49 protein-coding genes are annotated in these 57,671 nt (G+C 64.4%); 26 read left to right on the top strand and 23 right to left on the bottom strand.

Going from position 1 to position 57,671, the window contains the following annotated elements; all coding sequences use genetic code 11:
* Positions 1–160 precede the first annotated feature (160 nt).
* Positions 161–448, top strand: coding sequence for a hypothetical protein (locus AC066S_RS20050; protein WP_126257649.1), 288 nt, complete (start codon positions 161–163; stop codon positions 446–448).
* A gap of 674 nt (positions 449–1,122) precedes the next feature.
* Positions 1,123–2,040: a septal ring lytic transglycosylase RlpA family protein gene (locus tag AC066S_RS20045; RefSeq protein ID WP_478270424.1), complete on the top strand. Its 918-nt coding sequence runs from the start codon at positions 1,123–1,125 to the stop codon at positions 2,038–2,040.
* On the opposite strand, the gene AC066S_RS20040 is transcribed toward AC066S_RS20045, so the two are convergent.
* Positions 2,037–2,990 (bottom strand): alpha/beta fold hydrolase, encoded by a 954-nt coding sequence (locus AC066S_RS20040; RefSeq protein ID WP_478270423.1) that lies wholly within the window; start codon positions 2,988–2,990, stop codon positions 2,037–2,039. The genes AC066S_RS20045 and AC066S_RS20040 overlap by 4 nt on opposite strands.
* A 152-nt stretch (positions 2,991–3,142) precedes the next feature.
* Here AC066S_RS20040 and AC066S_RS20035 point away from each other — a divergent pair, with 152 nt between their 5' ends.
* The 9 genes from AC066S_RS20035 (at position 3,143) to AC066S_RS19995 (ending at position 12,901) form a co-directional block, all read left to right on the top strand.
* Positions 3,143–4,405, top strand: a complete 1,263-nt coding sequence (locus AC066S_RS20035; protein ID WP_478270422.1) for a D-alanyl-D-alanine carboxypeptidase family protein — start codon at positions 3,143–3,145, stop codon at positions 4,403–4,405.
* 2 nt (positions 4,406–4,407) lie between these two features.
* Entirely contained in the window at positions 4,408–5,094 is a 687-nt protein-coding gene (tmk, locus tag AC066S_RS20030; RefSeq protein ID WP_478270421.1) for a dTMP kinase, read from the top strand.
* Positions 5,091–6,137: a DNA polymerase III subunit delta' gene (locus AC066S_RS20025; RefSeq protein WP_478270420.1), complete on the top strand. Its 1,047-nt coding sequence runs from the start codon at positions 5,091–5,093 to the stop codon at positions 6,135–6,137. Before tmk ends, AC066S_RS20025 begins: the two co-directional genes overlap by 4 nt.
* 48 nt (positions 6,138–6,185) lie before the next feature.
* Positions 6,186–8,207 carry a methionine--tRNA ligase gene (metG, locus tag AC066S_RS20020; protein ID WP_478270419.1) on the top strand — a complete coding sequence of 674 codons (2,022 nt, stop codon included), beginning with the start codon at positions 6,186–6,188 and terminating at the stop codon, positions 8,205–8,207.
* Between the two features lie 12 nt (positions 8,208–8,219).
* The gene (locus AC066S_RS20015; RefSeq protein ID WP_126257656.1) at positions 8,220–8,996 is read left to right on the top strand and encodes a TatD family hydrolase; all 777 of its coding nucleotides are present in this window, start codon (positions 8,220–8,222) and stop codon (positions 8,994–8,996) included.
* 13 nt (positions 8,997–9,009) lie between these two features.
* Complete coding sequence (locus tag AC066S_RS20010) at positions 9,010–9,807, top strand: MBL fold metallo-hydrolase (protein WP_126257657.1); 798 nt, start codon at positions 9,010–9,012, stop codon at positions 9,805–9,807.
* A gap of 179 nt (positions 9,808–9,986) precedes the next feature.
* On the top strand, positions 9,987–10,568 hold the full coding sequence (locus AC066S_RS20005) for a TRAP transporter small permease (protein WP_126257658.1): 582 nt from the start codon (positions 9,987–9,989) through the stop codon (positions 10,566–10,568).
* Positions 10,569–10,570: 2 nt separating this feature from the next.
* Entirely contained in the window at positions 10,571–11,884 is a 1,314-nt protein-coding gene (locus AC066S_RS20000) for a TRAP transporter large permease (RefSeq protein ID WP_478270418.1), read from the top strand.
* Between the two features lie 39 nt (positions 11,885–11,923).
* The gene (locus AC066S_RS19995; RefSeq protein WP_126257813.1) at positions 11,924–12,901 is read left to right on the top strand and encodes a TRAP transporter substrate-binding protein; all 978 of its coding nucleotides are present in this window, start codon (positions 11,924–11,926) and stop codon (positions 12,899–12,901) included.
* Between the two features lie 264 nt (positions 12,902–13,165).
* Here the strand turns inward: AC066S_RS19995 and AC066S_RS19990 are convergent, their stop codons facing one another.
* Complete coding sequence (locus AC066S_RS19990; RefSeq protein ID WP_135170654.1) at positions 13,166–13,801, bottom strand: DinB family protein; 636 nt, start codon at positions 13,799–13,801, stop codon at positions 13,166–13,168.
* A 65-nt stretch (positions 13,802–13,866) separates the two neighbouring features.
* Here AC066S_RS19990 and AC066S_RS19985 point away from each other — a divergent pair, with 65 nt between their 5' ends.
* Entirely contained in the window at positions 13,867–14,505 is a 639-nt protein-coding gene (locus tag AC066S_RS19985) for a TetR/AcrR family transcriptional regulator (protein ID WP_478270417.1), read from the top strand.
* A 486-nt stretch (positions 14,506–14,991) separates the two neighbouring features.
* Here AC066S_RS19985 and AC066S_RS19980 read toward each other — a convergent pair whose 3' ends face one another.
* On the bottom strand, positions 14,992–15,897 hold the full coding sequence (locus AC066S_RS19980; RefSeq protein WP_478270416.1) for a helix-turn-helix domain-containing protein: 906 nt from the start codon (positions 15,895–15,897) through the stop codon (positions 14,992–14,994).
* A 173-nt stretch (positions 15,898–16,070) separates the two neighbouring features.
* Here AC066S_RS19980 and AC066S_RS19975 point away from each other — a divergent pair, with 173 nt between their 5' ends.
* Positions 16,071–16,589, top strand: a complete 519-nt coding sequence (locus AC066S_RS19975; protein ID WP_126257662.1) for a hypothetical protein — start codon at positions 16,071–16,073, stop codon at positions 16,587–16,589.
* Between the two features lie 121 nt (positions 16,590–16,710).
* Here AC066S_RS19975 and AC066S_RS19970 read toward each other — a convergent pair whose 3' ends face one another.
* The 5 genes from AC066S_RS19970 to AC066S_RS19950 form a co-directional block, all read right to left on the bottom strand.
* Positions 16,711–18,192 (bottom strand): NCS1 family nucleobase:cation symporter-1, encoded by a 1,482-nt coding sequence (locus AC066S_RS19970; RefSeq protein ID WP_126257663.1) that lies wholly within the window; start codon positions 18,190–18,192, stop codon positions 16,711–16,713.
* A 331-nt stretch (positions 18,193–18,523) separates the two neighbouring features.
* Positions 18,524–19,258, bottom strand: a complete 735-nt coding sequence (locus tag AC066S_RS19965; protein ID WP_126257664.1) for a TetR/AcrR family transcriptional regulator — start codon at positions 19,256–19,258, stop codon at positions 18,524–18,526.
* A 158-nt stretch (positions 19,259–19,416) separates the two neighbouring features.
* A complete protein-coding gene (locus AC066S_RS19960; protein ID WP_478270415.1) occupies positions 19,417–21,066 on the bottom strand; it encodes an acyl-CoA synthetase in 1,650 nt (549 codons plus the stop codon).
* Between the two features lie 26 nt (positions 21,067–21,092).
* Positions 21,093–22,982 (bottom strand): TRAP transporter large permease, encoded by a 1,890-nt coding sequence (locus tag AC066S_RS19955; RefSeq protein ID WP_478270414.1) that lies wholly within the window; start codon positions 22,980–22,982, stop codon positions 21,093–21,095.
* A 15-nt stretch (positions 22,983–22,997) separates the two neighbouring features.
* Entirely contained in the window at positions 22,998–24,017 is a 1,020-nt protein-coding gene (locus AC066S_RS19950) for a TRAP transporter substrate-binding protein (protein ID WP_126257667.1), read from the bottom strand.
* 479 nt (positions 24,018–24,496) lie between these two features.
* Between AC066S_RS19950 and AC066S_RS19945 the strand changes: the two genes are divergently transcribed.
* The gene (locus AC066S_RS19945) at positions 24,497–25,693 is read left to right on the top strand and encodes a M24 family metallopeptidase (RefSeq protein WP_478270413.1); all 1,197 of its coding nucleotides are present in this window, start codon (positions 24,497–24,499) and stop codon (positions 25,691–25,693) included.
* 38 nt (positions 25,694–25,731) lie between these two features.
* On the opposite strand, the gene AC066S_RS19940 is transcribed toward AC066S_RS19945, so the two are convergent.
* On the bottom strand, positions 25,732–26,598 hold the full coding sequence (locus AC066S_RS19940; RefSeq protein WP_478270412.1) for a ferritin-like domain-containing protein: 867 nt from the start codon (positions 26,596–26,598) through the stop codon (positions 25,732–25,734).
* Between the two features lie 256 nt (positions 26,599–26,854).
* On the opposite strand from AC066S_RS19940, the gene AC066S_RS19935 reads away from it, so the two are divergent.
* The 7 genes from AC066S_RS19935 to AC066S_RS19905 are packed head-to-tail and all read left to right on the top strand — an operon-like array spanning position 26,855 to position 35,736.
* Entirely contained in the window at positions 26,855–29,077 is a 2,223-nt protein-coding gene (locus AC066S_RS19935; RefSeq protein WP_478270439.1) for a 4Fe-4S binding protein, read from the top strand.
* Between the two features lie 22 nt (positions 29,078–29,099).
* A complete protein-coding gene (gene nosZ / locus AC066S_RS19930; RefSeq protein WP_478270411.1) occupies positions 29,100–31,046 on the top strand; it encodes a TAT-dependent nitrous-oxide reductase in 1,947 nt (648 codons plus the stop codon).
* Positions 31,047–31,099: 53 nt separating this feature from the next.
* A complete protein-coding gene (locus AC066S_RS19925; RefSeq protein ID WP_478270438.1) occupies positions 31,100–32,437 on the top strand; it encodes a nitrous oxide reductase family maturation protein NosD in 1,338 nt (445 codons plus the stop codon).
* Positions 32,434–33,354 carry an ABC transporter ATP-binding protein gene (locus tag AC066S_RS19920; RefSeq protein WP_478270410.1) on the top strand — a complete coding sequence of 307 codons (921 nt, stop codon included), beginning with the start codon at positions 32,434–32,436 and terminating at the stop codon, positions 33,352–33,354. The genes AC066S_RS19925 and AC066S_RS19920 overlap by 4 nt, the downstream gene beginning before the upstream one ends.
* Positions 33,351–34,175, top strand: a complete 825-nt coding sequence (locus AC066S_RS19915) for an ABC transporter permease subunit (RefSeq protein WP_478270409.1) — start codon at positions 33,351–33,353, stop codon at positions 34,173–34,175. Before AC066S_RS19920 ends, AC066S_RS19915 begins: the two co-directional genes overlap by 4 nt.
* Positions 34,172–34,744 (top strand): nitrous oxide reductase accessory protein NosL, encoded by a 573-nt coding sequence (locus AC066S_RS19910; protein ID WP_126257674.1) that lies wholly within the window; start codon positions 34,172–34,174, stop codon positions 34,742–34,744. Before AC066S_RS19915 ends, AC066S_RS19910 begins: the two co-directional genes overlap by 4 nt.
* A complete protein-coding gene (locus AC066S_RS19905; RefSeq protein ID WP_478270408.1) occupies positions 34,741–35,736 on the top strand; it encodes an FAD:protein FMN transferase in 996 nt (331 codons plus the stop codon). Before AC066S_RS19910 ends, AC066S_RS19905 begins: the two co-directional genes overlap by 4 nt.
* A 64-nt stretch (positions 35,737–35,800) precedes the next feature.
* Here the strand turns inward: AC066S_RS19905 and AC066S_RS19900 are convergent, their stop codons facing one another.
* The 6 genes from AC066S_RS19900 to AC066S_RS19875 all read right to left on the bottom strand — a co-directional run bounded on the left by AC066S_RS19900 (position 35,801) and on the right by AC066S_RS19875 (position 43,771).
* Entirely contained in the window at positions 35,801–36,628 is an 828-nt protein-coding gene (locus AC066S_RS19900; protein WP_478270407.1) for a hypothetical protein, read from the bottom strand.
* A gap of 87 nt (positions 36,629–36,715) precedes the next feature.
* On the bottom strand, positions 36,716–38,005 hold the full coding sequence (fsrB, locus tag AC066S_RS19895; protein WP_135170665.1) for a siderophore utilization protein FsrB: 1,290 nt from the start codon (positions 38,003–38,005) through the stop codon (positions 36,716–36,718).
* Positions 38,006–38,382: 377 nt separating this feature from the next.
* The gene (locus tag AC066S_RS19890; protein WP_478270406.1) at positions 38,383–40,680 is read right to left on the bottom strand and encodes a TonB-dependent siderophore receptor; all 2,298 of its coding nucleotides are present in this window, start codon (positions 40,678–40,680) and stop codon (positions 38,383–38,385) included.
* A gap of 244 nt (positions 40,681–40,924) precedes the next feature.
* Positions 40,925–41,590 carry a methionine ABC transporter permease gene (locus AC066S_RS19885; RefSeq protein ID WP_478270405.1) on the bottom strand — a complete coding sequence of 222 codons (666 nt, stop codon included), beginning with the start codon at positions 41,588–41,590 and terminating at the stop codon, positions 40,925–40,927.
* Positions 41,580–42,728 carry a methionine ABC transporter ATP-binding protein gene (locus tag AC066S_RS19880; protein ID WP_478270404.1) on the bottom strand — a complete coding sequence of 383 codons (1,149 nt, stop codon included), beginning with the start codon at positions 42,726–42,728 and terminating at the stop codon, positions 41,580–41,582. Before AC066S_RS19880 ends, AC066S_RS19885 begins: the two co-directional genes overlap by 11 nt.
* Before the next feature lie 236 nt (positions 42,729–42,964).
* Positions 42,965–43,771 carry an enoyl-CoA hydratase/isomerase family protein gene (locus AC066S_RS19875; protein WP_478270403.1) on the bottom strand — a complete coding sequence of 269 codons (807 nt, stop codon included), beginning with the start codon at positions 43,769–43,771 and terminating at the stop codon, positions 42,965–42,967.
* A gap of 219 nt (positions 43,772–43,990) precedes the next feature.
* On the opposite strand from AC066S_RS19875, the gene nthA reads away from it, so the two are divergent.
* From nthA to AC066S_RS19860, 3 genes are read left to right on the top strand one after another with little or no spacing between them, the layout of a single operon-like run.
* Positions 43,991–44,617, top strand: coding sequence for a nitrile hydratase subunit alpha (nthA, locus tag AC066S_RS19870; protein WP_478270402.1), 627 nt, complete (start codon positions 43,991–43,993; stop codon positions 44,615–44,617).
* Entirely contained in the window at positions 44,614–45,273 is a 660-nt protein-coding gene (nthB, locus tag AC066S_RS19865) for a nitrile hydratase subunit beta (protein WP_478270401.1), read from the top strand. The genes nthA and nthB overlap by 4 nt, the downstream gene beginning before the upstream one ends.
* Entirely contained in the window at positions 45,273–45,650 is a 378-nt protein-coding gene (locus AC066S_RS19860; RefSeq protein ID WP_164718602.1) for a nitrile hydratase accessory protein, read from the top strand. The genes nthB and AC066S_RS19860 overlap by 1 nt, the downstream gene beginning before the upstream one ends.
* 183 nt (positions 45,651–45,833) lie before the next feature.
* On the opposite strand, the gene queC is transcribed toward AC066S_RS19860, so the two are convergent.
* Entirely contained in the window at positions 45,834–46,547 is a 714-nt protein-coding gene (queC, locus tag AC066S_RS19855) for a 7-cyano-7-deazaguanine synthase QueC (protein WP_478270400.1), read from the bottom strand.
* Between the two features lie 126 nt (positions 46,548–46,673).
* Between queC and mazG the strand changes: the two genes are divergently transcribed.
* Positions 46,674–47,528, top strand: coding sequence for a nucleoside triphosphate pyrophosphohydrolase (gene mazG, locus AC066S_RS19850; RefSeq protein ID WP_478270399.1), 855 nt, complete (start codon positions 46,674–46,676; stop codon positions 47,526–47,528).
* A gap of 261 nt (positions 47,529–47,789) precedes the next feature.
* Here mazG and hflX read toward each other — a convergent pair whose 3' ends face one another.
* From hflX to AC066S_RS19830, 4 genes are all read right to left on the bottom strand, one after another.
* A complete protein-coding gene (gene hflX, locus AC066S_RS19845; protein WP_478270398.1) occupies positions 47,790–49,172 on the bottom strand; it encodes a GTPase HflX in 1,383 nt (460 codons plus the stop codon).
* Between the two features lie 11 nt (positions 49,173–49,183).
* Positions 49,184–49,432 carry an RNA chaperone Hfq gene (gene hfq / locus AC066S_RS19840; protein ID WP_007591126.1) on the bottom strand — a complete coding sequence of 83 codons (249 nt, stop codon included), beginning with the start codon at positions 49,430–49,432 and terminating at the stop codon, positions 49,184–49,186.
* 314 nt (positions 49,433–49,746) lie between these two features.
* The gene (gene ntrX, locus AC066S_RS19835; protein WP_126257687.1) at positions 49,747–51,117 is read right to left on the bottom strand and encodes a nitrogen assimilation response regulator NtrX; all 1,371 of its coding nucleotides are present in this window, start codon (positions 51,115–51,117) and stop codon (positions 49,747–49,749) included.
* 17 nt (positions 51,118–51,134) lie between these two features.
* The gene (locus tag AC066S_RS19830) at positions 51,135–53,525 is read right to left on the bottom strand and encodes a sensor histidine kinase (protein ID WP_478270397.1); all 2,391 of its coding nucleotides are present in this window, start codon (positions 53,523–53,525) and stop codon (positions 51,135–51,137) included.
* A gap of 178 nt (positions 53,526–53,703) precedes the next feature.
* Between AC066S_RS19830 and AC066S_RS19825 the strand changes: the two genes are divergently transcribed.
* Positions 53,704–53,850, top strand: coding sequence for a hypothetical protein (locus AC066S_RS19825; protein ID WP_164718604.1), 147 nt, complete (start codon positions 53,704–53,706; stop codon positions 53,848–53,850).
* 168 nt (positions 53,851–54,018) lie between these two features.
* On the opposite strand, the gene ntrC is transcribed toward AC066S_RS19825, so the two are convergent.
* From ntrC to dusB, 3 genes are read right to left on the bottom strand one after another with little or no spacing between them, the layout of a single operon-like run.
* Positions 54,019–55,461 carry a nitrogen regulation protein NR(I) gene (gene ntrC, locus AC066S_RS19820; protein ID WP_028136498.1) on the bottom strand — a complete coding sequence of 481 codons (1,443 nt, stop codon included), beginning with the start codon at positions 55,459–55,461 and terminating at the stop codon, positions 54,019–54,021.
* Between the two features lie 9 nt (positions 55,462–55,470).
* Entirely contained in the window at positions 55,471–56,640 is a 1,170-nt protein-coding gene (locus AC066S_RS19815; RefSeq protein WP_126257689.1) for a two-component system sensor histidine kinase NtrB, read from the bottom strand.
* Complete coding sequence (gene dusB / locus AC066S_RS19810; protein WP_478270396.1) at positions 56,637–57,638, bottom strand: tRNA dihydrouridine synthase DusB; 1,002 nt, start codon at positions 57,636–57,638, stop codon at positions 56,637–56,639. Before dusB ends, AC066S_RS19815 begins: the two co-directional genes overlap by 4 nt.
* Positions 57,639–57,671: the final 33 nt, after the last annotated feature.

Here is a 57,671-nt window from a genome sequence, read left to right as displayed (position 1 = left end):
CTCTCACGCGGCGTGCGTACGCCGGCGCAACGATGCCGCGTTCCTCCAACCCGACAAGACGCCGGCGGAAGCGCTGCGCAACTCGCACCTTCCGCGTGCCATTTCGTGCTACCGTTGTCGTGGGCCGTCGCATGGCGACGCGGATCGGGAAGGCGGGCGAGTGACGCGAAGCGGCTTCGGCAGATGGACCGGTCGGATGGCGCTCGCCGGCGCGATCGTGGTTGGCGGCTCCGCGGAGGTCTTCGCGACACCGCTGACGCCGTTTCGCTACGAGGCGCAGGCGCAGCGTCATTGTCCGCAAGACAAGGTGGTCTGGCTCGACTTCAGGAAGGGCGTCTACTACCGCAAGGGTCAGAAGCGGTACGGCGAGGGCTTCGACGGCAGCTTCGTCTGCCAGAGCGAGGCCCGCGGCGGCCTCTATCGCCGCTCCCTGCTGGGCCTGCGCTGAGTGCGCGGGAAGGAGAGGGTGGCGCTCAGGCGAAGGCCAGGGCCACGAGGCTCGAGCAGAGCAAGACCAAGCCGCCGGCGGTCAACGCCAGGAAGCCGTCAGATACCAGGTCATGATTGCGCATGGGACACCTGCCACTCTCGTTTTCGATGCTCGATCGGATCGACTAAAATTGTCCGAACGCGCCGCCTTGAAAGAGGTGATGCTTGCCGTCCCGCGCGAGTGCCGTCAGGCCCTCGTGCGGTAGCCTTCAAACGCATGGGCCAGGAAGATCCCCGCGCTTACCAGACCCATCAGTGCCGAAACCGTCTCGATCATCGTTAAATTCCAAATCCCGCCCTTGCATCCGAGAGAACGCGGGCGGCCTTGCACAGTCAAAAGAATTCCAGTGAGCGGCGCGACAATGGGGGTGGAGTGAGGATTTGGCGCAACAGAGTGTCCAGCCGTGGCACAGCGCGGGCGGGCTCGTTCCGTAGAACAACGGAAAAATGCGAACGTCCCGTTTACCATCCCGGCGGGATCGTCGTGGGCTCCCCATTTCCGCCGTGTTCGGGTTGCGTTATCGTTACCGCTTCCGAGACGGTGGTGGGCCGCTTCGGATCAGATGACCGGACAGCGCTCCCCGTAGCCAAAGCGGGTTGGGTACGCCTCCGGCAAAGTGGTATTTGGGGCGAATGGGGATCCGACGGTCAGATTCGGTTTTGCGGGCCGCGCGTGGTGTTGCGGCGGTCGCAGCCTGCGTTGCGCTGGCCAATTGCGCCTCCTCCAACAAATTCGCCAGCCGCGTCGATCCGAAATACGGCGTGTCGTCGAGCCCCCGGGTCGTGGCCTTCGGGGACCCCGTACCGAAGGGCGGCGGCACCTACCGCGTCGGCAAGCCCTATGTCGTGGCCGGCCGGACCTACGTGCCGGAGGAGGACGTCAACTATCGCGCCGAGGGCATGGCGTCCTGGTACGGCGACGATTTCCACGGCCGCCTGACCGCCAATGGCGAAGTGTTCGATATGACCTCGCTGACCGCGGCGCATCCGACCCTGCCGATGCCGTCCTACGCCCGGGTGACCAACGTCTCGAACGGCAAGTCGCTGATCGTCCGCGTCAATGACCGCGGACCCTATCACGGCAACCGTCTCATCGACGTCTCGAACAAGGCCGCCGAACTCCTTGAATTCAAAGGAAGTGGTGTTGCCAAGGTCCGCGTCGAATATGTCGGCCGGGCGCCGCTCGAAGGCTCCGACGACCGCCAGCTTCTGGCGACCCTGCGCACCGGCGTTCCGGCGCCGTCGCCCTCGATGGTCCGGGTCGCCTCGGCCAAGCCTTTCGTGCCGGAATTGCCGGGGGCGAGCCGCGGTGCCATTCGTGGCGACGTGCCGATGCCGGAGGGGCGGCCCTATAATCTCGGCAGCACCTCGGCCGACATGGCCTCGCTCAATGCGACATCGGAGATGTCGGCCTCGAGCCGCAGCCGGGGCCGGGCGCTCCAGAACACCCGCGCCGTGTCCTATGACGGGGACGGCCGCTTCGCGACGGAGACCGCGTCCGACGGTGCCGCCGAGGCGCGCAACATCCTGAGCGGCCGCGGGCTCTACTAGCCCGCGCTCTCCTTCAAGAACGTCACCAGCGCCGCATTCACCTCGTCGGGCCGTTCCTGCTGCACCCAATGGCCGGCGCCCTCGATGATCAGCTTTTGCTTCAGATTCGGCAGCACGCGGTCGAGCTCGTTGACGCGCTTGGCGCCGATCAGGCCGGTGATGACGGCGTCCTTGGAGCCGGCGATGAACAGCGAAGGCTGGCGGATCTGCGCGTCCTGCCAGGGCGCGGTCAGCTCCCAATTGCGATCGATGTTGCGGTACCAGTTCAGCCCGCCGCGAAAGCCGGACTTGCGGAAGCTCTCGGTGAAATAGGCCAGATCCGCCTCGCTGAGCCAGCCCGGCAGCGGTTCCTCGGCGGTCGCGTGGCTGAGAAAGCCCTTGCCCTCCTGCACGAACATCGCGGCGGTTGGGTCGGCCAGGCCACGTCCCCCAAGCACGATGCGCATGGTGCGGGCGACGTCGCGCTCCAGCTCGGCCTCGGCGACACCCGGCGCCTGGAAATATTGCCAGTAGAAATTGGTGACGCCGCCCTGGCGGAGCAGGTCGAGCGGCTTGCCGCGGCCGCGGAACGGCGGCGGCACGCTCAGGCCCGCGACCGCCGTGAAGATGTCGGGCCGGAACAGCGCCGCATGCCAGGCGACCGGCGCGCCCCAATCGTGGCCGACCACCATCGCCCTGGTCTCGCCGAGCGCCTGCACCAGGCCGACCACGTCGCCGACCGTGTCGAAGATCGAGTAGGCCGCAACGTCGGGCGGCGCCGCGCTCTGGCCGTAGCCGCGCATGTCGGGGGCGACGACGTGAAACCCGGCGGCGGCGAGCGCAGGGATCTGGTGGCGCCAGGAATAGGACAGCTCCGGCCAGCCATGGCATAGCACCACCAGCGGACCCTGGCCGGCTTCGCGGATGAAGAGATCGATGCCGTTGGCCTTGATCGTGCGGGTGGAGGACATCGCTTTTCCGCCTTGTTTCAGGGATTTGGTCGGGAAAGGTGAGGTGCCACGATAGGGGTAGGGCGAGAATCGTGCAATCTCTGGGCAGGCGTCCAACGTCGCGTTGTTCGCGCCGATTCCAGCTGTTAGAACGCTGCTCTCAGGGCTTGGCCATGGCATGTCGTCTTCTTTCGCTACGTCGCCCCCGGTTCACCGCCGGAGCGCTGGCGCGTGGCCTGATGGCGACGATCCTGGTGGCAAGCGTCGGCTGGAGCGGGGCGCTTCTGGCCGCCAACCAGAGCGTCCAGGGCGTCAAGAAGGCCGACGATGCGGGCTTCGACGGCGATGCTCCGACCGCGATCCTGATCGAAGCCACGAGCGGCAGCGTGCTGTTCGAGAAGAACGCCGACGAGCTGCGCGCGCCCTCCAGCATGATGAAGCTGATGACGGCGGAAGTCGTCTTCAATGCCGTCAAGAAGGGCGACATCAAGCTGACCGACGAGTACCGGATCAGCGAGAACGCCTGGCGGCGGGGCGGTGCGCCCTCGGGCGGCTCGACCATGTTTGCCGCCATCAACAGCAAGGTCTCGGTCGACGATCTCCTGCACGGCGCGATCATCCAGAGCGGCAATGACGCCTGCATCGCGCTCGCCGAAGCCATGGCCGGCAACGAGAAGATCTTCGCGGCCGACTTCATGACCAAGCGCGCCCGCGAGCTCGGCCTGACCAGGTCGACCTTCGGCAATTCCAGCGGGCTGCCCGACCCCGCCAACAAGATGACGGTGCGTGAGCTCGGCATGCTCGCCCGGCACATCATCCTGGACTTCCCCGAATTCTACAAACTGTTCGGCGAGAAGGAATTCACCTGGAACAAGATCCGCCAGCCCAACCGCAATCCGCTGCTCAATTCGATGGAAGGCGCCGACGGTCTTAAGACGGGCTACACGAAGGAAGGCGGCTACGGCATGGTCGGCTCGGCCGTTCAGAACGGCACGCGGCTGATCGTCGTCGTCAACGGACTGGACGACCCCGACGATCGCGCCACCGAAGCCAAGAAGATGCTGGAATGGGGTTTTCGCAATTTCGAGACCCGCACGCTGATCCCGGCCGACCAGCCCGTCGGCTACGCCAAGGTGTTCGGCGGCGAGAGCCGATCGGTCAAGCTCGTCGCCAAGACTCCGGTGAAGGTGATGGTGCACAAGAACGGCAGCGACAAGCTGATCGCGCGCGTCGTCTATAGCGGCCCGGTGCGGGCGCCGGTCGAAGCCGGCCAGAAGGTCGGCGTGGTCAGGGTCTGGCGCAGCGGCAACATCGCGGTGGAGACGCCGGTCTATGCGGGCGAAGCGATCGGCACCGGCTCGACCGTGCGGCGCGCGATCGACGGCGCCAGCGAGCTCGTGATCGGCATGTTCCGCGCAGGCGCCGAGAAGCTCTGATCATGAGTGAGAGCGCGGGACAGCGACCGTCCGGACGCGGACGCTTCATCACCTTTGAAGGCGGCGAGGGCACCGGCAAGTCGACCCAGATCAAGAAGCTCGCCGACCGCCTCAAGGCGGCCAAGCTCCGCATCCGCGTCACGCGTGAGCCGGGCGGCTCGCCGGGCGCCGAGATCATGCGTCACCTGGTGCTGTCGGGGATGGGCAGGCTGCTCGGCCCGGAGGCGGAGACGCTGCTGTTTGCCGCCGCGCGCGATGATCATGTCCGCACCGTGATCCTGCCTGCGCTCAACCAGGGTGTCTGGGTGCTGTGCGATCGCTTCGCCGATTCGACGCGGGCCTATCAGGGCAGCCTCGGCCGCGTGCCTGAAGGCCTGATCAATGCGATGCAGCGGGTCACGATCGGCGATCTCAAGCCGGATCTCACCATCATCCTCGACCTGCCGGTCGAGATCGGCCTCCAACGCGCCGCCGCGCGCCGCGGCAACGGCACGCCCGATAGGTTCGAAAGCGAGAAGCTCAGCTTTCACCAGGGCCTGCGCGAAGCCTATCGCAAGATAGCTGCGGATGATCCGGCGCGCTGCGTGCTGATCGACGCCGATTCCGACCCTGACACGGTCGCGGCCCGGGTCTGGGCTGCGTTGCGCGATCGTCTCCTTCCCACACCGGCTTCGGTGATTTCAGCATGAGCCCGCGCCAGGCCGAGCGCGAAAGCGCCATTCCGCATCCGCGCGAGACCAGCCGCCTGTTCGGTCATCGCGAGGCCGAGACGGCGCTGCTGACCGCCTATCGCAGCGGGCGGATTCCGCATGCCTGGCTGATCGGCGGGCCGCAAGGGATCGGCAAGGCGACGCTGGCCTATCGCATGGCGCGCTTCGTGCTCGCCCACGGCCAGCCGCTGGCGCCCGCCGTGCAGCACGCCCAAGACCTTGCGGTCGATCCGGATGACGCCGTGGCGCGGCAGGTGGCGGTCGGCTCGCATGGCGGGCTGCTGTCGCTGGAGCGGACCGCCAACGATCGCGGCGTGATGCGCACCGTGATCACCGTGGACGAGACCCGCGAGACGATCGGCTTCTTCGGCTCGACGGCGGCGGCCGAAGGCTGGCGGGTCTGCATCGTCGACACCGTCGACGAGCTCAATCCAAACGCAGCCAACGCGCTTCTGAAGATTCTCGAAGAGCCGCCGCAGCAATCGCTGTTCCTTCTGGTGAGCCACGCGCCGGCGCGCGTGCTCGCCACGATCCAGTCGCGCTGCCGCAAGCTGCGACTGCGGCCGCTCGCAACGGACGATGTGATCGAGGCTGCGGCTGCGGCCGCCGAGCTCGCTCCGAGTGATCCTGCGCTGCGCGAGGCGGCGGAGGCCTCCGAGGGCAGCGTTGCACGGGCCCTGACTCTGCTCGGCGGCGATGCGCTGAAGCTCCAGCAGCGCACGGCCGCGCTGCTGGCGCGCCTGCCGCAGGTCGACCCGCGCGAATTGCACACGCTCGGCGATTCGCTCGGCACCAGCGACCGCGTCGCGCTCGCCGCCTTCATCGACGGCATCGATCGCTGGATCGCCGAACGCCTGCATGCGGACGAGGCCAATGCCAACCAGAACCTGCCGCGCCTTGCGCGCTTAAGCGAGGTATGGGAAAAGATCGTCCGCGCCGCGCGCGACACCGAAACCTACAATCTGGAGCGCAAGCCCTTGGTTTTCTCGGTGTTCGGCTGGCTGGCGGACGCAACGCGCTAGGCGCAGGTTCGTTTCCAAATTTTCGAGAAGCCGGTAAAGGAATTCGTGGTGGCAACGCGAGCTAAGAAGACCGTCAAGCGCAAGAGCGGCAAGAAGGCTGCGAAGAAGGCCGTCAAGACTGCCGCGAAGAAAGCGACGAAGGCCCGCGCGCGCAAAGCTTCCAAAAACGTCAAGAAGGCCGCGAAGTCGAAGAAGGCTGCCGCCAAGAAGGGCGTGAAGAAGAACGCAGCGAAGACGTCGAAGAAGGCTGGCAAAAAGGCTGCGAAGAAGCAGGTCGCCGCCAAGAAGGCGGCGAAGACGGCAGCCACGACGCCAGCCAAGAAACCAACCAAGGCTCCGGCGAAGAAGGTATCCGAGAAGCCCAGGGCAATTCCGCCTGCGGCGATCGCGGCGCCAGCTCCCGTCGTGGCGCCGCCGAAAGCTGCCAAGCCGAAGGCGCCGCGCGCGCCGAAGCCCGCCGCAACTTCGCAACCCGCAGCGCCCGCAGCTGCTGCACCAAAGGCTGCCGCGCCCGTTGCCGCCCCCGCGCGCGATAACGTCTTCTACATCACGACCGCCATCGCCTATCCCAATGGCAGCCCCCATATCGGTCACGCCTATGAGGCGATCGCGACCGACGTGCTGGCGCGTTTTGCGCGGCTCGACGGCAAGGACGTGTTCTTTCTGACCGGGACTGACGAGCACGGCCAGAAAATGGTCCAGACGGCGGCCGGCGAGAACATGTCCGTCTCCGCGCTCGCCGCCCGAAATGCCGGCCGCTTCAAGGAGATGGACGAGCGCCTGAACGTATCGTTCGACCGCTTCATCCGCACCACCGAGGAGCAGCATCATCGCTCCAGCCAGGAGATCTGGCGGCGCATGGAGGCGAACGGCGACATCTATGCCGACACCTATGCCGGCTGGTACTCGGTGCGCGACGAGGCCTATTACGCCGAGGACGAGACGCGCCTGAACGACGACGGCGTGCGGCTCGGACCGCAGGGCTCGCCGGTCGAATGGGTCGAGGAGAAGAGCTACTTCTTCCGCCTGTCGGCGTACCAGGACAAGCTGCTCAAGCTGTATGCTGATCATCCCGATTTCATCGGGCCGGATTCCCGCAAGAACGAGGTGGTCAGCTTCGTCAAGGGCGGCCTGCGCGACCTCTCGATCTCACGCACGACGTTCGACTGGGGCGTGAAGGTGCCCGGCGACGAAGAGCACGTGATGTATGTCTGGGTCGATGCGCTGACCAACTACATCACCGGCGTCGGCTTCCCCGACGAGAGCGACAAGAACTGGCGCTACTGGCCGGCCGACGTGCACATCATCGGCAAGGACATCATCCGTTTCCACGCGGTGTACTGGCCGGCGTTTCTGTTGTCGGCCGGAATCCCGCTGCCGAAGCGGGTCTATGCCCACGGCTTCCTGTTCAACAGGGGCGAGAAGATGTCGAAGTCGGTCGGCAACGTCGTCGATCCCTTCAACCTCGCCGACCAGTACGGCGTCGACCAGATGCGCTATTTCTTCCTGCGCGAGGTGCCGTTCGGACAGGACGGCAACTACAATCACGAGGCCATCGTCGCGCGCATCAACGCCGACCTTGCCAACGATCTCGGCAATTTGGCGCAGCGCTCGCTGTCGATGATCGCCAAGCAGCTCGGCGGCGTGCTGCCCGAGCCCGCCGAGTTCAGCGACAACGACAAGGCGATCCTGGCGATGGCCGACGGCATGGTGGCCGCGTCCCGCGAAGCCATGGCGACGCAGCAGATCCACCAATGGCTCAACGCCGTCTGGGCCGTGGTCGCGGAGGCCAACCGCTATTTCGCCGGCGAGGCGCCGTGGGCGCTCGCCAAGACCGATCCGGCCCGGCAGAAGACGGTGCTCTATGTCACCGCCGAGGTCGTGCGCCAGATCGCGATCCTGGCTCAGCCGGCGATGCCGGCCGCTTCCAGCAAGCTGCTCGACAGCCTCGGTATCCCCGAGGGAGAGCGCAGCTTCGCCATGCTCGGCGGTGCCAAGCGGATCGCGCCGGGCTCGACGCTGCCGGCTCCGATGCCGGCGTTTCCGCGCTACATCGAGCCGGCGGCCTAGAGGCATTCGCCGATGCTGGTCGACAGCCACTGCCATCTGGATTTTCCCGACTTTGCGGAAGATCTCGACGGGATCGTGTCGCGGGCACGGGCGGCCGGGGTCGGGCGCATGGTCACGATTTCGACCCGGGTTCGGAAGCTGCATCAGCTTCTCGCTATCGCCGAACGCTACGACGACGTCTATTGCTCGGTCGGCACCCATCCGCACCACGCGGATGAGGAGGACGGCATCGCGCCGGACGAGCTGGTTGCGTTGACGGAGCATCCCAAAGTCGTCGCGCTCGGCGAGGCCGGGCTCGACTATTTCTACGACAACGGCTCGCCGGAGGCCCAGGCGAGGGGCTTTCGCGCCCACATCGCCGCGGCCCGCGCCACCGGCCTGCCGCTGGTGATCCACACCCGCGAAGCCGACGAGGACTGCGCCCGCATCCTGGAAGACGAGGCGGCCAACGGATCGTTTCGCGCCGTGCTGCATTGCTACACGGGCGGGCGCGAGCTGGCATTGAAGGCGGTATCGCTCGGGCTCTATATCGGTTTCACGGGCATCCTGACTTTCAAAAAGTCGGAAGCCCTACGCGCGCTCGCGGCCGAACTGCCGTCCGATCGTATCCTGGTCGAAACCGACTCGCCCTATCTTGCGCCAGGCAAGTTCCGCGGCAAACGCAACGAACCGGCCTATGTGGTGGAGGTCGCAAGAGTGCTGGCCGAGACGCGCGGGGTGTCGATCGACGAGATCGCGCGCCAGACCAGCGAAAACTTCTTCCGCTTGTTCTCGAAGGTGAAGGCTTGAGACTGGAAGCCGCATGACGCTGACATTGACGATCCTGGGCTGCGGCTCCTCCGCCGGCGTGCCGCGCCCGGCGCTCGGCTGGGGCGCCTGCGATCCCGACAATCCCAAGAACCGCCGCCGCCGCTGCTCGCTGCTGGTCGAACGGATATCCGAGCACGGCACCACGCGCATCCTGATCGACACTTCGCCGGACCTGCGCGAGCAATTGCTCTCGACCAATGTCGATCACATCGACGCGGTGTTCCTGACGCATGAGCACGCCGACCAGACCCACGGCATGGACGATCTGCGATCGGTCGTGATGCACATGCGCCGCCGCATCCCGACCTATTTCAACCAGTCGACCGCCAAGGACATCCTGTCGCGCTTCTCCTATTGCTTCATCTCGCCGGAGGGCAGCGACTATCCGCCGATCCTGACGCGGCATTCGATCGAGGCCGGCGAGAGCCAGACCATCCTGGGGAAGGGGGGCGCCGTGACGATGACGGCCTTTCTGGTCCAGCATGGCAACATTCCCGCGCTCGGCTATCGCATCGGGGATGCCGCCTACACACCCGACCTCAACGACATCCCGCGCGAGAGCTGGGATGCACTGAAGAATCTGGACCTCTGGATCGTCGACGGCCTGCGCTACACCAACCATGTCAGCCATTTCAGCATCAACGACGCGCTGTCCTGGATCGAGCGGTTCAAGCCAAAGCGCGCCGTCATCACCAACATGACCGCCGACGTCGATTACGAGGTCATCCGGCAATCGCTGCCCGCGGGCGTCGTGCCCGCCTTCGACGGGCTGCGGCTGGAGACGCATTGAACCTGCGGTAGAAATTCCGCCGCCGGCAGGCATAGTCCTTGCTTGCGTCGGCTCCATCATGTTGATCTAACGTCTGAAAGACAGGGCATTGGCCAAGGGCGATATTGAGGCAGGATCGGCGATGCGCGAGATGCGATCGCCGGGCCCGCCGAAACGCCTCCGTGTGAGGATGGGATTGCGTGGCAGGGGACGACGTAACGGCTGGAGGACTGGTGCGGCGCGCGCTGGATCTTCTTTATCTCGGGGCAGGCTACGCCGCCGGCGTCTTCCTGGTTGCGATCTTTGCCATCATGATGGTCATGTCGGTCGGGCGCCAGTTCGCGATCAACATTCCCGCCGGCGATGATTTCGCGTCGTGGTGCATGGCCGCGATGGCTTTCCTCGGCCTTGCGCATACCTTCAAGCGCGGAGAGATGATCCGCGTCGGCCTGCTGCTGGAACGGTTGCACGGGCGGACCAAGCAGGTCGCTGAGATCGTGGCGCTCGGTATCGCCACCGCCTTCATTCTCTATTTCACCCGCTTTGCCGTGCAGATGACCTACGATTCCTGGCGCTTCAACGATGTGGCGCAGGGCGTCGTCGCGCTTCCGCTCTGGATTCCCCAGCTCGGCTTCGCCGGCGGGCTTGCGATCCTATCGATCGCGCTCATCGACGAAATGGTCAATGTCGTCGGCGGCGGCCGCCCAAGCTACGAGAAGGGCTCGCCGGACGAGACGCCGGACGAATTCATCGAGCGCATCTCGCAGGGCGGCGGAGGTTGACCATGGCCAATCTCGGCATGATCGAGCTGTCGTTCGTTCTGCTCGGCGTCATGATCCTGCTGCTGGGAAGCGGCGTGTGGATCGCGGTCTCGCTTGGACTTGTCGGCTTCGTAGCGATGGCGTTGACCACGAGCCTGCCGCTCGGCGCGGTGCTTGCGACCACCACCTGGAGCGCCAGCTCGTCGTGGACCCTGGCCGCGCTGCCGCTGTTCATCTGGATGGGGGAGATTCTCTTCCGCACCAAATTGTCGGAAGAGATGTTCCGGGGGCTGTCGCCCTGGGTTCAGTGGCTGCCGGGACGCCTGACCCATGTCAACGTGATCGGCTGCGGCATCTTTGCGGCGGTGTCGGGCTCTTCGGCGGCGACCTGCGCGACGATCGGAAAAATCGCGCTGCCTGAGCTGGACAAGCGCGGCTACGACAAGAACCTCAGTCTCGGATCGCTCGCAGGCGCGGGCACGCTCGGCCTCCTGATTCCGCCCTCGATCCCGATGGTGGTCTACGCGGTCACGGCGAACGTCTCCGTGCTTCAGGTGTTCCTCGGCGGATTCCTGCCGGGCGTGCTCGTGATGGTGCTCTATTCGGGCTACATCATCATCTGGTCGCTGCTCAATCCCAAGAAGGTCCCGCCGCGCGATCCGCCGATGCCATTCCGGCAGAAGCTTCAAGAATCGGCGAAGCTCGCACCCTGCCTGCTGCTGATCTTCGCCGTCTTCCTTTCGCTCGTGCTTGGTTTTGCGACCGCAACCGAATGCGCAGCCTGGGGTGTCACCGGCGCATTGCTGCTGGCCTGGTGGAGCGGCACGCTCACGCGGAAAAACTTCCTCGAGAGCATCATGAGCGCGACGCGCCTGACCTGCATGATCATGCTGATCCTGGCAGGTGCGGCCTACACCACGGCTGCGATGGCCTATACGGGCATTCCGGCCGCGCTCGCCACCTGGGTCCAGGGCCAGCAGCTCACGCCGGGCATGCTCGCGCTGTATCTGAGCATCATGTACATCATCCTGGGATGCCTGATCGACGGCATCTCGATGATCGTCCTGACCGCGGTCATCGTGCTGCCCATGGTCAAGCAGGCCGGCCTGGACCTGGTCTGGTTCGGCGTCTATCTCATCATTCACGTGGAAATGGCGCAGATCACGCCGCCGGTTGGATTCAATCTCTTCGTGCTACAGAACATGAGCGGCCGTGATACGTTCACCGTTGCGCGGGCAGCGTTTCCGTTTTTCGTCCTATTGCTCGCTTCCGTGTTCATCATCACGGAGTATCCGCAGATCGTGATGTTCTTGCCCAAGCTCGCCTTCCCAGACTGAGCGTGCGAAGTGTTCAAATTGACTGTGAGGAGAAGCCCGATAATGTCCCGTATAATCCGCGCATCCTTGATCGTCGGCGCCGTGCTCGCCGCGACACCCGCTATGGCTCAGACCAAATGGAATCTGCCGGCGGCCTATCCCGCCGACAATCCCCATTCCGAGAATCTCGTCGCGTTCGCCAAGGACGTCGAGGCCGCCACCTCCGGCAAGCTCCAGATCACGGTTCATCCGGGCGCCTCGCTGTTCAAGGCACCCGACATCAAGCGCGCGGTAGTGACCGGTCAGGCGCAGATGGGCGAAGTGCTGCTCTCGATCCACGAGAACGAGGATCCGATGTTCGGCATCGACGTCGTGCCGTTCCTCGCGACCAGCTTCCCGGACGCGATGAAGCTGTATCAAGCCTCCAAGCCTGCGATCGTCAAGAAGCTCGATGCGCAGGGCCTCAAGCTGCTGTTTGTCGTGCCGTGGGCGCCGCAAGGCGTCTATGTCAACAAGCCGCTCGCGACGATCGAGGACATGAAGGGCCTGAAATGGCGCGCCTATAACGTCGGGACCGCGCGCATCGGCGAGCTGGTCGGCGCGCAGTCTGTCACGATCCAGGCTGCCGAACTGCCACAGGCGCTGGCGACCGGCGTGGTCAATTCCTTCATGTCGTCGGGCGGCACCGGCTACGACTCGAAGGCCTGGGAGTCGCTCAAATATTTCTACGACGTTCAAGCCTGGATTCCCAAGGACTACACCTTCGTCAACAAGGCCGCGTTCGACGCGCTCGACAAGCCGACCCAGGAGGCCATCCTCAAGGCGGCGGCAACGGCGGAAACCCGCGGCTGGAAGGCCTGGCAGGACAAGAGCACCTGGTACCTCGACCAGCTCAAGGCAAAAGGCATGAATGTCGAGCCGCCGAGCCCGGCGTTGAAGGCCGGCTTCCAGAAGATCGGCGAGCAGCTCACGGCCGACTGGCTCAAGAAGGCCGGCGCCGACGGTCAGGCGATCGTCGACGCCTACAAGAAGATGTGAGGATGAGGCCTTCCGCCCGCCGCCTTCCGGTGTGCGGGCGGAAGATACAGCATGCGCCGCGCCAAATGCCGTCCAGAGGCTTGACGACAGCCACGAACGAAACAACAACGACGATAGCCAGCACGGTCCCGTATCCGGGGAGCGACATCATCTCGGAATCAGGGGCGCAATCATCTCGGAAACGAGGGGCGGCTTCCTCGAAATCGGCACAACACGCCGGAGGCCGGGGCGCTTACGCTCAGCCCACCCGCATCAATCTCATGGTCACCTAGACGGCCGTAGAAGGTGCCGATCGGAATTTCCGACCTCTTTGTCACTCTCTATCGGGTCACGAAAAGGTTTGAGGAAATGAAGTCCACAAACACGCTCAGCCCGGATGGCTGGCATGGGCTGCTTGTCGCCCTGTTGCCTGCGCGATGGCTCACTCTGATGGAGGAACACGGCGAATGTATCCCACGGTGGCGTTATGGAGAAGATGGAGAGTATGCGGCCAACCTCGCCGCGATGATATCCTCCATGGAGTGCGACGTGAGTCAGCATCTCTTCTCTCGTCATGTATCCCTTGTCGCCGTCGGTGAAGGTGAACGGGACAGATTCGGAAAGCTTCGCGGCGGAGACATTCTGAACGTAGTCCAGGTACCATTGATCCGATGCTGCGACAGCGGCGCGCAACTCGCTCAACGTCGGTGTCTCGACCGTGTTATCCGACTCGTAATGATGATTCGTGCCACTGAGATGAGCGGCAAATATCTGGGCCACCACATAGTAGTGATTGATCAGCCGTATTGCGGTGTGTCTTTCGTCCTTTTGCGACTCCCCGGCGAGCATCTCTAGCTTGCCGAATAGATCGTTGTTGGCCCATGCATGATAGCGATACACGGTACGAAGCAACGTGCTCATAGTCGGTATCCCTTTCCCAATCCATGGAATGTGAGTAATTTGCTTGTATTCTGCGCGGAGGGATAATGTCTACTCGCATTGCAAAATCGCAGCGCGTGATGCGGAAAGAGCCGCGTCAGGCCCGGTCCCGAGCGACCGTTGAGGCGATGATCGAAGCTGGTGCTCGTATTCTGGGCGACGAAGGATGGGCCGGTTTTACAACCAACAAGGTCGCAGAAGCAGCCGGGGTAAGCATCGGCTCGCTTTATCAGTATTTTCCCGACAAGCTGTCGCTAATCGAGGGCATTCGTCGTCGCCACCTTGATGACTGCCTTGCCGTGATGCGGAGATCTCAGAAGGAGGGGCGGCCGGTGATGCAGTTCGTGGAGGCTCTTGTTGGCGACATGATTGCAGCGCACAGCATCCACCCGGGACTTCATGAAGTACTGCTCGACGAAGCCCTGAGCTTTGACGGCCTTAGGGATCCACACAGTTCATTCGAGGCAGAATATCTCGCCTGCTACCAGGCGGCTGTCGCTACATATCGGTCGCAAGAGACAAATGCGAACGATTATACGGTTTCGCTAATCATCTCGGACGCCATCGACGGAGTGATCCATAACGCGGCGCGCCGCGGCATGCTCGAAGACCCGGACGTCAAAAACGAACTTGTCCGGATGATTGGCTTGTACCTTTCCGCCGGAGGCGAGGGGCCTACTGAGTAGATCGATCAGTCGAAGTCTCAAGGTCGGCAACGGGTTCTTCCCAGCCATTCCCGGCTACAAGATGGTCAGAGCTTTCTACGGGAAATCCCGGATGATGTCGTGCCAGAGCTTCGCGCCTATGAAGCAACGGAGATCTGACGCTTGGTAACCACCGATGTCGCTCTATGCCAAGCGGATGGAGCCGTTTTTTGGCGGATGCCGCAACACACGTGGCGACCGCAGGCGGCCGGCTGATCGCTGTCATTTTAATCGACGGCACGACCGGCAGTCCGGACAGGTGTGACCGCATCCGCAAAACGTGTGAAACACTCGTGAGACCGAGCTGAGGCTCGCCGAACACTCGACCCATCAACGGGCGTAGCCCGCGCCGCTTGCCCAACGATGCCAGTGAAGAAGACGACCGCGTTGCTCGATCGCCTGACACACCATAAGAGATCGCGTGCGCTCAATGAAGGTATATGCTGAGTTGATGAGTATGGACCCTAGCTAGTCCTTCCGGATCAATCGCCAGCGACCCGGTGTGGTGCCAACAGCCGCCGAGAATACTCTGGTGAAGTGACTTTGATCGGAGAAGCCGCATTTGATCGCAATTTCCGTCAGCGACGATGTTGAGTTTATCAGCAGAGCCTTGCTTTGCTCGATACGTTGACTCATCAGCCACCGATGGGGCGGCGTACCCGTGCTTACTCTGAAAGCGCGAGCGAAGTGGGCGGCTGACACGCCACATTCGCTGGCGATCCGTGCCAATGCAATTTCCCCATTGAGATTCTGACGCATCAATGCCTTTGCCGTCCGAAGCTGCCATGGCGCCAACCCACTGCGGTAAGAGCGATTGCGAGGTTGGCTGACTGCGTATTTCCTGAGGAAATGAATGTTTAGCGCCATCGCGACGTGGCCCACGAACAGCTCATTGGCCTCATGTGGTCTTTCGAGCATCGGCAGAAGGCAACCGCCCAAATGAGCCAGGATGGGATCGAGGGAGTTCGTACCCCCGACGACGTCATATTCAACGCGACCAACACCAAGTTCGTTTGCCAGCTCGCTTAGGGTGTTGTGCGGCAGGTACAGATAGAGAAAATCGAACGGCTCATAGAAGTGAACGATCGTTTCACATCGCAGATCGTAGATGCTCGTCTCGTCCTTCAAGGCGCCCTTTGGCACGTGACGACCGTCCAGCCACGTCTCGGCTCTCTGATTCCGCAGCCGAAGGCAAAGCGCGAAGGCCTCGTCCGGAGGTGACGGCAACGTTGGATCTCCGACCGGTCCGGAATACGCCATTCGCACTGCGGCGAACGTTCCTTTCTGTAGCGACTTGACGACGCCGGAGCTCGCCTCCTGGATCATTGGAAATAGCCTCGCAAGCCGATCGCCGAAAAGGCCGTCACCGGCCATGATTTGCTCCCCATGATCGGCCGAAAGCGATCGGCCCGGTCTGCGTTCGGTTTTGATGCCCCGCGTGATTTCCTTGCAGGCTCGTTTTGATCAATCGTGGCTGAGAATGTTCAAGCGCCACCGCTCGGGTGACCCTAGATTTTGGCAATACTTCAACTTTCACGGAGCATTTGATGTATTTCACGACGATCAAACCGCAGGTCATGTCGGAGTCGGCGCAGGCCAATCTTGCTTTACTGGAAGATCTCGTCCGCGCCGCCCGCTCTCGCTTCGCTGCGCTTGTGGAAAAACTCACCGAATTGCGAGCGGCCCCCTCGCCCAGGGCGTCGAGCGAGCAGCGTTCCCATGAAGACGGCCCGGGAAGCTCTGCACGCGGTCTTGCTGGCGCGATCGAGGATCTGATCGCGATCGCCGCCGTGATGGATCGCATGGCTGGCGAGCTCTTGCTGGAATCGAAGCAATTGTGGGCGTCCGTCGGATTTGTCTCCGGTAACGTCCACAAGATCACCTTTGGCCGGTGGCGATTGCTCGGCAGCCGGAAGCGGAATGATTTGTTCGCCGTCGCGGTCGACGAGAGGCTCAGGCGGATGCCGCGCCTGGTGATCTCGCTGCTGGAGGTTGCCACCATTCTGGAGGAAGCGATCGTAGACCTACACTCAGGCAAGAGTGGAGAGGGGGCTGGTAACCGGTAGCGACATCTCCAACGATCACTGTGACGTCGCATCGAGCTTGCATGCGCATTCGACCGAACGCGCATGCCCAGAATGTTGCGGGCGTGCTGCCAATATGGCGGTCGACCCGCAACTCCGGATGTCATTCGCCGGCTCCGACAATGACGGAGACTGGCCTTTTCTCCTTTGAGAGGGCCCAGTAGATCAATCCGCCGACGCTGGCGCCGATGAGCCATCCCCAGTCACCGACATTGAAGATAAGTCCATAGGCGCCGAGCAGGGACAATCCGATGGATAGCGTGCCCGATAGTCCCAGAGCGATCAGCGCTCTGTGATTCCAGCCCCCTTCGTAGTTGAACGCGCCGGTTGATGACATCGTGTAGAGGTCCTCGACCGTCACGATCTGCTTTTTGACGAGATAGTAGTCGGCGATCATGATGCCGAACATCGGTCCGAGCGTCGAGCCGAAGATGCTGACGAACAGCGTGATGGCCGAGGGGCTCGCGACGAATAGCCAGGGGCAGACCAGCACCGACAGGATCGACGTGATAAGGCCGCCCATCCTGAAATCTATACGCTCGGGATTTAGGTTTGAGATGTCGTAGGCCGGCGAGACGAAATTGGCGACGATGTTGATGCCCATGGTTGCCACGATGAACGTGATCGAGCCGACGATGACGATAATCGGGCTGCCGATCTTCTCGACGATCAGGACGGGATCCATGATCGCCTCCCCGAACACCTTCAGCGTGCCGGCCGTCACGATCACCGTGATAATCGAAAACACCAGGAAATTGACGGGTAGGCCGAGCAGATTCCCCATCCTCATGGCGTCCTCGTCCTTGGCGAACCGGGCGAAGTCGCCGAAGTTGAGCAGGAGCGCCGAGAAGTAGGCGACGATCAGCATCGCGGCATTGGCCATCACTCCGATCGTTGCCGCGTTGGAAGCCGGCGGCGAGCTGAGCTGAAGCGACAGGCTCGAAAAGCCGGTCTGCCACAGCATCCAAATCGCGAGGGCGAACATAACGACGTAAACCACCGGCCCGCAGAAGTCGATAAAGCGGCGGATGCGCTCCATGCCACTCAGGAAGATGACGAGCTGGAACAGCCACATGAAGAGAAAGCTGAACCAGGCGAGCGTGGACAGGCCAATTATGCTGTTGTGTGTCAGATCGGCGGCGGAGGGCACCAAGGTGACGATCAGGACCTGAACCGCCTTAGAGGCGAAGTAGGTCTGGACACCGTACCAGACGATGCCGACCACGCCGCGCACCGTGGCGGCAAGATTGGCTCCCATCACCCCGAACGACACGCGCGCCATGACCGGGAAGGGGATGCCGTAGCGCTGGGATGGGCGACCGATGAGGTTCATCAGGAAATAGACTGCCGTGATGCCCACCGTCATCGAGATGAGAACTTGCCATCCGGTCAAGCCGAGAAAAAACAGGCTTGCTGCGAATGTGTAGCCGCCGACTGAGTGGACGTCCGACATCCACATCGCAAACAGGCTAAATATACCCCAGGTCCGTCCCTCCGGTGCTGTCGGCGCAAGGTCATGGTTATAGAGCTTCGGATGGGCACCGGTGATGATCAGCGTGGGAACGTCGCCGCTCTTGGATGACATGTCCTCTACCTCGAATGTTGTTGGCGCGCAGGAACAACGCGTGCGTTGGAAACCGCGGCCCCGCCGTTGATGTCCCGCACCACGCGGGACGATCGGATCGAAGCAAGCGACATGCCATCGTTATAACGATCGATAAAATAATTTTACGATCGATAAAATTCTTTTACAAACACGAATTTGCGATTTGACGAGGGATGATGTTACTGGTGAGACTTTTGTGCCACAACCAAGGGCTGAACAAGGAATAAGCCGATCGCCCGTGCCAGATATGAAGCAGGCCCGGGACCGTTGAAGCCGTTTCGCGCCCAAAAATGGGCGTCCAAACAAGAAGTTAGGTGCCGCGCTTGATGTTCGACCGCTTTGCGGGGGGCGCCCGGTCCGCCGACCTGTCGTAACCCTGAAGGCCGAGTCCGCTGAGGACGAGCTGGACGATTGTCGCCTTCGCCGCGTCGTAGTCAGCTTCCTCGAGCTGTCTCTTGCGCTTCATGATGATCATCTGGCTCGAAAAGTCAGCATAGGCCTGGGTCATCGCCCAGATGCAGAAGAAAAGATCAACGGCGCTGATCGGGCGGATGGCCCCAGTCGCGGCCCAATGGTCCAGCGTCTTAACTTTGTCGAGCAGTAACGGGGTCGAGACCTTCTCGATAAAGCTGCCGATGAATTGCGCGCCGCTGATGATCTCGTTGGCATAGATGCGCGACAAATGAGGGTGGTCTCGCGAGAAATCGATTTTTCTGTGAATGTAGCGAACTAGGATGGTCTCGACGTCGGAAGTCATGTCGAGACTGTCGATGTCTCGTGCCCACATGTTCATTGCGCGTTCGAGCACCGCGCGATACAGATCTTCCTTATCTTCGAAATAGTAGTAGATGTGCGGCTTTGCGATCGAGGCCTTCTTGGCAATCAGTGCCGTCGTGGCTCCCCGGAAGCCAAAATGCCCAAAGACGAATTCCGCCGCGTCGAGGATTTTTCCTTCGATGTCGGGGCCGGGCGCCGCCTTGCGCCCGCCTTTGGGCGCGCGGCGGATGCGAAAAAGCTTGAGCTTGTCGGCGGGCGTCGCAGCCATAGTGTCCCGGTGAGAAGCTTGCCTTCACGCGGGAAGGCTGAGCGGGATGGTCCGCCGGGTTGATATCGGCGATTCCGACCGGAAAGTGCCCTGCTTGACCGGCTTTATCAAGCAATTTGGACGGGTAAAAGCTCTCCAATGCGTAGGGAGCAATCAGCTCAGGCCGAGATCGCCTTCGCCGATCCGACCTCGTTGCGGAGTAGGAATTTCTGGATTTTGCCGGTCGAGGTCTTCGGGATCGGTCCGAACACGACGGCCTTGGGCGTCTTGAAGCCGCTCATGTGCGAGCGGCAGAAGGCGATGATGTCGGCTTCGCTGGCGCTGGCGCCGTCCTTCAGCTCGACGAAGGCGCAGGGCACTTCGCCCCATTTCGGATCGGGCTTTGCGACCACGGCGGCGAACAGCACGGCCGGGTGCTTGTAGAGAATGTCCTCGACCTCGACGGAGGAGATGTTCTCGCCGCCGGAGATGATGATGTCCTTGGACCGATCCTTGATGATGACGTAGCCGTGCTCGTCGAGCACACCGAGATCGCCGGTGTGAAACCAGCCGCCCTCGAACGCTTCCCTGGTCGCCTTCTCGTTCTTGAGATAGCCCTTCATCACGATGTTGCCGCGGAACATGACCTCGCCGATGGTCTCGCCGTCGCGCGACACTTGCCTCATGGTCTGCGGATTGATGACGGTGACGCTTTCCTCGAGCGGGTAGGGCACGCCCTGCCGGCGCTTCATGCGCGCGCGCTCGGCCGCGGGGAGCTCGTCCCAGCCGGGCTGCTCGGCGCAGACGGAGGCGGGGCCGTAGACTTCGGTCAGGCCGTAGACATGCGTGAGCTTGATGCCGATGCTTTCGGCGCCTTCCAGCACGGCGACCGGCGGCGCGGCGCCGGCGATCAGGCCGACGACGCGGCGGGCCGCGCTGCCTTTGGGCGCATCGGGTGCGTTGATCAGCGTGTTGTAGACGATCGGCGCGCCGCACATGTGGGTGACGCCGTGCTGCTTGATCAGCTCGAAAATCTTCGTTGGCTCGACCTTGCGCAGGCAGACATTGATGCCGGCGGCGGCCGCGATGGTCCACGGGAAGCACCAGCCGTTGCAATGGAACATCGGCAGCGTCCAGAGATAGACCGGATGCTGGCCGAGACCACCGGCGAGGATGTTGCTGACGGCGTTCAGATAGGCGCCGCGATGATGGGTGACGACGCCCTTGGGATTGCCTGTAGTGCCCGAGGTGTAGCTCAGCGCGATCGCGTCCCATTCGTCGTTTGGCGTGATCGCCGCGAAGTTCGGATCGCCTTCGGCGACGGCCGCTTCATACTCGATCTCGCCGATGCGGCTGCCGCCTTTGAACGATGCGTCGTCGACGTCGACCACGAGCGGCTTGGGGCCCGTCATCTGCGCCAGCGCGTCGGTGATGACACGCGAGAACTCGGGGTCGACCAGGATGATCTTCGCGCCGCCATGGTCGAGCTGAAACGCGATCGAAGGGGCATCGAGACGGATGTTCAGCGCGTTGAGCACCGCGCCGGTCATGGGCACGGCGAAATGCGCCTCGTTCATCGCCGGGATGTTCGGCAGCATCGCAGCGACGGTGTCGCCGACGCCGATGCCCTTGCGCGCGAGCCAGGACGCAAAGCGCCGGCAGCGCTCATAGGTCTCGGCCCAGGTGAAGCTGCGGCCCTCATAGACCGTGCTGACATGATCGGGATAGACAGCGGCGCTGCGCGCGAGGAAGCTCAGCGGGCTCAGCGGCACGTAATTGGCGGGTGTCTTGTCGAGGCCGATATCGTACTGGTTCTGCCGCTCGCTCATCGACACCCTCCTTAAACCGCCGCGCCTCAAAGGAAACCGATCGAGATCCAGGGGAAGATCGCGACGATGATCAATCCCGCCAGCAGCGCCGCCAGATAGCCCCAGATCGGCCGGATACCCTCGGCCGGGTCGACGCGTCCGATGGCGCAGGCGGCATAATAGCCGACGCCGAACGGCGGCGCGAATAGTCCGATGCCCATGGCGAGGATGATCACCATGGCGTAGTGCACCTCGTGCACGCCGACGGCCCGGGCGATCGGAAACAGCAGCGGTCCGAACAGCACGATCGCCGGGATGCCCTCCAGCACGCTGCCGAGGATGGTGAAGGCCAGGATCGAGACGGCGATGAAGGTCGCAGCTCCCCCGGGCAATCCGGTCATGGCCGCGGCCAGCGAGCGCGAGAACCCGGATTGGGTGAGGCCCCAGGCCATGCCGGTCGCCGTGCCGATGATCAGCAGGATCGCACCTGACAGCGACGCCGTCTCGATCAGCATCGGAAGCAGCCGCCGCCAGTCGAACCGGCGGTAGACGAGCAGCCCGACGAGGGCGCCATAGACGATGCCGATGGTGGAGACTTCGGTGGCCGTGGCGATGCCCTCGACCACGGCATAGCGGATCACGAAGGGCAGTGCGAGCGCGGGCAGGGCGACGACGAAGGTTCTGCCGATCTCGCCACCCGTGGCGCGGCGGACGTGGCTCATGTCCTCGTGGCGGTAGCGCCACCACACCAGCATGCAGAGCGTGATGGCGAGCACGACGCCGGGCAGGAGGCCGCCGGTGAAGAGGGCGGCGATCGACACGCCGGTGACCGAGCCGATCGTGATCAGCACGAGGCTCGGCGGAATGGTCTCGGTCTGGGCGCCGGTCGCCGCCAGCAGCGCGACGAGATCGCCGGGCTTGGCGCCGCGCTCTTTCATCTCGGGAAACAGCACGGGCGCAACGGCGGCCATGTCGGCGGCCTTGGCGCCTGATATGCCCGAGACCAGGTACATGGCGCCGACCAGCACATAGTGCAGGCCGCCCCTGATATGGCCGAGCAGGCTCGCCAGGAACGCCACCATGGCCCGCGCCATGCCGGTCATCTCGATCAGCAGCCCCAGGAAGACGAACAGCGGCACCGAGAGCAGGATGAGGTGGCTCATGCCCTCGTCCATCCGCCCGACCAGCACCATGACCGGCGTGCGCGTGGCGAGCGCGAGATAGCCAAAGATCGCCAGGCCAAAGCCGAACGCAATGGGAACACCGGCAAAGACGCAAAAGCCGGCAACTCCGACGAAGAAGATGACGAGGTTGAGATTGCCGAGCTGTCGCAGGAGCGGCTCCGCCAGCCAGAACAGGCCGATTATGGCGGCAACGGTGGCGACGGCCGCCGCGACCATCCGCCAATCGGCCGCGCGCAGCAGCCGCAGCATGGCAAAGGCCGCCATCAGGCCAATGCCGGCCGGCAGCGCCGCGGCGCGCCACATATTGGAGATCTGGAGCGCCGGCGTCGTGATGTAGCTTTCCTCATAGGCGTAGTCGCAGGCGGGCCAGACGATCAGGAGCAGGAACGCCAGGGCCGCTGAGGTCGCGACCAGATCGAGATAGGCCCGCATGGCCGGCCGCGCGCTGGCGACGACCGCGGTCATGCGCATGTGCTCGGAGCGGCGGAACGCAACCGCCGCACCGAGCATGGCGAGCCACAGGAACAGGATCGAGGCGAGCTCGTCCGACCAGATCAGCGGCCGGTGCAGGCCGTAGCGCGCGACTACGCCGGCAAACAGGATCACGATCTCGGCGACGACCAGGATCGCGGCCGGGACTTCGACGACGAGACCGAGCAGCCGCTCGAGCGAAGCCAGCAACGATGGTCGGCGAGGGGGCTGAAACGCCGCCTCGCCCGCCACTGCGGTCATCTCGACCTCGACACGAGCCATGATGGCCCCAACGCGTTACGACAGCTTGCCGACGGCCTTTTCCAGGAGATCCCAGGCCTGATCGCCATACTTGCCCTTCCACTCGGCATAGAAGCCGGCGGACCGCAGCTTGTCGCGGAAAGGCGCCACCGCCGGCTGATTGAAGGTCAGGCCCTTGGTCGCGAGTTCCTGCTGCAGGTTGGCATTGAGCTTGGCGGTATCGGCGCGCTCGTTGACCGCGGCGGCGTTGATGTTCTTGGCGACGATTGTGCGCACGTCCTGCGGCAGCTTTTCCCAGGCTCTGCGGTTGGCCAGGAACCAGAAGCCGTCCCACATGTGGTTGGTCAGCGAGCAGTACTTCTGCACCTCGTAGAGCTTGGCGGTCGAGATGATCGCCAGCGGGTTCTCCTGGCCTTCGACGATCTTGGTCTGCAGCGCCGAATAGACCTCGCTGAAATTGATCGAGGCGGGCGCAGCGTCGAACGCCTTGAACATCGAGGTCCACAGCGGCGACACCGGCACGCGGATCTTGAAGCCCTTGAGGTCGTCAGGACCGGTGATCGGCTTGGTCGACGACGTGGTCTGGCGGAAGCCGTTGTCCCAGATCTTGTCCATGACCTCGAGGCCGGCCTTCTTGATCTCGCCGCGGACGAAGCCGCCGAGGTCGCCGTCCATGGCCTTCCAGACCGTATCGTAGTCCGGGAACGCGAAGCCGATGCCGTTGATGGACGCGGCCGGCACCAGGGTCGACAGAATCAGGCCCGACAGCGTGAAGAACTCGACGCCGCCGGAGCGGATCTGGCTCAGCATGTCGGTATCCGAGCCGAGCTGGTTGTTCGGGAAGATCTGGAGGTCGAACTTGCCGTTGGTCTCGCTCTTGATCGCCGCGGCCATCTCCTTGGCGCGGACGTTCAGCGGATGGGTGTCGGGCAGGTTATTGGCGTATTTGTAGGTGAACTCGGCGCTCTGGGCGCGGGCCACATGGGGCGCACTGAGGCCGCCGAGGACCGCGGTCGCGGCGGAGGCCTTGAGAAGCGTGCGTCGGGAAAAACTCATGAGTCTGCTTCCTCGGAAGGTTTGTTGTTGTTCTGAGACGCAAACCTATACGGACGGAAGGCCAGAAGGTCATCTGCGATCTCGCGAGGTCCTGCTTATTGCAGCCGGCCAAGGTCACGGCAATATCGGCTTCGCAGAGATCGAGCCGATTCAAAATCTGAAAAACAACCCCATGCACAGTAGCCGCCGAAGACCGGGACCAGGCTTCGAGACCCGGACCGAAAGCCGGCGGCAGTGAAGGCGTAATGGCAGGAATAGCGTCTAAATAACTGATCTGATTGTAGATAAATATATTCCATAATATACCTTATGCGAATTACGGATTGGGCGTGAGGTGGATCGGCCGGCCGGCTGCTTGAGCCATTAGGAACCCTCCTTCAGCCCACATCTGGAGCCAACCGACCATCTGGCGGTTAACTCGGAGGTCGCGGACAGGAGTCCAAGAAAGATCAGATCAGCGGCGACCCGGAGGGTCCGTCATGCAGGAAACTGTTGCTCGTGCCGGCTCGCGCGCCATTCCGTTCGACACCGCCAAGCTCGACCGTCTCATGGAGGCGGCTGGCCTCGACGTTATGATCGCGACTTCCAAGCACAACGTGCAATACTTGCTGGGAGCCGAACGGGCGATCTTCTTCGACTACATGGATGCCTTGGGCGTCAGCCGCTATCTGCCGGTGCTGGTCTATGCCAAGGGCGCTCCGGAGAAGTCGATCTATGTCGGGCACCGGCTGGAAACCCACCAGCGCGCCGTCGCGCCGCTCTGGGTGCCGCTGGTCCGGACCGAATCGAATGGCTCAATGGACGCCGTCCAGCGCGCCGCAGAGCTGATCCGTCAGGCGGGCGTGCCCTCGAAGCGGGTCGGGGTCGAGATGCCGTTCATGCCGATGGATGCAGGAAAGGTGCTGGCCGACGCCCTGCCCGGCGCCGCGCTCAAGGACGCGGTGTTGGTGCTGGAGCGGCTGCGAGCAGTCAAATCGGCGGAGGAATTGGCGAAGTTGAAGACGGCGTCCGAGCTCGTCATTGCATCCATGTTGGCAGTGATCCGTGGTCACGGTCGGGGTACGACCAAACAGCAATTGTCGGATGCGTTGCGCCTTGCGGAAGCCAACCGCGGCCTAACCTTCGAGTATTGCCTGCTGGCCTGCGGCAGCAGCCATAATCGGGCCCCGTCATCGCAGCGCTGGGAGCATGGCGAGGTGTTGTCGCTGGATTCCGGTGGCAATTATCGCGGCTATATCGGCGACGTCGCGCGCATGGCGGTTCTGGGCGAGCCGGATGCCGAGTTGAAGGACTATCTGGCCGAGATCGAGGCGGTCCAGCAAGCCGCCTTTGCTGCGGTCAGGCCGGGCGCGATGGGCGGCGACATCTATGTTGCGGCGGAGCGCCAGCTTGCGCAGATCACCCAACGCGACTGCACGGATTTCCTCGCCCACGGCATGGGCCTCGTCAGCCACGAGGCCCCTCGCCTGACCGCAACGGGTTCGGTTCCCTATGACGACAGCGACGCCCGCCGCCCTCTCGAAGCCGGCATGGTGATCTCAATCGAGACCACGATGAAGCATCCAAAGCGCGGCTTCATCAAGCTCGAGGATACGGTTGCCGTGACGGATAGCGGCTACCAGATTTTCGGCGAAGGTGGACGCGGGTGGAATTTGGGCCAGAACGCCGCCGCCTAAACGGCGCAGCTAAACCCGCCGTGAGCGGCGGGCTGCCTCTAATCCATCGCAAGGGATCGCAGCCAGGCCAGTCTTGAGATCGCGCGCTCGGCAAGCTGCTGCAGGCTTTCGAGATGGACCGCGTCGTTCGACCGCTCGGCGCCATCGAGGTAGCCGTCGACGAGCGCTTCGGCGATCTCCAATGGGCCTTTGCGTTCCATCGACGCCGGAAAGCTCCCGACCCCCGCGGCGGCGTCGGCCATCTCGACCGTCTGTTGGCGAAGGTCCCGGATCCGGACCGCCGCCGGCCCGCTCAGGCGTTGTTCCATATCGCCGAGTTGCGCAACCAGGCGACGTTCGAGCCGCGGCGCGTCGATTTGAGGCAACGCCGTCTCGGGATTGCTCCGTTCGTGCTCGTGATGATAGGCGCGCCGCCGCTCCTTCCGCAGCGTGGCGACATGGCCGAGTTCCTCCTTGGCCATTGCTTCGGACGCCTTCTTGACCTCGGGGTCATGCGAGTAGGCCGCCAGATAGGACCAGAAGGCGAAGGCGCGCTCCTCGTTGCGCACTGCGATGGCGAGCGCGCGGTACGGCGTCATCAACCGTGACGTCTTCACCTCGGCGGCAGCTTCCGGGGCGAGCGCTTCCGGCGCCTCCCAGCGCACCATAGCGGGATCCGGGCGTTTGCCGCGGCGCGATTGCGACCACTGCGTCACACTGTCCACGTGCTCGCGCTCGGCGGCGGCGAGATGTGTGAACACCTCTGCCAGATCATCCTTGCCCTGCACGCGCATCTCTTTGGCAAGAGAATCGTACTTGTCGGCGGCCTCCTGCTCCATTGCATGCGCTAGCGCAAAGAGCTCGTCGAGAGACTCCAATACACCGGAGGGCTCAGCGCTGAGCAATGAAGTGCGCAAAAGCGGCATGGCGAGGGTTCCCGCTGCAAACGGATGATTGGTTCCGCATGGACAAAAATACAAATATCTTGGTTCGGCTTGACAGAGGTCGACGTGCGCGATGAGTGTGGCACGTCAGCGGCGACAAATCATCGAAGAAGAATCACAAGGCATGCGCGATCCGGGTGGTCGCGCAGATGGCATTTGAATCGACATGTCGAAGCGACCGGGTAACGAGATCGCCTTCGCGAATCTTGCAGCGTTAGCGCTCGCCGGCTTGCTGCTGATGTGTCTGACTTATATTTCGCCTGCCTGCGCCGCCGGTGATTTGCCGACATACCTGCCGAAGCTTGCGCCTGCGGATTTTTTCCCGGGAGCGGATCGCTTCGGCCCCCCGCAAGGCGATCCGCCGATCGCGCCGGTGTACCGCGGCGACCAGCTGCAGGGGTTTGTCTTCCTCAACTCCGATTTCGCGAACTCTGTCGGTTATTCCGGCAAGCCGATTCACCTGCTGGCCGGGATCGACCCGACGGGTGTCATCACCGGCATCAAGCTGGTCGATCACAAGGAGCCGATCGTGCTGATCGGCATTCCGGAAGCGCGCATCGTCGCGGCCGTGAATGGCCTGATCGGCAAGGACATGAAGCCTGTCGCAAGTGGGGCCGAGAGGCCGCCGCAGGTCGATATCGTGAGCGGTGCAACCGTCACCGTGCTGGTGATGGGCGACAGTGTCGTCCGCGCGGCGACTAAGCTCATCCGGAGCGGTCGCGTCGGCGGCGGCGACGGCGCTGCGGCTGCGACAGCCCTGCCCCCCGTCATCAAGACGCTCGATCTCGAACAAAGTGAAGTCCGCGACTGGGAGAGCCTCGTCGGCGATGGATCGATACGCCGGCTTCATCTCAGCATCGGCGACATCAACGATGCCTTCGCAAAGTCCGGCAGCGCGGCGGCGATCCAGTACCCCGAGCCGGGCGAGGCCAGCGACACCTTCATCGACCTCTACGTCGCGCTCGTGAGTGCGCCCACGATCGGCCGCAGCCTGCTCGGCGAAGACGGCTATCGACGATTGAAGGATGGCCTGAAGCCCGGGCAGCAGGCGATCATCGTCGCCGGCAACGGTCCCTACTCTTTCAAGGGTTCGGCCTATGTCCGCGGCGGCATCTTCGACCGCATCGAGATCCTGCAGGAAGGCAACAGCACCCGGTTCCGCGACCGCAACCATACACGCCTCGGTGCACTGGACGCGGCCGGCGCGCCCGAGTTCAGGGAAATCGGCCTGTTCGTCACCCCTCCCGAGTTCACCCTTGATCCGACGCAGCCGTGGCAGGTTCAGCTGCTGGTGCAGCGGAGCCTCGGCGGCCGCGACAAGGCATTCCTGACTTTCGACCTCGGCTACGCCCTGCCCGACAGCTACATACGCCGCGAGCAGCGCGCGGTGACGGTGCCGGAGAGTGCGGCGCCTCCGGCCTCGCAAGCAGGTGCTGCGGCCGCACCGGCCACGGAGGCAGACGAGCCGCTCTGGATGCGGATCTGGCGATCGAGCACGGTCTCGATCGGCTTCACCGCATTCATGCTGGCCGCCCTCACCGGCATCTTCTTCTTCCAGAACCTGCTGGTGGCCCGCCCGGTGTTGTACACATGGGTGCGACGAGGCTATCTCGCCGTCGTTCTGGTCTGGCTTGGCTGGTACGCCAACGCGCAGCTCTCCGTCGTCAACGTCGTCACCTTCATCAATGCGCTGGTGACGGGCTTCCGCTGGGAGTTCTTCCTCGCCGCTCCCCTGATCTTCATTCTGTGGGCCGCCACCGCCGGCGGGCTTCTGTTCTGGGGCCGCGGCCCGTTCTGCGGCTGGCTGTGTCCCTTCGGCGCGCTCCAGGAGCTCACCAATACGGCCGCGAAATGGCTGAAGGTGCCGCAGATCACCGTGCCGTGGGGACTGCACGAGCGGCTGTGGCCGATCAAATACATCATCTTCCTCGGGCTGTTTGGGCTGTCGCTCTACTCCGTCGAGATGGCCGAGCGATTTGCCGAGGTCGAACCGTTCAAGACGGCGATCATCCTGAAGTTTTCGCGCAGCTGGCCGTTCGTCGCCTACGCCGTCGCCCTGCTCGTCATCGGCCTCTTCATCGAGCGCTTCTTCTGTCGCTATCTGTGCCCGCTCGGCGCGGCGCTTGCCATTCCCGGCCGCATGAGGACGTTCGAATGGCTGCGGCGCTGGGAAGAATGCGGATCTCCCTGCCAACGCTGCGCCAAGGAATGCCCGGTGCAGTCGATCCATCCCGAGGGGCACATCAACGTCAATGAGTGCATCTACTGCATGCACTGCCAGGAACTCTATTACGACGACCACCGCTGCCCGCACATGATCCAGGTGCGGCTCAAGCGCGAGAAGTTCGCGGCCATGTCCTCGCCCTCGATGCGTTCGAGCGGCAAGGGTCCCGCGACCGTCATCACCGCCGGCGGCAAACCTGTCGGTGCGTCGGCAGTCATCTCTCCACCACCAAACTGAACCGAAAGCCGAGGAGGCTATCATGAGCGAGAACGAGCAGGCAAAGGGCGTCAGCCGACGAACAGTGCTGGGAACGACGGCGGCCGCAGCGGGCGTGGGCCTTGCCGGCGGAGTTGCGATGAAGGACGGCGGCTTCGTCTCGTCCGCGGACGCGCAGACCAAGAATACTGCGCCGAAAGCGCCCGCGGCCCGGCCAGCCGTGCAGAAGACCGAGGTCGCGCCGGGAGAGCTCGACGAATATTACGTGTTCTTCTCCAGCGGCCAGTCCGGCGAGATGCGCATCATCGGCCTTCCCTCGATGCGCGAATTGATGCGCGTGCCGGTGTTCAACCGTTGCAGCGCCACCGGCTGGGGCCAGACCAACGAGAGCCTCAAGGTTCTGACCGAAGGGATGCAGCCGGCGACCCGCGAGTTCCTCAAGAACCGCGGCGGCACGTTCCTGAACGGCGATCTCCACCACCCCCACGTTTCGTTCACGGACGGCACCTATGACGGTCGCTATGCCTTCATGAACGACAAGGCCAACAGCCGCGTCGCGCGCGTCCGGCTCGACATCATGAAATGCGACAAGATCATCGAGCTGCCGAACCAGCACACCGTCCACGGCCTGCGCCTGCAGAAATATCCGCGCACGGGCTATGTCTTCGCCAACGGCGAGGATGGCGTGCCGCTGCCCAACGACGGCAAGATCCTCGACGATCCCAAGCAATATCGCTCCATTTTCACCGCGATCGACGGCGACACGATGAAGGTGGCCTGGCAGGTGATCGTCAGCGGCAACCTCGACAACGTCGATGCCGACTACCAGGGCAAGTACTGCTTCGCGACCTGCTACAACGGCGAGGAAGGCGTCACCCTCGCGGAAATGACCGCCAGCGAACAGGACTGGGTGGTCATCTTCAACATCAAGCGGATCGAGGAAGCCCTGAAGAAGGGCGACTTCAAGGAAATGAACGGCGTGCCCGTCATCGACGGCCGCAAAGGCTCGGCCTACACCCGCTACATTCCGGTCTCGAACAATCCGCACGGCATGAACACGGCTCCCGACGGCATCCACATCGTGGCGGCCGGAAAGCTCTCGCCGACCGTGACCGTGATGGACGTGCGCAAATTCGACGATCTGTTCGACGACAAGATCAAGCCCCGCGACGTCGTCGTCGCCGAGCCCGAACTTGGCCTCGGCCCGTTGCACACCGCCTATGACGGCAAGGGCAACGCCTACACCACGCTGTTCCTCGACAGCCAGGTCTGCAAGTGGAGCATCGACCTCGCCAAGCGGGCCTTCAAGGGTGAGAAGGTCAATCCCATCCTCCAGAAGCTCGACGTGCACTATCAGCCCGGTCACAACCATACCTCGATGGGGCAGACCAAGGAGGCCGATGGAAAGTGGCTCATCTCGCTGAACAAGTTCTCGAAGGATCGCTTCCTGAACGTCGGGCCGCTCAAGCCGGAGAACGATCAGCTGATCGATATCTCAGGCGATCAGATGAAGCTGGTGCATGACGGCCCGAGCTTCGCCGAGCCGCATGACGCCACCATCGTCCACCGCTCCAAGATCAACCCGATCTCGATCTATGACCGCGCGGATCCGATATTTGCCGATGCGGTCAAGCAGGCCAAGGCCGACGGCATCAACCTCGAGGCGGATTCGAAGCTCATTCGCGACGGCAACAAGGTGCGCGTCTACATGACGTCCACCGCCCCCGCCTTCGGCCTCGAGCAGTTCCAGGTCAAGCAGGGCGAGGAGGTCACCGTCTTCATCACCAATATCGACGCGGTCGAAGACCTCACGCACGGCTTCTGCATCGTCAACTACGGCATCAACATGGAGATCGGGCCGATGGCCACCTCGTCGGTGACCTTCACCGCCGACAAGCCAGGCGTCTATTGGTACTATTGCTCCTGGTTCTGCCACGCCATGCACATGGAGATGAAGGGCCGGATGTTCGTCGAGCCCAAGTCGGTTTGAAGTCGGTCTGAAGTCGATCTGATCGGAGCGACCTCGTGGGTCCATTGTTGCGCATGTTTCCGGCGGCGCTGGTCGCCGCCGGATTGTCCGGCTTCGCCAGTGCGGAGACGTTGACGGCTGCGCCCGGCCAGTCGCTGCAAGCAGTGCTGGATGGCGCGCGCGCCGGCGACGTCATCGAGCTTGCGCCTGGCGAATACCACGGTTCGATCCGGATCGAGCGTCCCCTGCAGCTGGTCGGGAGTCGCGAGGCGGTGCTCGACGGCGACGGCTCGGGCAACGTCATCACGGTCAGCGCCCCCGATGTCACCGTCCGCGGTCTGACCATCCGGGCGTCCGGGCGCGACCTGCAGACGATGAATTCCGGGATATTTCTGCAGAAGACGGCCGAACGCGCGACCATCGAGGACAATCGGCTGGTGGGCAACCTGTTCGGCGTCTATGTGCATGGCGCCCAGGGCTCGCGCGTCGCCGGCAACGAGATCGATGGACTGCGTGGCGGGCGGCTCAGCGAGGCCGGGAACGGCGTCTCGCTGTGGAATGCGCCCGACGTCACCATCGCCAACAACAAGTTCCGCTACGGCCGCGACGGCATCTTCACCATTTCAAGCCGAAAGGACCGCTTCGTCGGAAACCGCTTCGAGCAGGTCCGCTTCGCGATCCATTACATGTACACCAACGACAGCGAAGTGAGCGGCAACGTTTCGATCGGCAACCATGTCGGTTACGCCATCATGTATTCGAACCGGCTGGTGATCCGCGGCAACATCTCCGATCACGACCGCGATCACGGGCTTCTGTTCAACTATGCAAACTATGCGGAAATCGACGGCAATCGGGTGATTGGTGGCCCGTTGGACACGATGGTGGACAGGGCGGACGACGGTCCCAACGACGAGCGAGGCATGCTTCCGCAGCCGACACGGGAAAGCACCCTGAAGAGCGGCCCGGAGAAATGCGTGTTCATCTACAACACCAATCACAACAAATTCCGCAACAACTGGTTCGAGCGTTGCGCCATCGGCGTGCACTTCACGGCCGGCTCCGAAGGCAACGAGATCACCGGCAATGCCTTCGTCAGCAACGCCAACCAGGTGAAATATGTCGGCACCCGGCACCTCGACTGGTCGACCGGCGGGCGCGGCAATTACTGGAGCGATAATCCGGCATTCGACCTCAACGGGGACGGCATAGCCGACACGGCATATCGGCCGAACGACCTCATCGACCGCGTGCTGTGGACGGCGCCGGCTGCGAAGGTCCTGATCAACAGCCCCGCCGTTCAGGTGATCCGCTGGGCGCAGGCGCAGTTTCCGGCGTTGCTGCCCGGCGGCGTGGTCGACAGCCATCCGCTGGTATCGCCGCCGCAGAGCACGCCGAAGGAGACGCGATGACCAGCACGGTACGCGTCAGCGACGTCACCAAGAGGTATGGCCGGGTCGAGGCCGTGCGCGATGCCTCGTTCTCGCTTGGAGAAGGCGAGCTGGTCGCCTTGATCGGTCACAACGGCGCCGGCAAGACCACGCTGTTGAAGCTCATGCTGGGGTTGATCCGGCCAACCAGCGGCGCCATCGCGGTGCTCGGAGACAATCCGGCCGCCGGCGAATTCGCCGGCCGGCGCCAGCTCGGCTATCTGCCCGAAAACGTCTCCTTCGACCCTGCCCTCACCGGCCGCGAGACGCAGGCCTTCTACGCCCGGCTGAAGCGGGAGCCCGTGGCCAAGGCGCTCGGTCTGCTCGACACCGTCGGGCTCGGCGCCGCCAGCCGCCGCCGGGTGAGCACCTATTCGAAGGGCATGCGCCAACGGCTGGGCCTCGCGCAGGCGCTGCTTGGGGCGCCGCGCGTGCTGCTGCTGGACGAGCCGACCACCGGCCTTGATCCGGAGTTGCGGCAGACGTTCTATGACATCATCGCACGGCTCGCCGCCGGCGGCACAACGGTGCTGCTGTCGTCGCATGCGCTCACCGAGCTCGAAGAGCGCGCCGGCCGGGTCATCATCATGAACCGCGGCATCAAGGTCGCGGACGGATCGATCGACGAGCTGCGTCGTCTCGCCCGGCTGCCCACCAGGATCCGTCTCAAGGTCGCAGGCCTGGCCCCGAGCGAGATCCCGGGCTGGGCGCCGCAGGATGCGACCTGCCGCCGCTTGAACGGCCACGTCGTCGAGATCGACGCCGCCCCGGAGCGGAAGATCGAGCTGCTGCACCGCGCCACGGCCGCAGGCAATGCCGTGGAGGATGTCGACGTGGTCCCGCCGACCCTCGACGAGCTCTACGCTCACTTTCTTCGGCAATCGGAGCGGGCGCCATGAACGTCCTGATCATCGCCGCCAAGGAAATCCACCAGGCCATCCGCAATCGCTGGGTGCTTGCCGCAACGCTCCTGCTCGCCGGGCTTGCGCTGTCGCTGACTTTTCTCGGCAGCGCGCCAACCGGGAACGTGGGCGTCCGCACGCTGGACGTGGTCGTCGTCAGCCTGTCGAGCCTGACCATCTTTCTCGTTCCGATCGCGCTTCTGATCTCCCACGATGCCATCGTCGGCGAGATGGAACGGGGGACGATGCTGTTGCTGCTGAGCTATCCGGTGGCGCGATGGCAGGTGCTGCTCGGCAAGTTCCTGGGCCACCTCGCCGTGCTCGCCTTTGCGACCTGCCTCGGTTACGGCGCGGCGGTCGGGGCGCTGGCGGCGACTGGCAGCCAGATCGATAGCGATAGTTTCCTGGCCTTCGCGGCCATGGTGGGTTCCTCGGTGCTGCTCGGCGCAGCTTTCGTCGCCATCGGATATCTGGTCAGCGCGCTCGTGCGCGACCGCGGAACGGCGGCCGGAATCTGCATCGGATTGTGGCTGCTGCTGGTGCTGATCTACGACATGGCGCTGCTGGGCGTGCTTGCGCTCGATCAGGGACGCAGCATCTCGGCGGCCGCGCTCAACGCCATGCTGCTGGCGAACCCGACCGACGCCTACCGGCTGATCAACCTCACCGGCTTCGCCAATGTCAGCACCTTCGCCGGCATGGCCGGTCTTGCCCAAACCACGTCCCTGACGATACCGGTCCTGCTGACCGCCCTGCTCGGCTGGACGCTGCTGCCGCTGGGGCTGGCCGCGCTCGCCTTCTCGCGGAGGGAGCTATGAAGCGCCGAACGTTGCTTCTCGCCCTGCTCGTGCCGCTGGCGCTCGCCGGCTGCAACGACAAGCAGGTGGCGAAGGTCCCGCCGCCGCATCGGATGACGGCGGAAGACATCGGCCATTACTGCGGCATGAACGTGCTCGAGCATCCGGGCCCGAAGGGCCACATCTTCGCCGCGAGCCTGATCGCGCCCGTGTGGTTCTCGTCGGTGCGCGACACCATCGCCTTCACCATGTTGCCGGACGAGCCGAAGGACATTTTGGCGATCTACGTGTCCGACATGGGCAAGGCGTCGGGCTGGGACAAGCCCGGCGCCGACAATTGGATCGAGGCGCGCAAGGCGCTGTTCGTGATCGAAAGCCGGGTCAGGAGCGGCATGGGCGGCGACGAGGCCGTTCCGTTTTCGGACCGGGCGGCGGCGGAAAAGTTCGCCGGTGAAAACGGCGGCAGGATCGTCGGCTTCGACGAGGTGCCGCGGGACTACGTCCTGGCGTCGGCGAATGCCACCGGCGCCGCCGCGGCCGACGAAGCGGCCGAGGGCTCGCCAGGCGAACGACCGAGGAGGACGCCATGACGCGCACCCTGACGCGCCGACGCTTCATCCGGATCAGCGCGGCGACAGCGGGCCTCGGCGCGCTGGCCCCGGGACATCTCGTTCGTGCAGAGGTCGCGCCGGTGACCTGGCGCGGCACGATGCTGGGCGCGGTCGCGACGATGGAGATCCACGACGAAGATCGCAGCCGGGCGGAACGACTGATCGTGCTGGCCTGCGCCGAGGCGCGGCGGCTCGAGCGGCTGTTCAGCCTTTACCTTGAGGATTCCGCCCTGGTCGCGCTGAACCGGACCGGTATCCTGATCGATCCCGCCGCCGAGATGGTCGATCTGCTATCTACCTCGCAGCGCTACGCCACGCTGACGGGCGGCCTGTTCGACGTCACGGTGCAGCCGCTGTGGGAGCTCTATGCCGGCCATTTCGCGCGAGACGACGCCGATCCCGCTGGTCCTCCGCCGGCCGCGATCGCGGCCGCGCTGGCGCGGGTCGGCAGCCATCGGCTGTCGGTCAGCCGCGACCGGATCGTGATGCCCAGGGGCATGGCCGTGACCCTGAACGGGATCGCGCAAGGCTACGTCACGGACAAGGTGGTGGACCTACTCCGGACGCACGGCGTCTCTCACAGCCTGGTCGACATGGGTGAAGCCCGGGCGATCGGCTCACGTCCGGACGGACGCCCCTGGGAGGTCGGCATCGCCGATCCGGACGTTGTCGGCCAGACGAAAACCGTGCTGCCGATCGTCGATCGCGCCGTCTCCACCTCGGGCGGCTACGGCTGCCAGTTCGATGTCGGCGCGCGCTTCAACCATTTGTTCGATCCCAAATCGGGTGGCTGTGCGCGCCGCTATCGCAGCGTGACGACGGTTTCCCGCAGCGCGACCGCCGCGGATGCATTTTCGACGGCGTTCAGCCTGATGCCGGCAAACGAGATTCAATCGTTGCTGCCGCGCGCCGATATCGACCGCGTGCACCTGATCGATGACGCCGGCAAGGCGGTCGAATTGTCGGCGTAAGGTGCGGTTGTTGTTTGCGCATGATCATTTCGGAAAACCGCTGCGCACTTTTCCGGATCATGCTTTAGCGCAACGGCAGCAGATCCAGTTGGCTCTGTGCCTTCTTGACCGCCGCCGCGTACCAGTTCTGGCTCGGCGCTTCCTTGGCGAAGCATCTGGTGTAGGCGTCCATCGCCTGGTCTTCCCTGGCCATGTCGCCGCGCGGATCCTTCTTGTTGACGGGCTTCGCCATCATCTGCTTCCACACGCGCTCGCAGGCCGGGATCTCCGCCGTCTTCACGGCGTCCCTTGTGGCGATGAAGTACACCCTGTCGCCTCTTATCGCGACGACGTCGATTTCATCCGGCGGACCCTTCAGGCCGCCATTGCCGCGCAGGCCGAGCACGGCGAACGCAGCACTCGCGGATGCGGGCTTGGCAATCGGCAGCTCGGCATATTTGGCGAATGCCGCGTCCTGGATGGCGTGGTAATAAAAGCGATCCGACCTGAACGCCGCGCCCGTTTCCTGCGGCATGCCGTCGTCGCGGTGCTCGCGCAGCCAATGGGTCAGCAGCGTGGTGGTCGTCACCACGGCCTGCGTTTTGTAGTCTTCGGTCGCGAAACTGAGCCCGTCGAGATGACCGAAGCCGACGTCGCTCCGGAACAGCGTGTCGACGTTCGACTTGCCGTCCGCGGCAAGTCCCTTGATCGTGACCGGTCCCACCAGGCCGCGCAGCACGCCTGCGAGCTCTTTCAGAGCGGCATCGTGCTGCTTGTAGATCTCGTCGCTCTCCTTGGCCTTCGAGAATTTTGCGATGTAGCGATCGCGCAGGCCGAGATAGTGCTGCTCGGGCGTCGCCGCATCAGCGGGCGTGGCCAGGACGAGCAGGCAGAGCAAGGCAGGCAATCTCATTCAATGTCCGCGGACTTGGGGGCGATCTCCATCTTTGTGCCGCTGCGAGGCGCGAAGGTTCATCCGCAACGACCGCGCCGTTGCACCCTACTCCGCCGGCGTCAGCTGCCGGGTCAAGCGCACCGCCGCGGTCTCGCGGACACGAACCCGGGCGCGGCGCTTGCGCCACCAGATCACGACGCCGGTGACCGAGAGCGCCGCCACCACCAGCCCCATGATCGAGATCAGGACGCGGCCGAACAGGCCGACGATGCGGCCCGAATGCAGCGGGAATTGCGCCTGGACGAAGATATCGGCGGCGGTGCCGACCCAGGGCAGCCGTTCGCCGATCGGGCGGCCGTCCTCGCTGTCGTAATAAAGCTGCGCCGGGCCGACCCCGCCGGCGCCGTGATCGTCGCCGGGGTGGAAGAAGGCGGCGGCATAGACGCCGTGGGCCGGGCCGTAATTGATCGAGCCGACCGGGATGGTCCAGCCTCGCGCCTTGCCGTCGGCCGCCGCGCGCGCGGCGATCTCGGCGAAGCTGACCTTGGGCTCGATCGGATCGTCGAGATCGCGATAGGGCCGCTGCTCATAAGGCGTCGGCGTATAGTTCGACACCATCTTCATCAGCGGCGAGAACACCTCGAAATAGAGGTTCAGCGAAAACGCGGTGAAGGCGATGACGAAGAGCACGCCCCAGGTCCACAGGCTGAAGGCGCGATGGATGTCGAAATTGATCCGGTAGGCGCTGCCCGAGGTCTTGATGGTCCAGGCCGGTGCCCAGCGCGCCCAGAAGCCGCGCTCGAGCTGGCGCGCGACGCTAGGCGCCCGCGCCGCCCTGGCTCGCCTGCGCGAGGGCAGCGTCAGGTAGAAGCCGACGAAGCAATCGATGGTCCAGACGATGGCGATCACGCCGAGCACGCGCATGCCCCAGCGATCGCTGCCCCAGAACTCCGGGATGTGCATCGTATAGTGCAGCTTGTAGAGGAAGGAGACGAAATTCTCCCGCGTCACCGGCCACACCGCGCCCCAATAGCGCCGGCCAAGCTCCGCGCCGGTGTTGGGATCGAGAAAGACCTGATTGTAGTCGAGCGCGTAGCGCTTGCCGGTCGAGGGATCGATCCGCGGCATGACGAAGAACCACAGCGAGTGGCCCTCCTCCGGCGTCATGAAGAGGTAGACGACGCGCGCGCGGGGATCGCGCTGCTCGATCATCTTGGCGAGCTCGATCGAGGGTATCGCCGGGCCCTTGCTGGTGACGTCGAACAAATGGCCGTTCAGGACGTCGTCGAGCTCGTGATCCCAGGAGATGATCGCGCCGGTGATGCCGGAGAAGAACAGGAATCCGGCCGTGAGCAGTCCCGCCCACCGATGCAGCCTGCCCAATATCGCTCTCATCGCTCAGATCTCATTCCACCGGGAACCGGGCCCCCAATTCCCGGAACCGTCTTCACTCGAACCATCGGCAGCCGGTCTGCCTGCTGATGGCCCTTGCGTCCATCGCCTAACGTACGGATCGCTTCAGTACGAGAGCGGCAACATTAGAATCTATCGAGACTGGAAAACGAGCCGTGCGACGAGGCGTTCGGCGCGATCGGCCGCCCGCTTCTGGATCGCTCACGGCCAGTCGGCAGAATTCAGCGTCGGCCGCGATCGCCCGGCTCGCGCCCGTGCCGGACAGGCCGCCTCTGTGGCAACACGGGCCGCCAGCCCCCTCTGCCCGATGTGTATCACCGGATGGTCCGGCTCGTACGCCGGACCATCCGCATCTGACCTCACCAGCGGTAGGTCAGCTTGCCGATGGCTTTCCGTCCTTCGGCGTACATGCAGCCCGACAGGCCGTAGCAGGCGGCGACATAACGCGTATCCGCCAAATTGGTGACGTTCACCGACAGACGCCAATTGTCCCTGGTGTAGGCAAGCAGCGCGTCCAGCACCGTGGCCGATCCCACCTTGAACGTGTTGGCCTCATCGCCCCAGGTCGCGCCGACATAGCGGATGCCGCCGCCGAACTGCAAGCCCGCCAGCAGCCCGTTCTGGAGCGTGTAGTCGCTCCACAACGAAGCGCGGTTGAGCGGCACGGGGATCGGCGCCTTGCCGACATTGACCGGATCCTGCGTGACGACGGCATCGACATAGGCATAGGCGGCACGCAAGTTCCAGCCGTCGGCGAGCGACATCGAGCCTTCGAGCTCGATGCCGCGCGATTTCACCTGCCCGATCTGTTCGTAGTAGGTGGTTGTAGGCACGTAGACGCCGACGTTGTCGCGCGTCAGGTCGAAGGCCGCGAAGGTGAACAGCGCGTTCCAGCCGAGCGGCTGGTACTTGACGCCGACCTCGTACTGCACGCCGGTCTCGGGATTGAGCATCTGTCCCGCGGCATTGGTCGCCAGCACTGGCAGGAACGATTCCGAATAGCTGAAATAGGGCGCGATGCCGTTGTCGAAATTGTACATGACGGCGGCGCGGCCGGTGAAGGCCGAGGCATCCTTCGTGACCGACGTATCGGCCGGGGCCAGATTGGTATCGACCTGCGTCGTCACGAAGTCCTGCCGACCTGCGAGCAGGAACGAGAGCCGGCCGAGCTTGATCTGATCCTGCGCGTAGAGGCCAAGCTGCGACTGCTTGACGCCCTTGTTGTCGTACATCCCGCCCATGGTCCAGTCGTAGCTGTAGACCGGATTGAAGACGTTGAGCTCCGGCGACGACGTTGTGACGGCAAAGGCGGTGTCGCGGAACGTGGTGTTGCGATAGTCGAGCCCGACCAGGGTGTTATGGCTGAGAATGCCGGTTACGAACTTGCCCTGGAGCTGGTTGTCCACCGCGAAGGAGTTGATATACGAGTTGCTGTAGCTGCCGAACCGCCCGAGCTGTCCCGCCGCTTCGTCGGTGTATCCGGCGCCGTAGAAGACCTTCTCCTCGTTGTGCTGGTAGGCGTAGCGCAGGTTCTGCCGGAACGTGATGTTGTCGGTGAAATTGTGCGACAGCTGATAGCCGGCGGTCGCGATCTCGGTGTTGAAGGCGTCGAAGCTCGGCACGCCCGCGAAGAACGAGACCGGGATGGTGCGGCCGTTGTTCGGCCAGACCGTGCCCGAGGCCGGCAGGAACTGAAGGCCCCACCCTGCCCGGTCGCGCTGATAGTTGGCGAGCAGTGTTATCGTCGTGTCCTCGTTCGGCTTGAACGTGACCGCGGGCGCGATGAAGACGCGATTGTCCTTGGTGAAGTCGACCTGAGTTTCGCCGTCGCGGACAACGCCGGTCAGGCGCCACAGCACGGTGCCTTCCTTGTTGGCGGGGCCGCCCATGTCGAACTGGCCCTGGTAGCGGTTGAAGCTGCCGCCGGAGATCGAGACCTCGCCGAACTGCTGTGCGGTCGGCAGCTTGGTCACGTAGTTGAGGATGCCGCCGGTGCCGCTGCCGCCATACATCGCCGAGGACGGCCCCTTCAGCACTTCCAGGCGCTCGGCGCCGTAGGGATCGAGGCCGTTGAAGTGCACATAGTTGCTCGAGGGAATCCGCAGGCCGTCGACGTAGAGGCCGGACATGGTCGTGTCGAAGCCGCGAATCTGGAGCGCGCCGAAGCGGGTGTCGGAGCCGCCATTGACGTCGCCGCTGACGCCGGCGGTGTAGCGCAGTGCCTCGCCGATCGAGACCGCACCCTGGTTCCTGACCTGGTCGGTGGTGATCACGGACACCGACTGCGGAGTTTCGATCAGCGGCGTATCCGTCTTGGTGGCGGTGCCGCTCCGCGTGGCAACGAAACCGCGCACCGGGCCGTTGGCGTGCTCGCCCGTAGCACCGTTCGATGATGCCGACTGGGTTGGCGCGGCCTGCTGCGCGGGAGACCGGCGATTGGCGCGCGAGGTCCGCGTCGCCGATCTTCGCGACGAAGCGATCGCCGCAGGACGGGCGCGCTGAGCCGGTGCATCGACGGTAACAGCCGGAATCTGCGTCTGGGCCTGTGCGGAACCGAAGGGAATGACGAGGCAGAGCGTGCTGACCGCTCCAAGGCAGAGAATCTGGATCCGGCGAGAACGCGTGTTGCCACGCGAAGAAAATTGGAAGTCGGTCACGTCTTTCGAAGCCCCACGCACTGCCGGCTTTGCCGGTATCGTTCTTGATGTCCCGCCCTAGCTCAGGCGGTTTCGGAGTGCGATAGGAACGAGGCTAGAACTTCTCCAGACGTGTGCGCGGCACGTGCGACCAATGCGCTCACGCAAGCTGTGCAGCTCAAGGCGCATTCTGCGAGACGCGCTCTTTAGAATTGGAATATTTCCAGACTGTCGATCTGCGCTCCGTTCCGCACGGAGCGGTCTCTCAGCGATGCCGCAGCCGGCGATTGACCCGGCGTGCCAGATAGTCGCCGGCGCTCTGAACCAGCTGCACCAGCGCAATCAGCACAACGACGACCGCCAGCATCATCTCCGGCATGAAGCGCTGATAGCCGTAGCGGATGCCGAGATCACCAAGGCCACCGCCGCCGACCGCGCCGACCATGGCGGAATAGCCGAGCAGGCTGACCACCGCGAGCGTCAGCGCCCGCAGAAGTCCCGGCAGCGCCTCCGGGATCAACACCTTGAACACGATCTGAAGCGGCGAGGCGCCGAACGAGGACGCGGTCTCGATCAGACCGCCGTCGACCTCGCGGATCGCAGCTTCGACCAGGCGCGCGATGAACGGCGCCGACGCGATCGTCAGCGGCACGATCGCCGCGGTCGATCCGATCGAGGTGCCGGCAACGAGGCGCGTGAACGGGATGATGGCGACGACCAGGATGATGAAGGGCGTCGACCGCGTCGCATTGACGACGATGCCGAGCACGCGATTGACGATCGGAGCCGCGAACAGCTCCCCCTTCCGGCTGGTCGCGAGGAAGACGCCGAGCGGCAGGCCGAAGGCGGTGCCGAGCAGCGCCGCGATGCCGACCATGTAAAGGCTCTCGAAGGTCGCCTGGACGATCAGGTTGATGAGCTCAGGCGACATAGCCGAGATGCTCCGCCGGGAATTGATGTTGAGACAGAAAGGCCAGCGTCCGCGTCACCGCGTCCTCGCCGGGAATACCGAGAGGAATGCCGAGAACGAGCGAGCCGACTTGCTGGCCGCCGATCTCGTCGATGCGCGCCGACAGCAACGACACGTCGAGGCCGAGCTCGCGGGCGAGCCGGGCGACCAGGGTGTCGCCGGCCCCTGCTCCGCGCACCTGGAGCCGGATCACAGCCTGCCCGCCGGCAGACGGCGCCGCCACGATCCGGCTCGCCAGCGAGACCGGCAGGCTGTCGCCGATCACCTCGGCCAGGAAGGACTGCGTGATCGGATGCTTCGGGTGCGTGAAGATATCGGCGACATGGCCGCTTTCGACCACATGACCGGCGTCGAGCACGACGACGTCCCTGGCGAGCTGGCGCACCACGGACATTTCGTGGGTGATCAGCACGATGGTCACCCCGAGCTCGCGGTTGATGTTGGCGAGCAGATCGAGGATCGCGCGCGTGGTCTGCGGATCGAGCGCGGAGGTCGCCTCGTCCGACAACAGCACGCTCGGCCGCGTCGCCAGCGCCCGGGCGATGCCGATGCGCTGCTTCTGGCCGCCGGAGAGCTCCGACGGATAGCGGTCATGCTTGTCGGCGATGCCGACGAGCGCGAGCAGCTCGGTCACGCGCGCCTTGATGTCGGCCTTGGACCAGCCGGCGATCTCCAGCGGCAGCGCAATGTTGTCGGTCGCAGTCCGCGAGGACAGCAGGTTGAAATGCTGGAAGATCATGCCGATCGAGCGCTGCGCCAGCCGCAACTCGCGGCCCGCCAGCGCCGAGATATCGCGGCCATCCACGATCACGCGGCCCGTGGTCGGCTTCTCCAGTCCGTTGATGAGCCGCACCAGGCTCGACTTGCCGGCGCCGGAGCGGCCGATCACGCCCGTGATGGATCCGCGTGGAATGGCGAAGTCGATATTTTGCAGCGCGTTGACGCCGGGCTTGCCGCGGTAAGCGGGATAGGTCTTCGAGATGCCGGCGAAACGAACCATCGCCTCCGGTTCGTCGGCAGCAGGTGAAATCGCTTCGAACCTATCGATCGGCTGTCCGATCGCAAGCGATTGATGGGCATTCATGGAAGCGGCCTTCATGCACAAAAGTTCTCTCGTCCGCCCGGAAGGCAAACAAGCGCCGGTCGCATCGGCGACGAGGAAGGGGAGCAGCAGCAAACCGCCGCGAAGGAGTCGCGCGCTGCATCCGCAGCACACAGCATCGCCTCTTACGATCCTTCTTGCAATTGCAGATATTTGCAGGGAGATGGACGAAATTTCCCCGATCGCCCCCAGCCCAAGAAAATTCATCCGCCGGATATCCGAGAGCGCCTTGGCTACCGACCCTTGAAGCGTGGCTTGCGGCGGCCCAGGAATGCCTCAACGCCCTCCTTGTGATCCTCGCTGAAGCTGGCGAGTGCGAACTGATCGACGTCCATATGGCTGGCGAGATCGTCCAGCGCATGCGCGAGCCGGTTGACCGTGAGCTTCGTCATCGCAACCGAGAGCGGCGGCTGCGCGGCGACCTTGCGGGCGAGCTCCATGGCGGCCTCGAAGGCATGGCCGGGATCGGTCACCTGTTCCACCAGACCCCACTCATAGGCTTCATCCGCCGAGATGCGTTGGTCGGCCAGGATCACCGCCTGCTTGGTGCGGGCGGGTCCGATCAGATGCAGCATGCGCGGAATGCTCTGCCAGCTCATGTTCATGCCGAGCCCGATCTCGGGCACGCGCAGATGCGCGTCGTGCCCCATCACGCGGAAGTCGAGCGCCACGGCCAGCGCGACGCCGCCGCCGACGCAAAAACCCTCGATCGCCGCGATCGTGATCTGCTCCATCTCCTGCCAGGCGTGGGTGAGGCGCGGCCCGAGCTTGAGGTGCCGGCGCAGCGTGCCGAGATCCATCTCCTTGCGCGAGCGGCCCTCGTCGTCTTTCAAGTCGAAGCCGGCACTGAACGCGCTGGCGCTGCCGGTCAGAACCACGACGGAGGTTGTCGCATCATCTTCGAAGCTGCGCGCGGCCGCGGTGAGCTGGCGCAGCGCCTCGGGCGACAGCGCATTGATGCCGTCATTGCGGTCGAACCGCACGATCGCGATCCGCCCCTCCGGCCCGTGACCCTTCTCGATCGTCACGTAATTGGTCAACGGAAGTCTCCCCTGTTCTTGTTGCTCTTGATCACAGACGTCCGGTGCGCCGGTGCTCCGGCTCACTAGCGTTCTCGCCGATAATGTTGCGGCCGTAGATCTCGTCGACCGAAAATATCTCGTTCGGCCGCCAGCGGACAGCGCCAGGCCAGCCCATGGCGAGATGTTAGCAGAGTCTTCGCCTCGACAAGGCCCGGATTCTGGGACTATGTTCGCGCCATGAGCGAGCACCACCACGACCACGATCACGACCATTCCGAGCTGTCGGAGACCGAGCTGCGCGTGCGCGCGCTCGAGACCATCCTGACGGAAAAGGGCTATGTCGAGCCCGCCGCGCTCGATGCCATCATCCAGGCCTACGAGACCAAGATCGGCCCGCACAACGGCGCCCGCGTCGTCGCCAAGGCCTGGACCGATCCGGCCTTCAAGAAGGCACTGCTGGAGGACGGCTCCAAGGCGATCGGCACGCTCGGCCATGTCAGCCGCGTCGGCGACCATCTCGTCGTGGTCGAGAACACGCCCGAGCGCCACAACATGGTCGTATGCACATTATGCTCCTGCTACCCCTGGGAGATGCTGGGGCTGCCGCCGGTCTGGTACAAGGCCGCGCCCTACCGCTCGCGTGCGGTAAAGGATCCGCGCGGCGTGCTCGCCGATTTCGGCGTCACCCTGCCCAAGGACATGGAAATCCGGGTATGGGATTCCACGGCCGAGACCCGCTTCCTGGTGCTGCCGATGCGCCCAGAGGGCACGGAGGGATGGAGCGAGGAGCAGCTCGCCGAGCTCGTCACCCGCGATTCCATGATCGGCACAGGCTTTCCCAGGACGCCGGGAGCGCCGTCATGAACGGCGTGCACGACATGGGTGGCATGGACGGGTTCGGCAAGGTCGAGCCCGAGCCGAACGAGCCGATGTTCCACGAGGAATGGGAGTCACGTGTGCTCGCGATGGTGCGCGCGATGGGCGCGGCCGGCGCCTTCAACATCGACACCTCGCGTTACTATCGCGAGACGCTGCCGCCACACGTGTACCTCTCGAGCTCCTATTACAAGAAGTGGTTCCTCGGGCTCGAGGAGATGCTGATCGAGAAGGGCTACCTCACCAGGGAGGAGGTCGAGGCCGGCCATGCGATGCAGCCCGCAAAGGCGCTCAAGCACGGCAAGTTCGATCTCGCCAATGTCGAGCGGGTGATGGTGCGCGGCAAGTTCGCCCGGCCCGCCCCGGCGCCCGCCAAGTTCAAGATCGGCGATCGCGTCCGCGCCAAGAACATCCATCCGACCACGCATACAAGGCTGCCGCGCTATGTCCGCGGCCATGTCGGCGTTGTCGAGCTCAACCACGGCTGCCACGTGTTTCCTGATACGGCGGCGATGGAGCGCGGCGAACATCCGCAATGGCTTTACACGGTCGTGTTCGAGGGCCGCGACCTCTGGGGCGAGGACGGCGATCCGACCCTGAAGGTGTCGATCGATGCCTTCGAGCCCTATCTGGATCCGGCGTGATGAGCAGCGCGCTTGCCGCTGCCGCGACGGCGGCCATTCCCAGCATTCCGCGCGATGACGACGGTCCGGTGTTCCGCGCGCCCTGGGAGGCGCATGCATTTGCGATGGCCCTGACGCTGCACGAGCGCGGGGTGTTCACCTGGCCGGAATGGGCTGCAGCACTCGCACATCAGATCAAACGAGCGCAGGCCGCGGGCGATCCTGACACCGGCGAGACCTATTACCTGCACTGGCTCGCCACGCTGGAAGGCCTGGTGGCAAGCAAAGGCGTCGCCTCGACGGACACGCTGCACCGCTATCGCGATGCCTGGGACCGCGCCGCCGACCGCACGCCGCATGGCAAGCCGATCGAGCTGCGGCCGGAGGATTTTCGATAGTCCTTTGCCATTGCTGTACGGCGGCCGCCCCACTCTCCGCCGTCATCCTGAGGCGCGAACCTTGCGATGCCTTGCATCGCAAGGTGAAGCCTCGAAGGATGGGCTCCGGGCGCGCTTGCAGCCCATCCTTCGAGGCGAGCAAGGGCGCGCACCTCAGGATGACGGCGGTGGGTGTGACAGCCCTCACCGCCCCGCCACGAACTCCCGCCACCCCTTCGCCCGCAGGCTGCACGCCGGACACTCGCCGCAGCCATAGCCCCAATCGTGCTGCGCGCCGCGTTCGCCGAGATAGCAGGTGTGGGAGTGCTCGCGGATCAGATCGACCAGCCCCTCGCCGCCGAGATCCTGCGCCAGCTGCCAGGTCGCGGCCTTGTCGATCCACATCAAGGGCGTATGCAGCTCGAACGTCCTGGCCATGCCGAGCGAGAGCGCCGTCTGCATGGCGCGGATGGACTCGTCGCGGCAATCGGGATAGCCGGAATAATCGGTCTCGCACATGCCGCCGACGATATGCGTGATGCCGCGCCGGTAGGCCAGCGCCGCGGCGAAGGTCAGGAACACCAGGTTGCGGCCGGGCACGAAGGTGTTCGGCAGGCCGTCGGCGCCCATCGCGATTGCGACGTCGCGCGTCAGCGCGGTCTCTGACACCGCCGCCAGCGTCGGGATCGACAGGGTATGGCTGTCGCCGAGCTTTGCGGCCCAATCCGCGCGCAACGCCTTGACGCCGTCGAACAGCCGCTCGCGGCAGGCGAGCTCGATGGCGTGGCGCTGGCCGTAATCGAATCCCAGCGTCTCCACGCGGGAAAAGCGGCTGAGCGCCCAGGCGAGGCAGGTGGTGGAATCCTGCCCGCCGGAAAACAGCACCAGCGCGGTTTCCGATGAAAATGTGTCGCTCATGGCCCGCGCTTTAGCATTGTGGGACGTCTCAGCCAATCGGTGGAAATCGGCCCGTTCCGCACGCCCGCGCTGGGAACGGCGGCCGGCTTTTGGCATAAAGCTGGGAGCCAGGAGAATAGCCCCGCAATGACCCCTTCCCGCGATATTTCCCGCCTGATCGAGATCATGGCGGCGTTGCGTACGCCGGTGACCGGCTGCCCCTGGGACCTCGAGCAGAATTTTGCGACCATCGCACCCTACACGATCGAGGAGGCCTATGAGGTGGTGGATGCCATCACGCGCGGCGACCTCGATGATCTCCGCGAAGAGCTCGGCGACCTCCTGCTCCAGGTGGTGTTCCACGCCCAGATGGCGTCGGAGCAGAACGCTTTCGCGTTCGGCGACGTCGTCGAAGCCATCACCCGCAAGATGATCCGACGCCATCCCCATGTCTTCGCAGACAAGGACGGCAACCTCGCCTCGTCCCACGTCAAGGAGGTCTGGGACCGCATCAAGGCCGAGGAGAAAGCCGAGCGCGCCGCGCGCCGGCCGCCCGAAGAGACGCCGGCGCACACATCGCTGCTGTCAGGCGTGAAGGCCGGCCAGCCCGCGCTGACCCGCGCCATGGAGCTGCAGCGCAAGGCCTCCACCGTCGGCTTCGACTGGAACGACCCGCGCGCCGTTCTGGCAAAGATCCGCGAGGAGGCCGACGAGATCGAGGCCGCGCTCGACCGTGGCGACAAGCAGGAGTTGGCGGAAGAGACCGGCGACCTCATGTTCGCCCTCGTCAACCTCGCCCGCCACGTCGATGCCGACCCGGAAGCCGCCCTGCGCGCGACCAATGCGAAATTCGAGCGGCGCTTTGCCTATATCGAACGCGCGCTGGAGGCGCAGGGCCGCACGCTGGAGCAGGCGTCGCTGGCCGAGATGGATGCGCTGTGGAACGAGGCGAAGGCTGAGACGAAGCCGGAGTCAGAGGAGCGCAAGGAAGCGCGCCGCTAACTCCGCCGTCGTCCCTGCGCACGCACGGACCATTACCCCGGGATGTGGTTTGGCGAAGACTCGAAGTTAAGCGCCCCGCAGCCGCTGACCTTCATGCTCGTCCTGGCGAAAGCCAATTCGTAGTGTGGGCAAAGCGACTAGCTCGAAGAGCGAAGGCGGAAGCGTCCCCACCACCTGTCTCATATCGCGGAATGATCGTGGGCACGGCGCTTTGCGCCTTTGCCCACCCTACGAGCGCCGCGTTGTCCGGGACGACAGCATTTATGTGGCGTGATGCGGCACCGCGTCGAACCTCGACACCACGATGTCCCGCTTGGTCTCGTCCACCCGCACGGTCATGTCGAAGCGGCCGTCGTGCAGCTCCTTGGCCAGCACCTCGGCATTGCGATGCAGCCAGCTGATGCCGGCGCCGTCGGCGGCGTCGATGGAGAGATCGAGCGTGGTGCGCTTTGCGGCAAGGCGTTCCTCGATCGCGGCGAGCAATGCATCGACGCCCTCGCCCGTGACGGCGGAGACCAGCATGGCCGGGTGGTCGGCGGGCCGGCGCGCAGCGATGTTCAAAAGCTCTTCGCGCTGCTCGGCATCGTAACGGTCGATCTTGTTCCAGACCTCGATGATGCGGCCTGAATCATCGGGGTTGATGCCGAGCTGACGCAGCACCGCGTCGACGTCGCTCTGCTGCGCCTCGGCATCCTCATGCGAGATGTCGCGCACATGGAGAATGACGTCGGCCTCGAGCACCTCCTCCAGCGTGGCGCGGAAGGCGGCGACGAGCTGGGTCGGCAGGTTGGAGATGAAGCCGACCGTGTCCGACAGCATGGCCTTGCCGCCATGCGGCAGGTTGAGCGCGCGCAAGGTCGGATCGAGCGTCGCAAACAGCATGTCGGCGGCCTGCACGTCGGCGCGGGTCAGGCGGTTGAACAGCGTCGATTTGCCGGCGTTGGTGTAGCCGACCAGCGCGACGACGCGATACGGCACGCGCTGCCGTCCCGCACGATGCAGCCGCCGCGTCGCCTGCACCTTCTTCAGCTCGCCCTCGAGCTTGGAGATGCGTTCCTGGATCAGGCGGCGGTCCGCTTCGATCTGCGTCTCGCCGGGGCCGCCCATGAAGCCGAAGCCGCCGCGCTGGCGCTCCAGATGGGTCCATGAGCGCACCAGGCGCGAGCGCTGGTAGTTGAGATGCGCGAGCTCGACCTGGAGCGAGCCTTCCCGCGTCTTGGCACGGCGGCCGAAGATTTCCAGGATCAGCCCGGTGCGGTCCAGCACCTTGGCGTGCAGCTCCTTCTCGAGATTGCGCTGCTGGATCGGCGCCAGCGCGCAATCCATCACCACGAGCTCGACCTCGAGGGTCTTGATCAGGCCAGCGATCTCCTCGACCTTGCCCTTGCCGATATAGGTGGCGGGACGGATCTGGCTGATCGGCGCGATGATGGCGTCGGCGACGACGAGATCGATCGCGCGCGCGAGGCCGGCGGCTTCGTCGAGCCGGGCCTCGGCGTCACGCAAGACATGTGTTTCCGATTGCGCGTCGGCACTGCCCGCGCGCACACGCAAGTAGGGGCCGATGACAAGCACCCGCCCCGTCTGCTTTGCCCCTGCCGACCGCGGACGGTCGGCATCCCCGTCGAAATTCCGGGGTTCCAATCAGATCACTCTCAAGCCGGCTGATCCTCGCCACCTTCGAACAGCTGGATCGGAGCACCAGGCATGATGGTCGAGATCGCATGCTTGTAGACCAGCTGCGAATGACCGTCGCGCCGAAGCAGCAAACAGAAATTGTCGAACCAGGTCACGATGCCCTGGAGCTTTACTCCGTTGACCAGAAAGATCGTCAGTGGCGTCTTGGTTTTGCGAACGTGATTGAGGAAGGTGTCCTGTAGGTTTTGTGCGCGGTCTGCCGCCATTGTTTTTTTCTCGCTTTGAGTTTCTTTTTATTGCGCCGGTTGCGGCCCTCTTTGTGAGGTTCGGGGCCTCTCCCGGTTGCCGTTCCGTCATGAGATCCCCCTCGGACGGAACAGCTGTGCGATTAGAGGACAGGTGGGCCTATTAGGCAAGCCGCTTCACGCGGCAGCCCCCGCCTGATTGCTCCGAAAAAATACGGAAATCGATGATTTTCCTGCTTTATCCCTAAGATGCCGCCGCAATGTCGCGGCGCTGGATTCTTGTTTTGACGTCCTTTTCCTCATGCCCGCCGGTGGCCGCTTCGCGCGAAAATGCGCTAGCCGACACCGAGCGCCTTCAGCTTTCGATGCAGCGCCGACCGTTCCATGCCAACGAACTCGGCTGTGCGAGAAATATTTCCTGAAAAACGGCTGATCTGTGCAATCAAATAGTCGCGCTCGAACACTTCGCGCGCCTCACGCAGCGGCAGGCCCATGATGTGCTCGCCATTGTTGCTGGTCGGCATCGCCGGCACCATGGAGCCGACGTCCTGTGGCAACATGTCCGCCGTGATGATGACCTCCGGCCCGCCTGCCGCGAGAATCATGACCCTCTCGACGTTGTTGCGGAGCTGGCGCACATTGCCCGGCCAGACATGCGATTGCAGCACCGCCATGGCGTCCTGCCCGATCTGCCGCTTGGGCAGACCGCTGCCGGCCGAGATCTGCTCCATGAAATAGTCGATCAATTCCGGGATGTCCTCGCGCCGTTCCGAGAGCGCGGGCACGCGGATCGGCACCACCGAGAGCCGGTGATAGAGGTCCTCGCGGAAGTGGCCGGCCGCGATCTCTTCTTCGAGATTGCGCGCGGTCGAGGAGATGATGCGCACATCGACCTGCACCTTGGCGGTGCCGCCGACGCGCTGGAACGACTGCTCCACCAGCACACGCAGGATCTTGTTCTGGGTCTCGCGCGGCATGTCCGCGATCTCGTCGATGAACAGCGTGCCGCCATGGGCCTCCTCGAGCGCGCCGGCCTTGCGCGGCTGCTCGCCGTTGGACTGTTCGACGCCGAACAGCTCGTGCTCCATCCGCTCGGGCGTGATCGCGGCGGCGTTGATGACGACGAAGGGACCGTCGGCACGGCCCGAGGCCACGTGCAGGGTGCGTGCGGCCAATTCCTTGCCGGCGCCGGCGGGGCCGACGATCAGGATGCGGCTGTTGGCCTTGGCGGCGCGCTCGATGGTCTGGCGCAGCTGGTTCATGCTGGGCGAGCGGCCGACGAGCTGGCTGGCGCTCGGCGCGAGCTGCTTCAGCTCCTTCACCTCGCGCTTCAGCCGCGAGTTCTCCAGCGCCCGGGTTGCGACCAGGATCAAGCGGTCGGCCTTGAACGGCTTCTCGATGAAGTCGTAGGCGCCACGCTTGATCGCCGCGACCGCGGTCTCGATGTTGCCGTGGCCGGAGATCATCACGACCGGCAGATCGGCGTTGTCTTTCTTGACCTGCTCCAGCAGCTGCAAGCCGTCGAGCTTGGAGCCTTGCAGCCAGATGTCGAGGAACACCAGGTGCGGCCTGCGGTTGGCGATCTCGGCGAGTGCCGTATCGCTGTCGCGTGCGGTTCGGGTCACGAAGCCCTCGTCCTCGAGAATGCCCGCAACGAGATCGCGAATATCGGCCTCATCATCGACAATCAGAATTTCACTTGCCATGGATCGCGCCTGTCATGTCAGCTGCCTGTTGAGGCTTCGATTTTCGTTGAATCATTGGTCTTTTCAGCGGGCTCTTTGGTTTCGGCCGCCGGCCCTTTTGTTTCCGGCGCCGCCTCTTTCGCCAGCCCCGTCACTGCGTCCTTGGTGATTTCCCTGGCCACCGGCGCCTGCCCGGCTCCTTCGGCTTTGGCGGGTTGCCCGGAGATCGCAAAGCGCATCCGCATCCAGGCACCGCGCTGGCCCTCACGGAAGTCGGAGGCATCCTTCAGCTCGATGCGTCCGCCATGGTCTTCCAGCACGCGGCCGACGATCGCAAGGCCGAGGCCGGTGCCCTTGGCCCGCGTCGTGACGTACGGTTCGAGCAGCCGCGAGCGCGCGACCTTGGGCAGTCCGATGCCGTTGTCGATCACGTCGATCAGCACGTCATCGCCCTCGCGGGAGACGACGACGTCGATACGGCCTTTGCCGAGCTCTTCCGGCGGGACCTGCTCGATCGCCTCGGTGGCGTTCTTGACGATATTGGTGACCGCCTGAGAGATCAGCCGGCGGTCGAACTGGGCCCGGAGCGGATCCTGCTTGAACTCGGCCTCGATATCGATCTCGGGATGAGCGACCTTCATCAGGAACACGGCCTGCCGCACGGTGTCGGCGACGTCCTCGCCCTCCATCACCGGCTTCGGCATGCGGGCAAAGCGCGAGAACTCGTCGACCATGCGGCGGATGTCGTCGACCTGGCGCACGATGGTGTCGGTGCACTGCTCGAAGATCTGCTTGTCCTTGACCTCGGTGATGTCCTTGCCGAACTTGCGGCGGATGCGTTCGGCCGAGAGCTGGATCGGCGTCAGGGGGTTCTTGATCTCGTGGGCGATGCGGCGCGCTACGTCGCCCCAGGCCGAGGTGCGCTGCGCCGAGACCAGCTCGGTGATGTCGTCGAGCGTGATGATGTAGCTGTCGTGCGGCTGATTCTTCTCGGCGCTGACCCGGACTGACAGATTGCGTTCCTGCCCGTCGCGGGTGATCGTGATCTGCCCCTGCACCAGGCGCTGGGTCCCTTCCCGCGCCGCCTTCATCATCTCGTCGAGCTCGGGCAGCACCTCGGAGAGCGGGTGGCCGAGAGTCTCGGATTCGGCGTGCCCGATCAGCTTCTCGGCCGAGCGGTTCAAGATGCCGACGCTGCCGGAGGCATCGACGCCGATGATGCCGGCGCTCGCCGAGGACAGCACAGCCTCGATGAAACGGCGGCGACTGTCGATGAGGTCGCTGGCGTTGACGAGCTCGTCGCGCTGGCTGCGCAATTCCTGCGTCATCTTGTTGAAGGTCTCGCCGAGCTGGGCCAGATCGCCTTCCGACTGGTGCACCGGCACCTGGACATGGAGATCGCCGGTCGAGACCGTGTGGGCCGCGTTCATCAGCCGCCGGATCGGCGAGACCAGCGAGTTGGCGAAGTTGAGGCCGATCAGCACCGAGGCCATCAGGATGGTCAGCGCGATCACGGCAAACATCAGCGCGAAGGCGACCTGGATACCGAGCCGGCGCGACTCGATCTGGGCATATTCGGCGACGCTGACCTCGGTCTGCTTGAGCTGATTGACGACGTTGGGATCAAGGGGGCGGGCGACATAAAGGAAGGTGTCGCTGAACGCGCGCAACCGGATCACCGCGGCGACAAAGCTCGCATCGGGGAGCACCGCGATCTCGGGCTCGTTCTCGTTGACGTTGCTGAGGAAGTCGGGCGCGGGCGGCGAATAGGCGAGCCGCATGCCGGTGTCGGCGGATTCCAGGATGTTGGTGTTCTTGTCGATGATCATCGCGCCCGGCAGATTGCGCGAGCCAGCGCTGGCGGTCAGCATCTCGCGGAACGAGCGGCGATCCTGGTCGTAGAGCGGCCGGGCATGCGCGATGTCGTTGGCCATGCCGAGAATGTCGCCACGGATCAGCTGGGCATGGTCCTGCATATAGGCCCGCGCGATCGTCAGCGAATTCTGGATCACCTGCTTGGTCGGCCCGGAGAACAGCCGGTCGAGGCCACGCTCGATGGTGACGTTGGCGACGACGGCGACCAGCACCGCCGGAAGCACCGCCACGATCGAGAACAGGCTGACGATCTGGACATGGAGGCGAGCCGCCGCCCTGCCCCGCCGCCGCGCCAGGATCAGCTGCCAGAGCTCGCGGACGATGATGCCGACCAGCAGCAGGATCGTCGCCGCGTTGATCAGGTAGAACGAGCGGACCACCTCGGGCGTCGGCTCGATCCGGGTGAGGCCGGTCAGGACCAGGAAGGTCAGGAACGCCGACAGCAGCGCCAGCCCCACGGCAAACGGCGCCAGCCAGCGCCGAGCCGACCAACGCCGGGGCTCATCCGCTGGGGCCGTGTCGAAGTGTGCGGCCGAGGTCTCTGCGCTGGTCATTCCGGCAATGGCGATGCTGAAAAGGGGTCCGCGGGCGCGCGGATACTGATGTATTCGTACCACATTGTTGCCGAATTGCGACAATTCCGCGGCGCTTCCTTCGCGACCGACGCCCATCATCCACAACCACATGCCGCCTGGACGGGAACGGATTCCCGTCATCCCGGCTTGACCCGGCATGGATAGATATTTTCTCGCGACGATGGTGTCGGCCGTTCTGCTGCTGATCGTGGCCGCCGACCTCCTGGTCAACGGCCTGGGTCTCCAGCAGCCGCTGGTGAATGTCGCCAGCGTCATGCCGGCCTCGGGCCGGCTCGTCAGATAGGTGCGGTTCCGCGCGGTGCGGCCGGATGACCGATTTTACGGCGCGGACGGAACATTTTGCTCTGATGCGGACTTCTGCTCACCGCGTCTGCCATAACGGCCAGCGCGATCCGGACAGGCTCAGCTCTGCCTTGGTAGGGGGAGCTGAGCCACCGTCCCGGTCGAGCAACTAGCCCCCGCTGCGATAGACCTGGATGTCGAGATCCCGGATCTTCTTGCGCAGCGTGTTGCGGTTGAGGCCGAGCAGGTCGGCGGCGCGGATCTGGTTGCCGCGGGTGGCCGCCAGCGCGGCCGTGAGCAGCGGCACTTCGATCTCCTTGAGGATGCGGTGATAGAGGCCGGGCGGCGGCACGCCGTTCGGAAAGCCCTGGAAGTGCGATGACAGATACGCCTCCACGGCGCCGCCGAGATTGTCGACGCCCTGCTGGACCGCGGCGCCCGGGCTGACCGAGGGCGGCGCGAGCTCGCCATCGATGACGGACGCCGTGATGACGTCCTGCGGATAGAGCGCGGCGAGACGCCGGGCGAGATTCTCCAGCTCGCGCACGTTGCCGGGCCAGCGGTGCTGCTTCAGCCGCTCCAGCGCCAGCGTGTCGAGCTTCTTCGGCGGCAGGCCGTCCTTCTCGGCGAGCGCGAAGAAGTGCCGCACCAGATCCGGCAGATCCTCGATGCGCTCGCGCAGCGGCGGCAGCCGCAGCGGCACGACGTTGAGGCGGAAGAACAGATCCTCCCGGAACAGGCCCTGCTGGATCAGGACGCGCAGATCCTTGTTGGAGGCCGCGACGATGCGCACGTCGGTCTTGATCGGCGTGCGGCCGCCGACGGTGGTGTATTCGCCCTGCTGCAGCACGCGGAGCAATCGCGTCTGCGCCTCCATCGGCATGTCGCCGATCTCGTCGAGGAACAGCGTGCCGCCTTCCGCCTGCTCGAACCGGCCGGAGGCGCGGGTGTTGGCGCCGGTGAAGGCGCCGCGCTCATGGCCGAACAGCTCGGATTCGATGAGGTCGCGCGGGATCGCGGCCATGTTGACCGCGACGAACGGGCCGTTGCGGCGCTTGCCGTAATCGTGCAGCGCGCGCGCCACCAGCTCCTTGCCGGTGCCGGACTCGCCCGTGATCATCACGGTGAGGTCGGTCTGCATCAGGCGTGCGAGCACGCGGTAGATTTCCTGCATCGCCGGCGAACGGCCGACCAGCGGGATCGCCTCCATCTCGGCATCCTCGTCCGGCGTCGAGACGCGCTCCTTCGGCTCGGCGAGCGCGCGGCCGACGATGGCGATCAGCTCCTTGAGGTCGAAGGGTTTCGGCAGATATTCGTAGGCCCCGCGCTCGGAGGCGCGGATCGCCGTCATGAACGTGTTCTGCGCGCTCATGACGATGACCGGCAGATTCGGCCGCATCTTCTTGATCCGCGGCAGCAGGTCGAAGGCGTTTTCATCCGGCATCACCACGTCGGTGATGACGAGATCGCCCTCCCCCTGGCTGACCCAGCGCCACAGCGTTGCGGCATTGCCGGTGAGCCTGACCTCATAGCCGGCCCGGGACAGTGCCTGATTGAGAACGGTGCGGATGGCGGTATCGTCATCGGCTACGAGAATGCTACCTGCGGGCATCGTTAATCCTCATTTTGCCCCCTGTGACACAGGCGACGACTTCCCGGCAGAGTCGGCGCGACTGCTTTGATCGGCATGTTTCGCCGATGTGGAATACATCGGCATCAGCACGCGGAAGGTGGTCCTGCGCGGCTGAGATTCGCATTCGATGATGCCCCCGTGATCGCCGACGATCTTGGCGACCAATGCAAGACCCAGGCCCGAGCCGGTCTGCTTGGTGGTCACGAAGGGGTCGAACAGGTTGGGCAGAAGATCGTCCGGCACGCCCGGTCCGTTGTCTTTCACACAGAACTCGAGCGGCAGAGATACCCGGGATTTTTGACCGGGGACTGACAGGCGCACGCCGGGGCGGAACGCGGTGGTGAGCTGGATCTCGGCGTCGGGCACGTCGATCAGGGCCTCGGCGGCGTTCTTCACGAGGTTGAGGAACACCTGGATCAACTGGTCCTGGTTCGCCAGCACCGGCGGCAGCGAGGGGTCGTAATCCTCGATGAAGCGGATGTTGCGGGCGAAACCCGACTGCGCCAGCCGCTTCACGTGGTCCAGCACCGAATGGATGTTGACGGGACCGCGCACCACGGGACGCTCGTCGCCGAACACCTCCATGCGGTCGACCAGCGTCACGATGCGGTCGGCCTCGTCGCAGATCAGGCGCGTCAGCATGCGGTCCTCGGACGAGGCCTGCTGCTCCAGCAGCTGCGCCGCGCCGCGGATGCCGGACAGCGGGTTCTTGATCTCGTGCGCCAGCATCGCGGCCAGCGCGATCACCGAGCGCGCCGCGCTGCGATGGGTGAGCTGGCGGTCCATCTTGTCGGCGATGGTGCGCTCCTGCAGCATCACCACGATATGGCCGGGGCGCTCGGTCAGCGGAGCCACGTGCAGGTCGACCTGACGGTCGCCGCCCATGCGCGGCGTGCCGAGATCGACCTTGTATTCGTTGACCGGCGAGTTCGACGAGCGCACCTGGTCGATCAGCGCCAGCAACGGGCTGCCGAACGGCACCAGCTCTTTCAACGATTGCCGCTTCAGGAACTGCGTCGAGATCTCGAAGAAGGCTTCGGTGGCAATGTTGGCGGCGACGATCTTGCCGTCCGGCCCGATCATCAGCACGGGATTGGGCAAGGCATCGAGCATTGCGTCGCTGTCGGATGGACCGCGATGTTCAGCGGCTGAGCTCATGCAGCAGCGCTCCATGCGAAGTCATCGAAGGCATCCTGCAGCGACTCGTGGACGAGGCGCGGATCCTCCGAGGTGAGGATCTTCTGGCGCCACGACTTCAGCTTCTCGACAGACGCGCCGCTCGCCGCGGCCGCGACGTCGAGCGCCCAGCCGAGATGCTTGCGGGCATGTCTCAGTCCGACGCGAAGACCATAGAGCGCGCAGACGCCCTCATAGAGCGTGCGGATATAATGCAGCTGGGTTTCGAGCGAGGGCACAGCTTCCTCGGCCCCGCCCTTCAGGCGGCGGCCGATCTGGCCAGGCAGCCAGGGCTGGCCCTGCGCGCCGCGGCCGATCATCACGGCATCGGCGCCGGAGGCGTTGAGCGCCGCGAGCGCGCGCTCGTAGGAGGTGATGTCGCCGTTGACGACGAGCGGAATGGCGATCGCCTCGCGCACGGCGCGGATCGCGTCCCAATCGGCCTCGCCCTTGTAGAACTGGCTGCGGGTGCGGCCATGCACCGTCACGAGCTTGACGCCGGCGGCCTCCGCGCGCCGCGCCAGCTCCGGCGCGTTGCGGCTGCGATCGTCCCAGCCGAGCCGCATCTTCAGCGTCACCGGCACCTTCACCGCCGCGATGGTGGCGTCGATCAGGCTGACGGCGTGGTCGAGGTCGCGCATCAAGGCCGAGCCGGACTGGCCGCCGGTGACGTGGCGGGCCGGACAGCCCATGTTGATGTCGATGATATCGGCGCCTTCGGCCTCGGCGATCCGGGCACCCTCGGCCATCCAATGGGACTCGCAGCCGGCGAGCTGGACCACGTGCGGACCAATCCCGGCGGCTTCGCAACGCAACCGGGACATCCAATGGCCGTTGGCGAGCTCATCGCTGGCAGTCATTTCGGACACGACGAGACCGGCCCCGAGCTCCGCGGCCAGCCGCCGGACGGGCGAGTCAGTCACCCCCGACATCGGCGCCAGGAAGACCGGAATGGCGACATCAATATCGCCTATTTTCAACGGCTTAGAGCCGGATATTGCCGAACCGGTCAC

This window comes from Bradyrhizobium sp. CFUWI (genome assembly GCF_056429085.1).
This window is presented reverse-complemented; position numbering and strand designations above follow the sequence as displayed.

Bases quoted from the DNA above. Each gene is read 5' to 3' on its own strand.
- AC066S_RS19985 (WP_478270417.1), top strand. From the start codon at position 13,867: ATGTCTACTCGCATTGCAAAATCGCAGCGCGTGATGCGGAAAGAGCCG.
- AC066S_RS20015 (WP_126257656.1), top strand. From the start codon at position 8,220: ATGCTGGTCGACAGCCACTGCCATCTGGATTTTCCCGACTTTGCGGAA.
- nthB (WP_478270401.1), top strand. From the start codon at position 44,614: ATGAACGGCGTGCACGACATGGGTGGCATGGACGGGTTCGGCAAGGTC.
- AC066S_RS19885 (WP_478270405.1), bottom strand. From the start codon at position 41,590: ATGTCGCCTGAGCTCATCAACCTGATCGTCCAGGCGACCTTCGAGAGC.
- AC066S_RS19880 (WP_478270404.1), bottom strand. From the start codon at position 42,728: ATGAAGGCCGCTTCCATGAATGCCCATCAATCGCTTGCGATCGGACAG.
- nosZ (WP_478270411.1), top strand. From the start codon at position 29,100: ATGAGCGAGAACGAGCAGGCAAAGGGCGTCAGCCGACGAACAGTGCTG.
- AC066S_RS19965 (WP_126257664.1), bottom strand. From the start codon at position 19,258: ATGGCTGCGACGCCCGCCGACAAGCTCAAGCTTTTTCGCATCCGCCGC.
- ntrX (WP_126257687.1), bottom strand. From the start codon at position 51,117: ATGGCAAGTGAAATTCTGATTGTCGATGATGAGGCCGATATTCGCGAT.
- AC066S_RS19825 (WP_164718604.1), top strand. From the start codon at position 53,704: ATGGATAGATATTTTCTCGCGACGATGGTGTCGGCCGTTCTGCTGCTG.
- AC066S_RS19925 (WP_478270438.1), top strand. From the start codon at position 31,100: ATGTTTCCGGCGGCGCTGGTCGCCGCCGGATTGTCCGGCTTCGCCAGT.
- mazG (WP_478270399.1), top strand. From the start codon at position 46,674: ATGACCCCTTCCCGCGATATTTCCCGCCTGATCGAGATCATGGCGGCG.
- AC066S_RS19960 (WP_478270415.1), bottom strand. From the start codon at position 21,066: ATGAGCGAGCGGCAGAACCAGTACGATATCGGCCTCGACAAGACACCC.
- AC066S_RS19945 (WP_478270413.1), top strand. From the start codon at position 24,497: ATGCAGGAAACTGTTGCTCGTGCCGGCTCGCGCGCCATTCCGTTCGAC.
- AC066S_RS19830 (WP_478270397.1), bottom strand. From the start codon at position 53,525: ATGACCAGCGCAGAGACCTCGGCCGCACACTTCGACACGGCCCCAGCG.
- AC066S_RS19920 (WP_478270410.1), top strand. From the start codon at position 32,434: ATGACCAGCACGGTACGCGTCAGCGACGTCACCAAGAGGTATGGCCGG.
- AC066S_RS19860 (WP_164718602.1), top strand. From the start codon at position 45,273: ATGAGCAGCGCGCTTGCCGCTGCCGCGACGGCGGCCATTCCCAGCATT.
- AC066S_RS19915 (WP_478270409.1), top strand. From the start codon at position 33,351: ATGAACGTCCTGATCATCGCCGCCAAGGAAATCCACCAGGCCATCCGC.
- AC066S_RS19970 (WP_126257663.1), bottom strand. From the start codon at position 18,192: ATGTCATCCAAGAGCGGCGACGTTCCCACGCTGATCATCACCGGTGCC.
- AC066S_RS19940 (WP_478270412.1), bottom strand. From the start codon at position 26,598: ATGCCGCTTTTGCGCACTTCATTGCTCAGCGCTGAGCCCTCCGGTGTA.
- fsrB (WP_135170665.1), bottom strand. From the start codon at position 38,005: ATGAGAGCGATATTGGGCAGGCTGCATCGGTGGGCGGGACTGCTCACG.
- AC066S_RS19900 (WP_478270407.1), bottom strand. From the start codon at position 36,628: ATGAGATTGCCTGCCTTGCTCTGCCTGCTCGTCCTGGCCACGCCCGCT.
- AC066S_RS20000 (WP_478270418.1), top strand. From the start codon at position 10,571: ATGGCCAATCTCGGCATGATCGAGCTGTCGTTCGTTCTGCTCGGCGTC.
- AC066S_RS20025 (WP_478270420.1), top strand. From the start codon at position 5,091: ATGAGCCCGCGCCAGGCCGAGCGCGAAAGCGCCATTCCGCATCCGCGC.
- AC066S_RS19955 (WP_478270414.1), bottom strand. From the start codon at position 22,982: ATGGCTCGTGTCGAGGTCGAGATGACCGCAGTGGCGGGCGAGGCGGCG.
- AC066S_RS19935 (WP_478270439.1), top strand. From the start codon at position 26,855: ATGTGTCTGACTTATATTTCGCCTGCCTGCGCCGCCGGTGATTTGCCG.
- AC066S_RS20045 (WP_478270424.1), top strand. From the start codon at position 1,123: ATGGGGATCCGACGGTCAGATTCGGTTTTGCGGGCCGCGCGTGGTGTT.
- AC066S_RS19905 (WP_478270408.1), top strand. From the start codon at position 34,741: ATGACGCGCACCCTGACGCGCCGACGCTTCATCCGGATCAGCGCGGCG.
- AC066S_RS20040 (WP_478270423.1), bottom strand. From the start codon at position 2,990: ATGTCCTCCACCCGCACGATCAAGGCCAACGGCATCGATCTCTTCATC.
- AC066S_RS19910 (WP_126257674.1), top strand. From the start codon at position 34,172: ATGAAGCGCCGAACGTTGCTTCTCGCCCTGCTCGTGCCGCTGGCGCTC.
- AC066S_RS19990 (WP_135170654.1), bottom strand. From the start codon at position 13,801: ATGAGCACGTTGCTTCGTACCGTGTATCGCTATCATGCATGGGCCAAC.
- AC066S_RS19975 (WP_126257662.1), top strand. From the start codon at position 16,071: ATGTATTTCACGACGATCAAACCGCAGGTCATGTCGGAGTCGGCGCAG.
- queC (WP_478270400.1), bottom strand. From the start codon at position 46,547: ATGAGCGACACATTTTCATCGGAAACCGCGCTGGTGCTGTTTTCCGGC.
- tmk (WP_478270421.1), top strand. From the start codon at position 4,408: ATGAGTGAGAGCGCGGGACAGCGACCGTCCGGACGCGGACGCTTCATC.
- nthA (WP_478270402.1), top strand. From the start codon at position 43,991: ATGAGCGAGCACCACCACGACCACGATCACGACCATTCCGAGCTGTCG.
- hfq (WP_007591126.1), bottom strand. From the start codon at position 49,432: ATGGCGGCAGACCGCGCACAAAACCTACAGGACACCTTCCTCAATCAC.
- AC066S_RS20035 (WP_478270422.1), top strand. From the start codon at position 3,143: ATGGCATGTCGTCTTCTTTCGCTACGTCGCCCCCGGTTCACCGCCGGA.
- AC066S_RS19815 (WP_126257689.1), bottom strand. From the start codon at position 56,640: ATGAGCTCAGCCGCTGAACATCGCGGTCCATCCGACAGCGACGCAATG.
- AC066S_RS19980 (WP_478270416.1), bottom strand. From the start codon at position 15,897: ATGGCCGGTGACGGCCTTTTCGGCGATCGGCTTGCGAGGCTATTTCCA.
- AC066S_RS19950 (WP_126257667.1), bottom strand. From the start codon at position 24,017: ATGAGTTTTTCCCGACGCACGCTTCTCAAGGCCTCCGCCGCGACCGCG.
- AC066S_RS20010 (WP_126257657.1), top strand. From the start codon at position 9,010: ATGACGCTGACATTGACGATCCTGGGCTGCGGCTCCTCCGCCGGCGTG.
- ntrC (WP_028136498.1), bottom strand. From the start codon at position 55,461: ATGCCCGCAGGTAGCATTCTCGTAGCCGATGACGATACCGCCATCCGC.